Annotated in this window: 45 protein-coding genes and 5 tRNA genes (1 of these 50 only partly in view); 39 read left to right on the forward strand and 11 right to left on the reverse strand. The window is 33.5% G+C overall.

Going from position 1 to position 53,508, the window contains the following annotated elements:
* Nucleotides 1–942, reverse strand: partial view of a glycosyltransferase gene (locus ACRHNM_RS10935; RefSeq protein WP_431136492.1) — the 5' portion only. The gene continues 201 nt to the left of window position 1, outside the view; 942 of the gene's 1,143 nt are visible here — the first part of the coding sequence; it begins with the start codon at nt 940–942; its stop codon lies off the left edge, out of view.
* Nucleotides 943–977: 35 nt separating this feature from the next.
* On the opposite strand from ACRHNM_RS10935, the gene ACRHNM_RS10940 reads away from it, so the two are divergent.
* Nucleotides 978–1,805, forward strand: a complete 828-nt coding sequence (locus ACRHNM_RS10940; RefSeq protein WP_431136494.1) for a glycosyltransferase family 2 protein — start codon at nt 978–980, stop codon at nt 1,803–1,805.
* Nucleotide 1,806: 1 nt separating this feature from the next.
* Nucleotides 1,807–2,214, forward strand: a complete 408-nt coding sequence (locus ACRHNM_RS10945) for a sugar 3,4-ketoisomerase (protein WP_431136496.1) — start codon at nt 1,807–1,809, stop codon at nt 2,212–2,214.
* On the opposite strand, the gene ACRHNM_RS10950 is transcribed toward ACRHNM_RS10945, so the two are convergent.
* Both ACRHNM_RS10950 and ACRHNM_RS10955 read right to left on the reverse strand, forming a co-directional pair.
* Nucleotides 2,197–3,144 (reverse strand): glycosyltransferase family 2 protein, encoded by a 948-nt coding sequence (locus ACRHNM_RS10950; protein ID WP_431136497.1) that lies wholly within the window; start codon nt 3,142–3,144, stop codon nt 2,197–2,199. The two genes, ACRHNM_RS10945 and ACRHNM_RS10950, sit on opposite strands and share 18 nt — an antisense overlap.
* Complete coding sequence (locus ACRHNM_RS10955) at nt 3,144–4,124, reverse strand: glycosyltransferase family 2 protein (RefSeq protein WP_431136499.1); 981 nt, start codon at nt 4,122–4,124, stop codon at nt 3,144–3,146. The genes ACRHNM_RS10950 and ACRHNM_RS10955 overlap by 1 nt, the downstream gene beginning before the upstream one ends.
* Here ACRHNM_RS10955 and ACRHNM_RS10960 point away from each other — a divergent pair.
* The gene (locus ACRHNM_RS10960; RefSeq protein ID WP_431136501.1) at nt 4,087–4,914 is read left to right on the forward strand and encodes a 2OG-Fe(II) oxygenase; all 828 of its coding nucleotides are present in this window, start codon (nt 4,087–4,089) and stop codon (nt 4,912–4,914) included. The genes ACRHNM_RS10955 and ACRHNM_RS10960 overlap by 38 nt on opposite strands.
* Nucleotides 4,915–4,977: 63 nt before the next feature.
* Nucleotides 4,978–6,606: a right-handed parallel beta-helix repeat-containing protein gene (locus ACRHNM_RS10965; protein WP_431136503.1), complete on the forward strand. Its 1,629-nt coding sequence runs from the start codon at nt 4,978–4,980 to the stop codon at nt 6,604–6,606.
* Here ACRHNM_RS10965 and ACRHNM_RS10970 read toward each other — a convergent pair.
* Entirely contained in the window at nt 6,603–7,286 is a 684-nt protein-coding gene (locus tag ACRHNM_RS10970; RefSeq protein WP_431136505.1) for a cell division ATP-binding protein FtsE, read from the reverse strand. The genes ACRHNM_RS10965 and ACRHNM_RS10970 overlap by 4 nt on opposite strands.
* A gap of 231 nt (nt 7,287–7,517) precedes the next feature.
* On the opposite strand from ACRHNM_RS10970, the gene ACRHNM_RS10975 reads away from it, so the two are divergent.
* The 3 genes from ACRHNM_RS10975 to ACRHNM_RS10985 all read left to right on the forward strand — a co-directional run bounded on the left by ACRHNM_RS10975 (nt 7,518) and on the right by ACRHNM_RS10985 (nt 14,128).
* Complete coding sequence (locus tag ACRHNM_RS10975) at nt 7,518–10,547, forward strand: tetratricopeptide repeat protein (protein ID WP_431136507.1); 3,030 nt, start codon at nt 7,518–7,520, stop codon at nt 10,545–10,547.
* A gap of 47 nt (nt 10,548–10,594) precedes the next feature.
* Complete coding sequence (locus tag ACRHNM_RS10980; RefSeq protein ID WP_431136509.1) at nt 10,595–12,310, forward strand: TonB-dependent receptor; 1,716 nt, start codon at nt 10,595–10,597, stop codon at nt 12,308–12,310.
* A gap of 201 nt (nt 12,311–12,511) precedes the next feature.
* Complete coding sequence (locus ACRHNM_RS10985) at nt 12,512–14,128, forward strand: amidohydrolase (protein ID WP_431136511.1); 1,617 nt, start codon at nt 12,512–12,514, stop codon at nt 14,126–14,128.
* A gap of 53 nt (nt 14,129–14,181) precedes the next feature.
* Here ACRHNM_RS10985 and ACRHNM_RS10990 read toward each other — a convergent pair whose 3' ends face one another.
* The gene (locus ACRHNM_RS10990) at nt 14,182–14,880 is read right to left on the reverse strand and encodes a class I SAM-dependent methyltransferase (protein WP_431136513.1); all 699 of its coding nucleotides are present in this window, start codon (nt 14,878–14,880) and stop codon (nt 14,182–14,184) included.
* 99 nt (nt 14,881–14,979) lie between these two features.
* Between ACRHNM_RS10990 and ACRHNM_RS10995 the strand changes: the two genes are divergently transcribed.
* From ACRHNM_RS10995 to ACRHNM_RS11015, 5 genes are all read left to right on the forward strand, one after another.
* A complete protein-coding gene (locus tag ACRHNM_RS10995) occupies nt 14,980–15,474 on the forward strand; it encodes a YkgJ family cysteine cluster protein (protein ID WP_431136514.1) in 495 nt (164 codons plus the stop codon).
* An 11-nt stretch (nt 15,475–15,485) separates the two neighbouring features.
* Nucleotides 15,486–16,373, forward strand: coding sequence for a hypothetical protein (locus ACRHNM_RS11000; RefSeq protein WP_431136516.1), 888 nt, complete (start codon nt 15,486–15,488; stop codon nt 16,371–16,373).
* A 5-nt stretch (nt 16,374–16,378) separates the two neighbouring features.
* Nucleotides 16,379–17,218, forward strand: coding sequence for a sterol desaturase family protein (locus tag ACRHNM_RS11005; RefSeq protein ID WP_431136517.1), 840 nt, complete (start codon nt 16,379–16,381; stop codon nt 17,216–17,218).
* A gap of 266 nt (nt 17,219–17,484) precedes the next feature.
* Entirely contained in the window at nt 17,485–18,144 is a 660-nt protein-coding gene (locus ACRHNM_RS11010; RefSeq protein ID WP_431136519.1) for a hypothetical protein, read from the forward strand.
* A gap of 154 nt (nt 18,145–18,298) precedes the next feature.
* Nucleotides 18,299–18,694 (forward strand): hypothetical protein, encoded by a 396-nt coding sequence (locus ACRHNM_RS11015; protein ID WP_431136521.1) that lies wholly within the window; start codon nt 18,299–18,301, stop codon nt 18,692–18,694.
* 15 nt (nt 18,695–18,709) lie between these two features.
* Here ACRHNM_RS11015 and ACRHNM_RS11020 read toward each other — a convergent pair whose 3' ends face one another.
* Nucleotides 18,710–20,014, reverse strand: coding sequence for an exo-beta-N-acetylmuramidase NamZ family protein (locus ACRHNM_RS11020; protein WP_431136523.1), 1,305 nt, complete (start codon nt 20,012–20,014; stop codon nt 18,710–18,712).
* A gap of 9 nt (nt 20,015–20,023) precedes the next feature.
* On the opposite strand from ACRHNM_RS11020, the gene ACRHNM_RS11025 reads away from it, so the two are divergent.
* On the forward strand, nt 20,024–21,262 hold the full coding sequence (locus ACRHNM_RS11025; RefSeq protein WP_431136525.1) for an ABC transporter permease: 1,239 nt from the start codon (nt 20,024–20,026) through the stop codon (nt 21,260–21,262).
* A 67-nt stretch (nt 21,263–21,329) separates the two neighbouring features.
* Complete coding sequence (locus ACRHNM_RS11030) at nt 21,330–22,310, forward strand: PLP-dependent cysteine synthase family protein (RefSeq protein ID WP_431136526.1); 981 nt, start codon at nt 21,330–21,332, stop codon at nt 22,308–22,310.
* 50 nt (nt 22,311–22,360) lie between these two features.
* Here the strand turns inward: ACRHNM_RS11030 and ACRHNM_RS11035 are convergent, their stop codons facing one another.
* Nucleotides 22,361–22,888: a CIA30 family protein gene (locus ACRHNM_RS11035; protein ID WP_431136528.1), complete on the reverse strand. Its 528-nt coding sequence runs from the start codon at nt 22,886–22,888 to the stop codon at nt 22,361–22,363.
* A gap of 93 nt (nt 22,889–22,981) precedes the next feature.
* On the opposite strand from ACRHNM_RS11035, the gene ACRHNM_RS11040 reads away from it, so the two are divergent.
* The 25 genes from ACRHNM_RS11040 (at nt 22,982) to ACRHNM_RS11160 (ending at nt 46,704) form a co-directional block, all read left to right on the forward strand.
* A complete protein-coding gene (locus ACRHNM_RS11040; RefSeq protein ID WP_431136530.1) occupies nt 22,982–24,250 on the forward strand; it encodes a DUF2851 family protein in 1,269 nt (422 codons plus the stop codon).
* A gap of 208 nt (nt 24,251–24,458) precedes the next feature.
* Nucleotides 24,459–24,686: a PspC domain-containing protein gene (locus ACRHNM_RS11045; RefSeq protein ID WP_431136531.1), complete on the forward strand. Its 228-nt coding sequence runs from the start codon at nt 24,459–24,461 to the stop codon at nt 24,684–24,686.
* Between the two features lie 3 nt (nt 24,687–24,689).
* Entirely contained in the window at nt 24,690–25,709 is a 1,020-nt protein-coding gene (locus ACRHNM_RS11050) for a potassium channel family protein (protein WP_431136533.1), read from the forward strand.
* A 96-nt stretch (nt 25,710–25,805) separates the two neighbouring features.
* Nucleotides 25,806–27,494 (forward strand): alanine/glycine:cation symporter family protein, encoded by a 1,689-nt coding sequence (locus ACRHNM_RS11055; protein ID WP_431136535.1) that lies wholly within the window; start codon nt 25,806–25,808, stop codon nt 27,492–27,494.
* A 10-nt stretch (nt 27,495–27,504) separates the two neighbouring features.
* Entirely contained in the window at nt 27,505–28,383 is an 879-nt protein-coding gene (locus ACRHNM_RS11060; protein WP_431136537.1) for a ComEA family DNA-binding protein, read from the forward strand.
* A gap of 87 nt (nt 28,384–28,470) precedes the next feature.
* The gene (locus tag ACRHNM_RS11065) at nt 28,471–29,637 is read left to right on the forward strand and encodes an acyl-CoA dehydrogenase family protein (protein ID WP_431136539.1); all 1,167 of its coding nucleotides are present in this window, start codon (nt 28,471–28,473) and stop codon (nt 29,635–29,637) included.
* A gap of 13 nt (nt 29,638–29,650) precedes the next feature.
* On the forward strand, nt 29,651–31,081 hold the full coding sequence (locus ACRHNM_RS11070) for a carboxypeptidase-like regulatory domain-containing protein (RefSeq protein ID WP_431136540.1): 1,431 nt from the start codon (nt 29,651–29,653) through the stop codon (nt 31,079–31,081).
* Nucleotides 31,082–31,192: 111 nt separating this feature from the next.
* Nucleotides 31,193–31,387 carry a 30S ribosomal protein S21 gene (rpsU, locus tag ACRHNM_RS11075; RefSeq protein ID WP_040251429.1) on the forward strand — a complete coding sequence of 65 codons (195 nt, stop codon included), beginning with the start codon at nt 31,193–31,195 and terminating at the stop codon, nt 31,385–31,387.
* A 108-nt stretch (nt 31,388–31,495) separates the two neighbouring features.
* Nucleotides 31,496–32,386 (forward strand): tyrosine-type recombinase/integrase, encoded by an 891-nt coding sequence (locus tag ACRHNM_RS11080; RefSeq protein ID WP_431136542.1) that lies wholly within the window; start codon nt 31,496–31,498, stop codon nt 32,384–32,386.
* Nucleotides 32,387–32,413: 27 nt separating this feature from the next.
* Nucleotides 32,414–32,716, forward strand: a complete 303-nt coding sequence (hpf, locus tag ACRHNM_RS11085; RefSeq protein ID WP_431136544.1) for a ribosome hibernation-promoting factor, HPF/YfiA family — start codon at nt 32,414–32,416, stop codon at nt 32,714–32,716.
* A 101-nt stretch (nt 32,717–32,817) separates the two neighbouring features.
* Nucleotides 32,818–32,891 (forward strand) — tRNA-Thr (locus ACRHNM_RS11090).
* A 54-nt stretch (nt 32,892–32,945) separates the two neighbouring features.
* A tRNA-Tyr gene (locus tag ACRHNM_RS11095) sits at nt 32,946–33,027 on the forward strand.
* Between the two features lie 170 nt (nt 33,028–33,197).
* Nucleotides 33,198–33,270: transfer RNA gene (locus ACRHNM_RS11100), tRNA-Gly, on the forward strand.
* An 86-nt stretch (nt 33,271–33,356) separates the two neighbouring features.
* Nucleotides 33,357–33,428: transfer RNA gene (locus ACRHNM_RS11105), tRNA-Thr, on the forward strand.
* Nucleotides 33,429–33,487: 59 nt separating this feature from the next.
* Nucleotides 33,488–34,675, forward strand: coding sequence for an elongation factor Tu (gene tuf, locus ACRHNM_RS11110; RefSeq protein WP_431136545.1), 1,188 nt, complete (start codon nt 33,488–33,490; stop codon nt 34,673–34,675).
* Between the two features lie 63 nt (nt 34,676–34,738).
* Nucleotides 34,739–34,811, forward strand: a tRNA-Trp gene (locus ACRHNM_RS11115).
* Between the two features lie 127 nt (nt 34,812–34,938).
* On the forward strand, nt 34,939–35,130 hold the full coding sequence (gene secE, locus ACRHNM_RS11120; RefSeq protein ID WP_431136547.1) for a preprotein translocase subunit SecE: 192 nt from the start codon (nt 34,939–34,941) through the stop codon (nt 35,128–35,130).
* 26 nt (nt 35,131–35,156) lie between these two features.
* Complete coding sequence (nusG, locus tag ACRHNM_RS11125) at nt 35,157–35,714, forward strand: transcription termination/antitermination protein NusG (RefSeq protein ID WP_431136549.1); 558 nt, start codon at nt 35,157–35,159, stop codon at nt 35,712–35,714.
* 72 nt (nt 35,715–35,786) lie between these two features.
* Complete coding sequence (gene rplK, locus ACRHNM_RS11130; protein WP_425077597.1) at nt 35,787–36,227, forward strand: 50S ribosomal protein L11; 441 nt, start codon at nt 35,787–35,789, stop codon at nt 36,225–36,227.
* Nucleotides 36,228–36,238: 11 nt separating this feature from the next.
* Nucleotides 36,239–36,928 carry a 50S ribosomal protein L1 gene (gene rplA, locus ACRHNM_RS11135; protein ID WP_431136551.1) on the forward strand — a complete coding sequence of 230 codons (690 nt, stop codon included), beginning with the start codon at nt 36,239–36,241 and terminating at the stop codon, nt 36,926–36,928.
* 20 nt (nt 36,929–36,948) lie between these two features.
* Entirely contained in the window at nt 36,949–37,470 is a 522-nt protein-coding gene (rplJ, locus tag ACRHNM_RS11140) for a 50S ribosomal protein L10 (protein ID WP_431136553.1), read from the forward strand.
* Nucleotides 37,471–37,528: 58 nt separating this feature from the next.
* Complete coding sequence (rplL, locus tag ACRHNM_RS11145) at nt 37,529–37,906, forward strand: 50S ribosomal protein L7/L12 (protein ID WP_431136555.1); 378 nt, start codon at nt 37,529–37,531, stop codon at nt 37,904–37,906.
* 124 nt (nt 37,907–38,030) lie between these two features.
* Nucleotides 38,031–41,843, forward strand: a complete 3,813-nt coding sequence (gene rpoB, locus ACRHNM_RS11150) for a DNA-directed RNA polymerase subunit beta (protein WP_431136557.1) — start codon at nt 38,031–38,033, stop codon at nt 41,841–41,843.
* Nucleotides 41,844–41,916: 73 nt separating this feature from the next.
* On the forward strand, nt 41,917–46,218 hold the full coding sequence (rpoC, locus tag ACRHNM_RS11155; RefSeq protein ID WP_431136559.1) for a DNA-directed RNA polymerase subunit beta': 4,302 nt from the start codon (nt 41,917–41,919) through the stop codon (nt 46,216–46,218).
* Between the two features lie 171 nt (nt 46,219–46,389).
* Nucleotides 46,390–46,704 (forward strand): DUF3467 domain-containing protein, encoded by a 315-nt coding sequence (locus tag ACRHNM_RS11160; protein WP_431136575.1) that lies wholly within the window; start codon nt 46,390–46,392, stop codon nt 46,702–46,704.
* A 264-nt stretch (nt 46,705–46,968) separates the two neighbouring features.
* On the opposite strand, the gene ACRHNM_RS11165 is transcribed toward ACRHNM_RS11160, so the two are convergent.
* The 4 genes from ACRHNM_RS11165 to ACRHNM_RS11180 all read right to left on the reverse strand — a co-directional run.
* A complete protein-coding gene (locus tag ACRHNM_RS11165; RefSeq protein ID WP_431136561.1) occupies nt 46,969–47,199 on the reverse strand; it encodes a (4Fe-4S)-binding protein in 231 nt (76 codons plus the stop codon).
* Between the two features lie 180 nt (nt 47,200–47,379).
* Nucleotides 47,380–49,245 carry an OmpA family protein gene (locus ACRHNM_RS11170; RefSeq protein WP_431136563.1) on the reverse strand — a complete coding sequence of 622 codons (1,866 nt, stop codon included), beginning with the start codon at nt 49,243–49,245 and terminating at the stop codon, nt 47,380–47,382.
* 11 nt (nt 49,246–49,256) lie between these two features.
* Nucleotides 49,257–50,195, reverse strand: coding sequence for a PorP/SprF family type IX secretion system membrane protein (locus tag ACRHNM_RS11175; protein ID WP_431136565.1), 939 nt, complete (start codon nt 50,193–50,195; stop codon nt 49,257–49,259).
* Nucleotides 50,195–53,508, reverse strand: a 3,314-nt coding sequence (locus ACRHNM_RS11180) for a gliding motility-associated C-terminal domain-containing protein (protein ID WP_431136567.1), incomplete at its 5' end; no start/stop codon positions are given. The genes ACRHNM_RS11175 and ACRHNM_RS11180, both read right to left, overlap by 1 nt.

Here is a 53,508-nt window from a genome sequence, read left to right on the forward strand (position 1 = left end):
TAACCATTCTTGTTCTGCGCCTGTAAAAACAACCTTACCTTTAGCCATAGCTTCTAAAGCATTATAACCTTGGTCATAAGCATAAACCTGGTCTAATAAAATATGGCATTCATCATAGCATTTTATGTATGCTTGATATGGAATGCTATGTGTCGTAATAATGTCTACTTTATCAGGATATTTTTGAGAAATTATGTCTAGCGCTTTTTCAAAATAAATATTTCCTTTTTGAATAGAGGAAGACGTATTAACTCCATGGAAAATCTTAATTTTATCGGTAATATGTATTGGATGATAAGTGATTTTATGGAGATTTATTGGGTTTGGGATTAATCTTAAATAATTGCTTTGTTCTTTATAAGGAATGTGGTAATCTATATCTGTAGCAATTACACCCTTAATAGTGTTCTTTAAGAATTTATGAAGATCATGATATGATGTTGATATGTATTTTAACGAAAAATGATATTTCTTTTTTAATGTTGAATCCTTTAAGTAAGGAGTTAAAATAGAGTATTTTAATTTGTTGTTTAATGCATACGTAATACTTACGTAATCTTGTCCGCAGCACAGCAGAAAACTATTCTTGTTTTGTTTAAAAAGAGTCTTAAGTAATTTGAGTTGAAATTTAGGCTTAATAGACAGAGCATCTTCATTTATCAATTGTACTACATCAAAATTTCTCAACTCAGGTAAAGCCTTTTTAAATTTATAAATGGTTTCATAATCTGCTAAATCGGTTTGAAACAATTTTAAAAAAAGCTTTCTTAGTAAGGAAGGAATATATGTTTTTGAAAACGCGTTGTCAATATCGATGTCAACTGGGTACTTTTTAAAAGTGTCTCCGTTTCCAACCAAAACAACGTCATGACCTAATTCAATTAAGCCTTCTTTTAAAGAATTATGAAGCCTACTATATTCGCCAACTAATAAAATCTTCATTTATATTATATACATTTGTTCCAAAGATAGAGATATTGACCTTACAACACAATCCATATAGTGGTTTAGAAGTTTTGATAGCAACACAAAACAGGACATCACTTGATTTTTTATCAAAAATGTTTCCTAATAGTGATTTTAAGGAGTTCAAAATATTAATTGTCAATCAGACAATTTTAAGTAAAGATTTGATTTCTAATCATAAAAATATCAAAGTGATTAATTCTCATGAAAAAGGATTGTCTAAAAGTCGAAATTTGGCTTTACAAAATGCATCGACTCCCATTGTTCTTATTTCAGATGATGATGTGGTTTATGAACAGGGTTTTCATAACGTGATACGCGATGCTTTTTACAAAAATCCAAAAGCCGATCTCATTACATTTAAAGCTAAAGATTTTAAAGGACAGCCTTACAGAAACTATGCAAACACAGATTATCAATATGATTTAAAATCAATTAAAGGTGTCATTTCATGGGAAATTGCATTTAAAGTTGATAATATTAAAAGGCTTCAGATTTCTTTTGATGAACGATTTGGTTTAGGTAGTCAATTCACTACTGCTGAAGAGTATATTTTTGCTAGAGAAGTTGTGGAGAAAGGACATAAAAGTTTTTTTTGTAATCAATTTATAGTGTCTCATCCTGAAGTGAATTCTGGAATGGATTTAGGCAGTGACCGTATCATTTATGCTCGATCAGCTTTGAATTATAAATTGCACAAATTTTTAGTGTATTTTTGGTTGCCAAAATTTATATTCTTTTTAATTCGTAATAACTATATCAAACTGTCTGAAGCATTGGGCAAAATAAAAATGGGACTGAAAGGAATCAAAGATTACAAAAACAGTGTAAAATCTTAAAATGACGACAAATAAAGACATCAAAATAATTGATATACCTAAAATTCATGACGTAAGAGGAAATCTTGCTGTAATAGAAGGTGACTGTGTTCCTTTTTCAATAAAACGTGTTTATTATTTGTACGATGTTCCTAGTGATGCTTATAGAGGAGGACATTCGCATATAGAACAATTAGAATTTTTAGTCGCTCTGAGTGGCAGCTTTGAAGTGATTCTTGATGATGGTAAATTAAAAAAGTCAATAACTCTTAACAAGCCTAATAAAGGGCTGTTGATTCCAAAAGGAATTTGGCGAGAGTTAGAAAATTTTTCTTCAGGAGCTGTTTGTCTTGTAATCGCTTCAGGAGAATTTGATGAAAGTGATTATATAAGAGATTACAACCAATTTAAATTATCTAAAGGCACTTAGGAGAATTCCTCGTTTTTTTAAAAAATGCTTGAATCTAAAGAATAGTTTTAAAACAGATGTAGGTTGAGATAATAAGAAACGTTGCTTTTTATTCAACGATTTTAGATCTAATTTGCCGATATATGCATTGGCTTTTTCTGTATTTCCGACTAATTTGTATTGAATTGCAATTGAAAATCTATTTAAATCCAGATATTTTTTTAAAAATATATTGGTTTTTGCCTGTTCATCATAACAATCTAAGTTAATGAATGATCTCATATTGGTGTTAGAGTTGCTAATTCTATTATCTGAATGTAATTGATGTATTGCTGAAATTCTATTGCTAAATGCTACTGGATATTGTAATGCGATGCGAATCCAAAGATCAGTATCTTCTCCAGCTCCTAATGTGATTTTAGTATCGAAAACGCCTATGGTATTTAGAATATATTTTGGTACCATCACAGCTGAAGTCCATGCAATACTATTAATTAAACTAGACTCAAAGTAATCATCAACAATTCCCTTCCAAGGTGTATCATTTGGAATGTTTTTAAATTTCGATGGAATGAGAATATGATCATCTTGTTTATGATAAGCCTTGCAATACATACCGCAATTAGGGAATTCTTCATACAAGGCTTTTAAATCTTGTAAATGATGATCGTGCCAGGTGTCATCTGCATCTAAAAACACAATCAGATCTGCTTTTGCTTTTGAAATCCCATAATTTCTGGCATGAGAAACCCCTTGGTTTTCAATACTAAATATATGTAAACGTTTATCACTAATAGTATTGACTTCTTTTAAACTACAATCAGTTGAACCATCATTAACCACAATCACCTCAAAATCTGAAAAGCTCTGAGACCAGACACCATTTAAAGTGTCTTTAATATGCTTTTCCTTGTTGTATAAAGGAATGATTATAGAAAAATACGGTTTCATTAATTATTTAAATCTTTATAACACATATAACTAATGCGATACAGTTGCAATACCTTCATTGAAGGATGATTGCTTAATAAATTGCGTTGTAATGGGTTTTTAAATAGCTTGTAAAATGTCGAAAAAACATGATGTAATCGATATCGCTTCAGTTTGATAAATAAATGTAGTAAATCATTTTGATGACTTTCAATTTTATGAGCATTATGTAATGACAATAATGTTTCTGCTGCCTTTTCTTTTTTATTCAAATACACTTTACTGGTTTCAATGCCTAAGTGATATACTTCATTGTCAATATGAAACACATTTATCTGTTTCATTTTCAATAAAGCAGCAAAAAAATTATCAAACCCGTAGCCTTTCTGCTTTATTTGAGAATTAATAGCTTTAAATACAGGTTTTTTAATCATGAAGTTTGCAGAGATAATGACCTTATAAGGTTTTTTGTTACGTGATTTGGCACTAACCTGCTCATGAGTTTTTCCGTAAGTCCATCGCAACATATACTCTGCATCTGGAGCTTCTTCGTGATAGGTAAATCCGCCATAAATAGCTTCATAGTCTGAACCGATATGCTTCAGATAATTCCTGATAAAAGCATCTGATTTGGGCATCACATCAGCGTCTAAAAATAAAAGCCATTCATAAGTCGCTTTTTCAGATAAATATTGCCTTGCCTTGGTTCGTCCTAAGTTTTTATTGCTTTTTAAGAGCTTAGTAAAATCTAAATTAGAAATTTTATCGTTTTCAACCACTATTTCAGACGAGGCATCGTCTAAGCATATGATTTCAAAAGGAACCTGAGATAGTTGTAATTGCGTATGAATATGAGTTACTAAAGCAACGACATTATAGTTGTATAAAGGAATCAATACTGAAATCATGACTGCTAAAATAAGAATTAAAAGCGTTAAATTGCAGTACTTAAACAAGACAAACATGGATAGTTCTAAATCAAAACAAATTTCAGAACTCATTTACAATAAGATAAAGGAAAAAGAAGTTGAATTAAAGGCGTCTTATAACGCCTCTAAAAACAAAATAGGCTATTTTTATATTGACGATTTACTTCCTGTAGATCTTGCAAAAGAATGCTTCGATGTATTTCCTGACACTTCTCAAATGAGATGTTTGAAAAGTATTCGTGAATACAAGTACGTATCTGCACAAATGGATAAACATCATGAGTTGTTAGAGCAAGTGCTTTATGCATTTCAACATTCAAAAGTTGTAAACTTAATTGGTGAAATCTGTAATATCAAATCCTTATACGCAGACGAATCTTTGTATGCTGGTGGTTTGTCGCAAATGGCTCATAATAATTTTTTGAATCCACATTTAGATAATTCTCACGATGCCGAACGTGAACGTTGGCGAGTATTAAATTTACTCTATTATGTATCACCAGACTGGATTTCTGAAAATGGAGGTCATCTTGAACTTTGGCCAAATGGTCCTAAAAAAGAACCTGTTGTTGTTGAAAGTAAGTTTAACAGATTAGCAATTATGGCAACACACGATACTTCATGGCATTCTGTAAATCAAGTTAAAGTCGATAGAAGTAGATGCTGTATTTCTAATTACTATTTTAGTGATGAGCCTTTGAAAGAGACCGATCAATTTCATGTGACTAAGTTTAGAGGTCGTCCTGAAGATACATTTACCAATATTGTTTTAGATTTAGATGCTAATCTTAGAATGTTAGTTAGAAAAGTATTTAAAAATGGAATTCGTAAAAATCCGCACTTCTATAAAAAGAAAAAATAGCGAACTGTTTCAGAATGATATATGAAGTTTTTCAAACGGTATAGTAATTGCAATTCAAACCATATGAAGTGGCTGTTAACCTCTATTGTAACTCTGTTTGTGTGCATGTTGTCTTATGCGCAACAAGAGTTTCATGTGTTTCCGGAAAATCATAATGAGACTCCTGGAACACCAGAAGGAACAGGCTCGATTAATAAGCCTTGGGACTTACAAACAGCATTGAACCAAACGTCTGATAATGTTGGTTCTGGAGATACTATCTGGATACACGAAGGCATTTATAACGGGAGATATAAAAGTAGACTTAAAAGTTTGGAGCCCAATCAATATATCACAGTTTCTGCCTTTAAAAATGATAAAGTAATTCTAAATGGTAATGTTCCAGTAAAACAGAATTCTGTTTTGGAAGTCGTAAGTACACGAGTGATTTATAAAAATTTTGAAGTAACATGGCTTGGTGAGTTTTCTCGGGATCAAAAGGATGCTGATTTTGAGTTTTGTTTTGGTATAGAACATTTAACTGGAGAAAATTGTAGATTTTACAATATTATTATTCATAATAATCCTGGTCTTGGTATAGGCTCCTGGAAAAATACAGCTGGTACAATCATCGAAAATTGTATCATTTACAACAATGGATTCATGGCTAAAGAAGGTGTAGGTAGAGGAGAAGGAATCTATGTTCAGAATAAAAGTGAGGAAACACGTCTCATAAAAAACAATATAATTTTCAACAATTACTACAAAGCAATTGAAGTATGGTCAGCAGGAAAGCGAGCAAACTTTCAATTTGTAAAAAATGTTACCCTTGAAGGAAATATCCTGTTTAATAGTGGATCTCCATCTGGTGTATTTAGAGATAATGTGATTGTGGCTTCCAATGATCAAAATGGCATTAACATAGCAAATAACATCACGCTATTAAATAACATTCTCTATCACAATACGCATAACGAAAATGGGAAACGCATTGGAGAAGCACCTTCACTTACTTTGGGTTTTAATAAACATGCACCAGTTAAAGACATAACCGTAAAAGGAAATGTCATTGTTGGAGGATATAACGCTCTCAGACTCTCTATAGCTGAATCCCTGAATTTTACTGATAATACAATTTATGGAGCTGTTCAGGTAGGACCTAATACATCTGGTTATCTTGAAAACTGGAATTTTAATTCTAATACATTTTACACCAAACTTAAAACGCCATTTCGTGTTTCTAGAGGAAAAAAATATAGTCTTGAAGCTTGGCAGAAAACATTTCAGCTTGATAAGAATAGTGCGCTTATAGATAATTCAAATCTTAACTTAAATCGTGTTTTGCATATTTCACGACATCATCAAAATGCGCATAAATATAATGTAGCACTTTTTAGTTCAGATGGTAATGATGTTGTTGTAGATTTTTCAAAACCTAACTTAAAAGCTGGTCTGAATTATAAGATTTATGATGTCGAAAATCTAGAGGTAATACTACAAACAGGAACGCTCTCAGAAGATTTAAAAATTGTATTTCCAATGCAGTTGACCGCATTTGAAAAACCACTGCACAATTCAATAGCTAAAAAAACCTTATCTAATTTTGGAGTGTTTGTAATTGAGTTTGAGGACCAACGAAAGGTTCAGGTTTCAGAAGATAACGAAGATCAACCTAATGTCCTTGAACGATTTTTCAGCTGGTTAGGATTTTAGCTCTTACGTTGAACGACTTCAAAGACTTTATTCTCATCACACTTTAAAGTTTTACTTGGATATTTTAAAAGTAAAGCATAATCGTGAGTCGCCATTAAAATGGTATTTCCGTTTTTATTAATGTCTCTTAAAACTTCCATAACTTCAATACTGGTTTGCGGATCGAGGTTTCCTGTAGGCTCATCAGCCAAAATAAGTTCAGGTTCATTTAGTAAAGCTCTTGCAATAGCAATACGTTGTTGTTCTCCACCAGATAATTCATGAGGAAATTTAAATCCTTTGGTTTTCATTGCCACTTTATCAAGGACAGCTTCAATACGTTCTTTAATCTTAGTTTTATCTTTCCAGCCAGTAGCTTTAAGTACAAACTCTAAGTTGCTGTTGATTGTACGATCTGGTAATAATTTAAAATCTTGAAATACAATTCCTAATTTTCGTCTTAAAAATGGAATGTCATTCTCTTTAAGCGTTCTTAAATTATAATCTACAATATGACCTTCACCTTCAGTAAGTTGCAAATCGCCATAAAGTGTTTTCATAAAACTACTTTTTCCACTTCCTGTTTTACCAATAAGATATACAAAGTCGCCTTTGTTCATTTCAATATTAACATCAGATAACACCATACTGTCACCTTGATATATAGAAGCATTTTTGAGTTGTAAAACAGTTTCAGACATGAGTTTTTTAAGATATTCTTAGATTGAATGTAAATGTATTACAAAAATTAACCAAATTCCAATTTTCAAAAACCAAATTCTTTAAAATCATTCTTCTTGATAGGATGAGTTATGTGTAACATTATTTTGTTTTAGTTGTCTTTTTAATAAGTCTGTGTATAATTATAGCACGATTATTGCGTTATAGATTGCAGATAAATTATTTTTGTCATCAATTAAAAATCGAACCCAATGACTTTCAGAAAACTAAGTTTTTTGCTTACTTTTTTCTTATGTAGTTTATACCTGCAAGCACAGCAATCTGCCACATACACAAATGATTTGGTAGAGTATCAAAAAGCATTAACACTTTATAATAATAAGCAGTTTCAAGCAGCCCAATCCTTATTTGAAACCATCAAAAATGAGGCTGAAAATACCACTATTGAATCTGATTGTGCCTATTATATAGCCAATTGTGCAGTGCGTTTAAATCAGAAAAACGCAGATGATTTGATACAAGATTTTGTAGATAATTATCCAACGAGTACAAAACGAAATACCGCATTTTTAGATGTAGCCGATTATTATTTTGCTAACGGAAAATATGCCTATGCCAGAAAGTGGTATGACAAAGTAGATGAAAATAGTATGGCTCGTGCTGAACGTGATAAATTCAATTTTAATTTTGGTTATACCTTATATGCAACTGGTGATGAAACAGGAGCAAATAAGTATTTAAATCGTGTGGTTAATTCTAAAGAATACGGTTCGCAAGCCAAATATTATATTGGCTTTATGGCTTATGAAGGCGACGATTACGATACTGCTAATGAGTATTTCGATCAGGTAAGCGACAATGAGAAATACAAAGAAAAGCTATCTTATTATCAGGCCGATTTAAACTTCAAGTTAGGTAAATTTGAAAAGGCCATTGAATTAGCAAAAGATCAGGTTGATAGTAGTAGTCCGCAAGAACAATCACAATTGTCTAAAATTATAGGAGAAAGCTATTTTAACTTAGAACACTATGCTGAAGCGATTCCATATTTAAAAGCTTATAAAGGCAATCGTGGACGATGGAATAATACGGATTATTACCAATTAGGTTATGCGTATTACAAGCAAAATGATTTTGAAAAAGCCATTTCTGAATTCAATAAAATTATAGATGGAAAGAATGCAGTTGCCCAAAATGCCTATTACCATTTGGGAGAAAGTTATATTAATCTAGATAAAAAGCAAGAGGCTTTAAATGCTTTTAGAAATGCTTCTCAAATGGACTTTGACTTACAAATTCAGGAAGATGCTTGGTTAAATTATGCAAAAATCAGTTACGAAATTGGTAATCCATACCAATCAGTTCCTCAGGTTTTAACAAGCTATTTAGAGAAATATCCAGATACCAATTACAAAGATGACATAGAAACCTTATTGATAGACTCTTACATTACCTCTAGAAATTATAAAGAAGCGCTTAAACTTTTAAAGAATAAAAAGAGTTTTGAAAATCGGTTAGCTTATCAAAAAGTAGCATTCTACAGAGGAGTTGAGGTTTATAACGAAGGTAATTACAACGATGCTAAAACCCTGTTTGATGCTTCAGTTAAAGAAGCAAAAGATCCGGTTTTTACTACCAGAGCGCTATTTTGGAAATCAGAAACTGATTATCACCTCAATAATTTTGATGAGGCTTTAATTGGTTTTAAACAATTTCTACAGCAAAGTGAAGCGTCTCAAGTTGATGAAATGAAGAACATCGACTACAACATAGCATACACGTATTTTAAGTTGAAAAACTATGACCAATCCACTGTGAGTTTTCAGAAATTTATCAATCATCACAAAGACGATAAGTTAAGGCTCAACGATGCTTATTTGAGGCTAGGAGATGGTCATTTTGTGTCAAGTAATTATAAGGATGCTATTGTAGCTTATGATGAAGCTATTCAACTCAGTGAAATCGAATCAGATTATGCATACTTTCAAAAAACAATGAGCTACGGTTATATTGGTCAAGGATCAAAAAAAATAAAAGGATTAGAAACCTTTATAAAAGAATTTTCAAAATCATCTTTACGTGATGATGCTATGTACGAACTTGCAAATTCTTTTATAAAATCTGACGAAAAGAGTAAAGCTATGGCAATCTACGACAGGCTCAATTCAGAATACCCCAAAAGCGTTTTTATTTCAAAAGCTTTATTGCGCCAAGGGTTATCATATTACAATTCTAATGATAATGAAAGAGCATTGACTAAGTTTAAAAAAGTTGCTAAAGATTTTCCGTCAACAGACGAAGCTAATCAAGCCGTTTCTACAGCACGTTTGATATATATCGATTTAGGACGTGTTGACGATTATGCGGCTTGGGTAAAAACTTTGGATTATGTAGATGTTACCGATGCTGAACTGGACAATACGTCTTATTTAGCAGCAGAAAAACAATATTTAGATAATAATACAGATGCAGCCATTCGCCAGCTTAATAAATATTTAAATGAATTTCCAAACGGAATTCACGCTTTAAAGTCGCATTTTTATGTGGCAGAACTGTATTCTAAAAAGCAATTGCCAGAAAATGCACTTCCTCATTATCAGTATGTCATTGACACACAAAAAGGGGAGTTTACTGAACAGGCTATCGTAAAATTATCAGAAATTTATCTTAATAATTCCAACTGGAATAAAGCCATTCCATTATTAAAACGCTTAGAAGTTGATGCTGATTATCCTCAGAATATCACTTACGCACAATCCAATTTGATGAATGCTTATTATCAAACTGAAGATTATAACAATGCTGTGAATTACGCTGAAAAAACACTTCAGAATTCTAAATTAGATAACAAAGTAAAGAGTGATGCTCAAGTTATCATAGCACGTTCTGCAATGAAAACTGGAGATGAAGACAAAGCGAAAAGAGCTTATGCCAAAGTAGAAAGTATTGCAAATGGAATTCTTGCTGCAGAAGCCTTATACTACAACGCGTATTTTAAGCATAAAGAAGCTAAACATGAAGCTTCAAATACAATCGTCCAGAAATTAGCTAAAGATTATAGTAGTTATAAATATTATAGTGCTAAAGGTTTGGTGCTTATGGCTAAGAATTTTTATGCTTTGGGAGATGCTTTTCAGGCGACTTATATCCTAGAAAGTGTGATCACGAATTTTGCAGAATTTGACGATGTGGTTTTAGAAGCACAAGCCGAATTAAATACCATTAAAGCTGAAGAAGCTAAAACAAATGCTTCAGTTGAAACTGAAACCGAACAAAACTAATATTCCTACGCAGACAGGAATCTCATCAATTAATAAGAAGAATAATAATGATGTTTAAGAAAATATTAATTATTTCAATACTCATAGGAAGTGTTATTACGACTGTTGCACAAGAACGTGAAACTGATACTATTGATGCTGGAACAGTAAACGTTGTAAAACCGTATACACCTAAAATTTCCGATGCGTTTAAAATCAAAGAAACACCAAGCTTGAACGATTCTACAACGGCTAAGAAAAAAGATGTCAAATACAATATCTTTTCAATTCCTGTAGCTTCAACATTTACACCTGCAAAAGGAAAAGCAGCAACTGTAGATAAAGAAAAAGCTGTAAAGTTATACGATAACTATGCGTCTTTAGGAGTTGGAACATACACCACTATTTTAGGTGAAGTATATCTCAATCACGCTTTAAGTAATACCGAACGTGTTGGTGGTTATATTAGTCACCATTCTTCGGCTGGAGATATTGAAGGTGTGAATTTTGATAATAACTTTTCTGAAACAGGATTGAACGCACATTACAGTCAGAAGTTAAGAGATTTATCATGGAAAGTGGAAGGTGGATTTCAATTGCAGACTTACAATTGGTATGGACTTCCAGATCAGGATATGGATGCTTTTGATGTTGATCATTCTTTCTATACTGCTAATTTTGGTGGTCATATCAATTTTGAAGATGCCATTATTAATAAAGGAAGTGTATTGTACAGACGTTTTGGAGATGATCAGGATTCAGGAGAAAATCGTTTCATTTTAAAATCAGGTTTTGATATTCCTGTAAGTAGCGAGCTTATTAATACTGAGGTGACTTTTGATTATTTAGGTGGTTCATTTGATAGAAATTATTATGTAGATGAAGAATTAAATTATGGTAATTTTAATATTGGCATTACACCAAGTTACCAAATGAAACAAGATGACCTTACTGTAAATTTAGGAGTTAATTTGGTGTATTTTAACGACATTGAAGCTGGTGAAAGTAAGTTTTTTGTCTATCCAGATATAACAGCAAGTTACAGAGTTGTAGATGAATTAATGATTGCTTATGGAAGTATTGAAGGTGGATTGATTCAAAATTCTTATTACGACTTTGCTCAAGAAAATCCGTTTGTATCACCTACGTTATTTGTTGCGCCAACAGATCAAACCTATAATGCGTCTATCGGACTTAAAGGCAAGTTGTCAAATAGCTTGAGCTATAACATCAACGGAAACTATTTTGCAGATAATAACAGAGCTTTATTTAAATCAAACCCAGTCTTAGGAACAGCAGAAAAGAATTACCAATTAGGAAATTCTTTAGGAGTTGTTTACGATGACATAAGCACCTTCTCGATTGCTGGAGAATTAAACGTGGACATCAACCGAAATTTCAATTTGGCATTAAAAGCGGAGTATTTTGGGTATGATACAGATCAAGAAACTGAAGCCTGGAACTTACCAGATATTGAAGCATCCTTATTTTTAGATTACCAGATTGATGAGCATTGGTTTGCTGGAGCTAATTTATTTTTTGTAGGCGAACGTAAAGATCAGTTTATTGTCGAGCAAAGTTTAGTTCTAATAGATGCACCAAAAACAATTACTCTTGACAGTTTCTTCGATGTGAATGCTCATATTGGTTATAAAATAAATGATCAGTTATCGGCTTTTGCAAAAGTCAATAATATTGCCAATCAAAATTATAACCGTTGGTTAAATTATCCTGTACAAGGCATTCAGTTTTTAGCAGGAGCGACGTATCAATTTGATTTCTGACGTTGATGTCATCCTGAACTTGATTCAGGATCTCATATAGAGTATAAATTTTTAAAAAGCATTCGTTCTCATTGAATTGAATGCTTTTTGTATTTTTATACACTGTCAGGTCGAGCATTATTGAGATCAAAATATATTTTGAGCGAAGATAGCTTACGACGTAAGTCGAGACCTAATTTTTAAGTGCAAAACTAATATTCAATGAAAAACCTAACCATCCTTCTGCTTTTAACCCTTTGTATTTCTTGTTCCGAAGAAAAAGTACAAGTAGATTCCATCATCATTAATGCAAATGTTTATACTGTCAATAACGAGTTCAGTAAAGCAGAAGCCTTTGCTGTAAAGGACGGAAAATTTTTAGATGTAGGAACTTCAAGCGATATGCAATCTAAGTATGCTTCAGAAAATATAATTAACGCTCAGGGCAAAACCATTGTTCCGGGTTTTATTGATGCACATTGCCATTTTTTAGGACTAGGTCTGGACCAACAAGATGTCGATTTGGTTGGAACGGAAAGTTTTGAAGACGTCGTGAAACGTGTGTTAGATTTTCAAAATGGAAAACAACAAGATTATATTGCAGGAAGAGGTTGGGATCAAAATGATTGGGAAGAGAAAGCGTTTCCGAATAAAAAATTGTTAGACAAATTATTTCCTAAAACACCTATTGCATTAACACGTATTGATGGTCACGCTACTTTATGTAATCAAGCTGCTTTAGATCTTGGAGGTGTCACTATTAATAGTAATGTTGATGGAGGAGAAGTAGTGATTGAAAATGGAGAACTAACAGGCGTTTTAGTTGATAATGCCGCCTCATTGGTGTGGAATCATTGGCCAGAATATACAAGAGAAGATATAGTAGAAGCTTTATTGGTTGCTCAAGACATGTGTTTTGATTTAGGTTTAACAACTGTTGATGATGCTGGATTAGATCAATATTCTATTGAAATCATTGATAGTTTACAGAATACAGGAGACTTAAAAATGCGAGTGTATGCTATGGTATCACATAGTGAAAAAAACATTGACTATTACCTTAACAAAGGCATTATTAAAACCGATAGACTTAACGTGCGTTCCTTTAAATTCTATGCTGATGGCGCTTTGGGTTCAAGAGGAGCCATGTTGAGACAGCCTTACAGTGACCAACCAAATCATTTCGGGTTATTAGTAACCGATTTGGAAACGTTTCATAAAAATGCCGAACGAATTGCAAATTCAGAATATCAAATGAATACACATGCCATTGGTGATTCGGCTAATCGTGCTGTTTTGCAAACTTATAATAAAGTATTAACCAATAAGCCTGATAGACGATGGAGAGTTGAACATGCGCAAGTAGTCTCTCCCGAAGATTTTGAATTGTATAAAAATGTGATGCCATCCATTCAGCCAACACATGCTACAAGTGATATGTATTGGGCAGAAGATCGCTTAGGCAGTGAGCGCGTTAAAGGTGCTTATGCTTACAAACAATTATTAAATGCCTACGGAAAAGTGGCTTTAGGAACCGATTTTCCGGTAGAACACGTGAGTCCGTTTTTAACGTTTTATGCATCAGTAGCAAGACAAGATTTAGAACAGTATCCTAAAGGTGGATTTCAAAAGGAAAATGGATTGTCAAGAGAAGAAACTTTAAAAGGAATGACCATTTGGGCAGCCTATTCTAATTTTGAAGAGAACGAAAAAGGAAGTATTGAAGCTGGTAAATTTGCCGATTTTATTGTCATAGACAAAGATATTATGACCGTTGATTTAAAGGAGATCCCAAGCACTAAAGTAGAGCAAACTTTTGTTGGTGGTGAAGAGCAATAGATGTTATTTGTCATTCTGCACTTGATGCGGAATCCACATCATATTGTTTTTATTTAAGTGTATAGTTTCGCCAAATAATCATAATGTTCACCATCCATCACTTTTTTACATTTCAAGCCAACCGATTCACAAGCTAACTGTAAACGCTCAAAATCGAGATATAACCATTTCATTGGTACTTCATCTTCATTTTTATAGCTTAAGAAATAATCTAATTCGCCATAATAATCTGCATTAGTATCTATCCAGAGTCCACCATCATCATCTTCATACATGTATTGTATATCCGAAGAATCAATAAGTATTTGTCCATTAGGATTTAATAAGGATTTCAAATGGTTTAAATATGTGGAAATTTGCGATAACTCCTGAAATATTCCTGTACCATTCATAAGTAAAAGAATGGTGTCAAATGTTTCTGTTTCATCTAAAAGTGATTTCAATTGTATGTGTTTTACACCTCTGCTTTTTGCAACTTCAACTGCTCCTTCAGAAATATCTATGGCTTTCACCTCAAAACCCTTCTCTTGAAGATACAAACTATGACTTCCAGAACCACAACCTACATCTAAAACAGTTCCTTTGGCTAGTTGCAACGCCTTTTGTTCAAGTTTAGGCATTTCAGAAAATGAACGAAACAAATATGAAAGCGGTAACTCATCATTTCCTGAGATGTTTGTAGACGTGATAAGGTCTTCGGTGTAATTATTGTTGTGATAATCACGTAAAGCATTTCCGAATAAATCTTTCAAGGTTTTTGAATTTTGTGTCATGTTGAGCGCAGTCGAAACATCTAATAAACTTTAGGTTTTCACGTTGTTTAGAATGACAAATTACATTAAATTTACACTATGCAAGACTATATAAACAATCTTCCTAAGCTCGCCAAAGATAAACATAAGGAAAATAAAACCTTCTTTTCAAAGCTTAAAAAAAAGCCACCAAAACAATTAGATTATATCATGCAAGAGCTTCATGATGCTGAATTTGAGCGTACAGATTGTTTAGAGTGTGCTAATTGTTGTAAAACCACAGGACCATTATTTACAACAAAAGATATTGAACGTATTGCTAAACATTTCAAGATGAAACCACAACCATTTATTGATGCCTATTTAAGGTTAGATGAAGAAAACGATTATGTGTTGCAGTCCGTTCCTTGTACGTTCCTTGGAACAGATAATTATTGCTCAATTTACGAGGTAAGACCAAAAGCATGTCGTGAATTTCCACATACAGACCGGAAAAAGTTTCAGCAAATATCAAACTTAACATTAAAAAATGTTGCCATTTGTCCTGCAGCTTATCATATAGTTGAAGCCATGAAGCAACGTATTAAAGTATAAAATCATAGCTTATGAAACAGATAGTGCTTATTTGTTTGTTTTTCTTCGGATCACTTTCAATCTGCCAATCTCAGGAATGGATGACATCATTAGAAGTCGCAAAAAGTCTTGCTTTTGTTCAGGATAAATTGATTTTTGCAGTATGGGAAAATGCCTCATTTCAGGAGTATCCTGTTTTAATTAAAAATGAAAAGGGTGATGCTGTTGTAGATGATTTATTCAGTAACGAAAGCTTAAATGAAATCGTCTGGAAGCATTTTGTGCCAGTAATTATTAATGAGCATAATTATGAGGCATTACTAAATGAGATTAAAGGACAACGAAGTCAGCTTTATATCGATAAATTTAATGATGATACTATAAAAATCATGGATGTAAATGGAAATATTCTCAATACAACCATTGTATATTATGATTACTTAGACTTTGCAAAATTTGTAACCAAATACGCCTTAGAGACCTCTTTTTTGAAAGCAGAATTAGCTAATTATAGAATCCAGCAGGATTTTAATACAGCGTATCGTTTGGCTTCAAAATATATTGATTATGCGGTTCTTGTTAATGATGAGATTCGACCTGAAATAGTTAAGTTGTCTGGTTATTACTTGAAAGAGGCTGAAAATTACATGGCAAATGATAATTCAGAAGAATTAAATCAAAAAATTGAATTGCAATCCATAAAACAAACATTAGTTTTAGGAAAGGCCAAAAAAGTTTTAAGACAATTGAAAAGAATCGATACTTCAAAAATTGACGCTTCTGATGACGCTTTAGTTGCCTTTTTATATTTCACCTCATACCTGCTTTTAAAAGATGAAACTAATGCCAGTGAGTGGAGAAGTAAAGTTTCTTTAGTAAATTTGAAGATGAGCAATTTAATTATAAAAAATAAGTTTTAGATACTTTGGAGACACTTATTAATTATTTTGAAACCATTCCTTCGCTACACAGAAGTTTAATTCTGGTTGGCGGACTAACATTTTTTTGGCTTCTGGAAGGTTCATTGCCATTAGTCAATTTTAAATATAAGAAATGGAAACATGCCTTACCTAATATCTTTTTTACATTAACAACGGTTATTATAAACTTTGGGTTGGCGTTTTTGTTATTGGGAAGCGCTGATTGGGTAAAAGAAAATCAGTTTGGAATTATTAACTGGATACCAAACCTTCCTTTATGGGCTTATGTGTTGTTAGGCGTATTGCTTTTAGACTTTATTGGTGCTTATCTGGCGCATTATGTAGAGCATAAAGTAAAACCATTATGGATGATACATTTAGTGCATCACTCAGATCATCATGTCGACACAACCACAGCTAATAGACATCATCCACTTGAAAGCGTTATCAGGTTTGCTTTCACACTTGCTGGTGTGTTTATTGTTGGTACACCTATATATATTGTGTTTTTATACCAGTCCTTATCCTTAGTAGCAACTCAGTTTAGCCATGCTAATATCAAGCTTCCAAAACGAGTTGATGATGTGCTCAGTTATCTTATAGTATCTCCAAACATGCATAAAGTGCACCATCACTATAAATTACCATATACAGATAGTAATTACGGAAATATCTTTTCTGTTTGGGATAGACTCTTTGGAACTTACATGAAACTGGATCCCAAATTGATAGTTTATGGCGTGGATACGTTTCCAGATGAAGATGCTAACGGAAAGATTGGAGCACTTCTTAAACAACCGTTTCATAAATACAGAAAACCGACCACAATTGATCCTTCAGAATAAGTAAAAGTGCTGCTTTGTTATCGATTAAGTGCTCATTTTTAAGGATTTGCGAACAGTGCTCTCAGTTATAAATTGCTCAAAACCATGTAGTTCGTCGCTTTTTTTTATCATTTGCTTTCATTCATCGACTCTTTGTTGGTATTCACCTAAATTCTTGTTCTTGGTGTTTTTCTAGGCATACATTTGAATATAATTACATACAATCGCTCAGTGATGTAAAGATGCTGAGAGATTGATTTTTAGTTAACCTTTAAATGACCCCAATCATGAACAAGATTACTACAATTGGCATGCCAATTCACGGCCTTATAGGTCTCGTTTTATTTGCATTGTTTTTTAATAGTAGCCTCTTAGCACAAGACACTTACACTACGATTAGAAAAAATGTGAATCCTTTAGCTTATAATTTAAATCACGATTTATCTAGTACGCAAGATTCATTGTTATTAAAAAACAAATTTCTTTTCAAGAGAGTACGTTTTATTAGTAATCAAGCCGAAAAAGTATTTGATTTTAAGCCAGCAGTAAAAAGTGCAAAAATTCCCTTAGACGAATTACCTTTAGGAAAATACACTGTTATGTTTTATCAGGCAGACAAAATTATTGTATTTCAAATCGAAAGAGTATTACCGTTCGATTCTATGTATGGTATAGAAACTGACGCAGTGGCCTTAAATGATTCTGAAGTGTTATCAGATGATATCGATGGTGTTGCACTAAATGACATTGATGGTATAGAATTAGAATATGATACCACTAATTTAAATGTTGCTTCTAACGGAAGTGATTTAGATTTTGAAAATGGTATGGACTATTTTTCAAAAGCCTATAACATTTCAGATGTTGATAGAGATCATGTTCAAACTAGAGCAGATTACAGACGCAATAACTTAAGACCTAATGGAAAACCTTATGATGATAACTAAATGATAGTTGTTAATTGTAAGAAAATTTCCATACTTCGGTTTTATTGACCTTTCATAGGTTTTTTTGTGTGCAAATACCTGAAGTGTCTTAGTTTTAGTCTCAGGGATTATAATTAAGCTATTGATTTAATGTTGACGTTAACAGCGTTTGCACATGAAAACAGTTTATATTATAATCTTTTTTGTTTTAATAGGTTCTTCTTTTAGGCGCCTTCAAGCTCAAAATGATTTTGCCATTCTAGAGAAAAATGTCAATGTGAGAGCTAAAGGATTGATTCAAAAATTAAATGCAACTAAAGACACACTCGTACTTCAAAGTAATACATTAATCAATAAAGTGTATGCTGTTAATATGAGTTACAAAAGAGAGATCGATCTTGCTGTTAAAGACAAATCTGTCAAAATTCCCTTAAAAAAATTAAGTAAAGGCAAACATGTTTTTGTGGCTGTACAATCTCCTGTACGTATTGTATTTGTTGTTAAAATATTAAGAGACAACTCTGTGTTGTTAGCTATGGAAGATGATAAATTGGTGTCTAAAAATAAGTAGTTTTCTAATTAGCGATTACTCATAAATCAAATATTTTGCTCTCGTTTTTTTAAACTCTGAAAGCCCTTTTGACCAGGAGTTTCTGATGTCTTTTTCAGAAACACCATCTTCTATTTGTTGTTGTAATTGTTTGGTTCCTGCTAATTTAATAAAGAAGCTATTGAAGAATTCGTCTTTCTTAACCGAATTTTTGTAAGCCTTTATTAAATAGTTTAGATTAATCTGATTTAGTGGTTTAACATCTTTGAGATTTTCCCCATAACATAATTCGCCTTTATGCTTTGGATATTTAGCACCTTCATTTGATTGTGGAGTAAACTGGAATGTATAGTTATCCTTGTTTAAAAACGGACTTCCATATACTTGAAACTGATTGGAAGTACCACGACCAGCACTTACATTTGTGCCTTCAAAAAAACATAAACTAGGATATAAGCTTATAGCAATATCATTAGGTAAATTAGGCGATGGTTTTATAGGTAAGCTATAGGGTTTATGATGTGAGTAATTTTTAACAGGAATGACTGTTAGATTACAGGTGATTTTGTTATGTAACCATGTTTCACCATTTATCATTTGAGCATACTCTCCAATAGTCATCCCATGAACCACAGGAATGGGATGCATACCAACAAAGCTTTTGTTTGCCATTTCTAAAATAGGTCCATCAATATAATGCCCATTTGGATTAGGTCTGTCTAAAATAAGAACAGGAATATTGGCTTCAGCACAAGCTTCCATAACATAGTGTAATGTAGAGATATAGGTGTAGAATCGAGCACCAACATCCTGAATGTCAAAAACCATAATATCAATGGCAGGAATTTCAGGTTCGATGTCCTCTTCATGCGTTGTAGTCTCTTTTAAGTACTGAAGTTTTGGCTTTTTATTATCGCCATAAATTGAAATAATAGACACACCTGTTTTTTTGTCTATACTATCTTTGATATGTTCACCAGCATCTGCAGTACCACGAAAGCCATGCTCTGGCGCAAATACGTATTTAAGATCAATTCCTAAAGTCAATAAAGAATCTACCAAATGAATGTATGTGTTTGTATCTGATTTAAAAATCACACTGGTTTGATTCGCTACAACACCAACTTGTTTTCCTTTTAATAAAGGCAAATAGTCTTCTAATCGATTTGCACCAACAATTATATTATTGTCAGCAATTGTGAGATTGTCATCATGAACTTGATTCAGGATCTCGTTATTCTGAGTTAAATTATCTTTAGATTTCGATCCACAGGAAATCAGAATCGAAACAAGTATAATTATTATTGGGAAAACCCTATTTTTGAATATCGATAAACGCATATTTAAATTTTGAATTACGAGTTTTTTATAGCTAAACGCATTATTGGTAGTAAAGCGTATAAAAGTAGTGTTTCGGCTCCAATAATAAAAATTGGAATCACAGCCATTGCTATTGGTATAATCGTGATGCTTATTGCTATTGCTACTGGTTTAGGGCTTCAAAAGAAGGTACGAGAAAAGGTCATTGCGTTTAATGGTCATTTAACAATTAATAACTACGATACCAATTCGTCAAACGAATCTGAGTTTCCAGTAGCTACTGAACAAGAGTTTTATCCAAACTTTAATACTGTTGCTGGTGTTAAACACATTCAGGCAGTAGCCACAAAATTTGGTGTGATTAGAACTGAAACTGATTTTGAAGGAACTGTTTTAAAAGGTGTAGGAAAAGATTACGATTGGTCGTATCTGGAAGATTTTTTAATAACAGGTAGTGTGCCTGATTATTCAAATGAGTTGCACAATGAAGTGCTTATTTCAAGTTACCTAGCGAACCGACTTCATTTTAAGGTTGAAGATTCGTTCCAAATGGTTTTTGGTAAAGACAATATAGAAGATCCTCCGTTTATAAGACAGTTTAAAATTGTTGGTATTTTTAGTTCTGGATTTCAGGAGATTGATAAAACATTTATGATAGGAGATATTCGTCATGTACAACGCTTAAATAAATGGAATCCTAATCAAATCGGCAATTTTGAAGTGTTTATTGATGATTATAATAAGTTGCGGGAAATGGATACGAAAATTAGAGCAGCAACACCTTCCAATTTAAATACACAAACTATTGAAGAGAAATATTATACCACGTTTGAATGGATTAAAATTTTCGACAATAATACGTATGGAATCATAGCTATTATGATTATTGTTGCCGGAATTAACATGATTACCGCACTTCTGGTTCTCATTTTAGAACGCACTCAAATGATTGGAATCCTTAAAGCTTTAGGGAGTTCTAACTGGAGTATTAGAAAAGTGTTTCTCTACAATGCTACCTATTTGATATGTTTAGGATTGTTTTGGGGAAATGTTATTGGCTTGGGGTTGCTGTTTATTCAACAACAATTTAGTCTGCTCAAATTTCCAGATCCTGAACAGTATTATGTGTCTGTTATTCCTGTTTATATGGGTTTAGACCATATCATTCTATTAAATATCGGAACATTTGTTGCCTGTTTTCTTATGCTCATGATTCCTTCAGTAATTATCACAAAAATTTCTCCGGTTAAGGCAATTCGATTTGAATAATCCTTAACTAAAAAAACACTTTCGTTTCCAGTTTAAATATCTATTTTTGCACAGCAAAACAATATTTATGGATTACGCAGAAAATATATTAGAAACGATAGGTAATACACCTTTGGTAAAAATAAATAAGCTCACAGCTGAATTGCCTTGTTTGGTACTATCAAAATATGAAACCTTTAATCCTGGTAACTCAGTAAAAGATCGTATGGCATTAAAAATGATTGAAGATGCAGAGGCTGACGGTCGTTTAAAGCCAGGAGGAACTATTATTGAAGGAACTTCAGGAAATACAGGAATGGGATTGGCATTGGCAGCGATTGTGAAAGGCTACAAATGTATTTTTGTGATTAGTGATAAACAATCTAAAGAAAAAATGGACATTTTACGCGCTGTTGGTGCTGAGGTTGTTGTTTGTCCTACAGATGTAGAACCTGATGATCCACGAAGTTATTATTCTGTATCAAAACGACTAGGAGAAGAAACACCAAATTCCTGGTATGTGAATCAATATGATAATCCCAGTAATGCTAAAGCACATTATGAAAGTACAGGTCCTGAAATCTGGAAACAAACCGATGGTAAAATAACGCACTTTATTGTTGGAGTTGGCACTGGAGGAACAATTTCAGGTGTTGGTAAATACTTAAAAGAACAAAATCCGAATGTAAAAGTCTGGGGAGTGGATACTTATGGAAGTGTCTTTAAAAAATACCACGAAACAGGAGAGTTTGATGAAAAAGAAATTTACCCTTACGTAACTGAAGGTATTGGTGAAGATATTCTTCCAGAAAATGTAGATTTTTCAATCATTGACGGTTTTACTAAAGTAACCGATAAAGATGCTGCTGTTTATACACAGTTACTGGCAAAAGAAGAAGGGATGTTTTTAGGAAATTCTGCAGGTGCAGCTATTAAGGGCGTTTTGCAGTTAAAAGAATATTTTACAAAAGATGATGTCGTTGTGGTTTTATTCCACGATCATGGAAGTCGCTATGTCGGAAAAATGTTCAACAACGAATGGATGAAGAAAATGGGCTATATCGATTAGTCTAAATAAAAGTTAATATACGCAAAACCTGGAGGTCACTTCAGGTTTTGTTATTTCAACTCAATCGTATCTATCAATAACTGAAAATCTTGAGGCTTTTTATTACCTATTAGAAAGGCAATCTCAGACATAATGTCGCCTTCAAAATTAGGCTGATTTAAACGTCGTCCACGAAAACCTGGATACATCTCCGAAAATGGAATTTCAATAAGCATCCAGTCTTCACTTGTTTTAAACTCAAAAATATAAGATGCCTTGTCTTCAGAATTCTTTTTTAGTCGAAACTGATAGGTTTTTCCATCACCTTTGATTCGGAGTTTAATTTTTGAATAACGACTAACATCTTTGGTCTTGAATTGGTGTCGTACAGATGAAAACCCTCCATTATTCTCAAGAGATACCTTTCCGTAGAACATGCCAAAACCATCGTCGGTAATTTTAAATTTTCCGTTAGAGCGTCCTCCCATAACAACATCATCTAAAATATACCAGTCGCTGGTATGGCTTTCAGACGAAAAATCATAAAGTGTCATATGTCCTAGCGTTAAAAGAGGTATTAAAATTAATTTGAAACTCATATTTTTTATTATAAAGTACAAACTCTTATCTGATTAATATCTAAAATTTACGTTAAACCTTGCTGCTTTCCTGTATTTTATTACTTTTATACAATGAGAGAAAATTTTCTACATTACATTTGGGAATATAAAAAATTTGATATCCTGAATCTCAAAACGACACAGCATGAATCTATAGATTTAATTTCTGTTGGAATTCATAATCATAATTCTGGTCCAGATTTTTTTAACGCTAGGTTGAAAATAGGAGAGCAGCTCTGGGCAGGAAATGTAGAAATTCATATAAAGTCCAGTGATTGGTATGTCCATCTTCATGAATTAGATCCGGCTTATGATAATGTAATTTTGCATGTAGTATACGAGCATGATACAGATATTTTCAGAAAAGATAATTCGACCATTCCTACTTTAGAATTAAAACAATTTATCAATCCAAACATATTACTGAACTATCAAAAACTATTTTCTAATAAAGTCAAATGGATTAACTGTGAAAGTGATTTTGCTCAAATTGAAGATTTTGTTCTAAACCATTGGTTGGAACGCTTATATTTTGAACGCTTAGAGCGAAAATCAAAAATCATTGAAAACTTGCTTGAAGCTTCAAAAAATGACTGGGAAGATGTCTTGTTTAAAATGCTGACAAAAAATTTCGGACTTAAAGTCAATGGTGAGGCATTTTTTAGCTTATCTAAATCCATCAACTTTTCAATGATTAGAAAAAACCAAACAAATTTAATGTCGTTAGAAGCATTATTGTTTGGTCAGGCAGGACTATTAGAAGAAAACAATGAGGAGGTATATTACCAAAATCTAAAAAAAGAATACATCTTTTTAAAACAAAAGTTCCAGTTGTCTAATGAGTTTGTAGTGCCTTTACAGTTTTTCAGGCTCAGACCACCAAATTTTCCAACCATTCGCTTGTCTCAATTAGCACATTTATATCACAAGCAGCACAACTTATTTCCTAAGGTTATTGCTGCTGACACTCTTCAAGAATTTTATGAAATTTTTAAAGTATCTACATCTCAATACTGGAAAACGCATTACACGTTTCAAAAGAGCTCTAAAACAACTGAAAAATCATTAACCAACTCATTTATAGACTTGCTATTAATCAATACAATTTTGCCAATTAAGTTTAGTTTTTTAAAACAAAAAGGAGAAACTAATTGCGAGCAGCTTATAGAGATTGTTAGAGCTATTCAACCTGAAAAAAATGCAATCGTAAACGGGTTTAATACACTTAGAAATGTATCAAAATCTGCATTAGAATCTCAGGCATTAGTTCAATTAAAAACTGAATATTGTGATAAACATCAATGTTTAAATTGTGCCATAGGAAATTCGCTTTTAGCCTGAATTCGACTAAAGATTCTAGTTAAAGAGTCTTATAGAAAGATACAAGTAAATTGATTGTTTGTTATTTATACATAAAACAAATATTAGGTCAATTACAGGTTTTTAAACAAATAAACTTTTAATGTTTTAAACTAAAGACTAAATTGCAATACAAAATGAATGCAAACACTAAACATGAAATTCATTTCAAATTCATAACATTGTAATAATGAAATTTTTTTACCAAATGCTTTACTATTTTCAAAAGCGAGGCTATTACGTTTGTCAACGTATTGCAGATCGTTTAGGAATTAGAGCAAAAGTAGTGCGTACATCCTTTATGTACCTTACTTTTGTAACCTTAGGGTTTGGCTTTGCATTATATCTTTTTTTTGCATTTTGGATAAGAATCAAGGACATTATTTATACTAAAAGATCTTCAGTTTTTGATTTGTAACCTATGAATCCACTAATAAAATTTTTTAGAACTAAGATTTATACAGCAGTATTTTTACTGACGTTAATTTTGGCTATTGGAGTTTTTGGGTTTAAAATCATGTCTAACTATTCCTGGGTAGATTCAGTGTACATGACAGTTATAACTATTACTACTGTTGGGTTTGGTGAAGTGCAACCGCTAGATGATAATGCTAAAATATTTACCATTTTCTTAATTTTAGCGAGTGTTATTATTTTAGGTTATGCCATTACAGTAATCACAGAGTATATATTGAGTAAAAATGATTTGGATGAATTAAAACAAAAAGAGATGCAAAAGAAAATAGACAGTTTTAAAAATCATATTATTATATGTGGCTATGGTAGAAACGGAAAGCAGGCTGCACGAAAGCTTACTGCCTATAATAAGCCTTTTGTAATTATTGAAAAGAATAAAGAGGTTATAGAAAAATATCATGACGAAAATTTACCTTTTATATTTGGAAACGCGAATGAAGATGAAACTTTAATTCAAGCAGGTATTGAACGTGCTAGTACTTTAATTTCAGCTTTACCTAGCGATGCCGATAATCTATTTGTGGTGCTTTCAGCAAGACAAATTAATGGAAATATGAGTATTATCAGTCGTGCATCTCAAGAAACATCTTATGAAAAGCTAAAATTGGCTGGAGCTAATAATGTAATTTTACCAGATAGAATTGGTGGAGATCATATGGCTTCTTTGGTGGTTATACCAGATTTAGTTGAGTTTATAGATAATTTAGGTATCGTTGGTGAACGTAATATTAATATTGAGGAAGTTGTAGTTGATAAACTGTATAATACAGCTGAAATTAAAACGATTAAAGATTTAGACTTAAGAAGAAAAACAGGATGTACAGTAATTGGTTTTAAAGATGGAAAGGGCGAATATGTTGTTAACCCTGAAGCTGATACTCAACTCATATCAGGATCAAAAATCATTGTACTTGGTAAGCCAGAACAGATTGAAAGGTTAAACTCTTTATACGATATCAAATAACATACATTTCATTTTAACAAAGGATGCTTTATAAAATCAATTTTTTTTAGCATCTTGTGAGCCTTATAATAACTAACTAATTTAAATAATTCTCAAATGAAGAAATGTCTTCTTTCACTTTTTGCTACAATACTTCCGTTAGTAACATTCGCTCAAGAAACAACATCTGAACAAATAGATGCTGTTTTTACAAAGTATACAGGATGGTTTGTTGAAGCTATTTTTTATGAAATTCCATTTTCTGAAGATTATAAAATTCCTTGGGTGCTTATCGTATTAATAGGCGGAGCATTATTTTTTACAATCTATTTTAGGTTTATAAATATTACAGGGTTTAGAACAGCTATTAAAGTTGTTAGAGGTCAATATGAAGATATCGAAAAACATGGAGCTGATAAGCTTTATGGAGATGACGGAATTGCAATCAATGTTAATTTAGACGAAAATACATCTAATGCAGATACCTTATATGGAGATAGTACTCCTAATGAAGGAGAAGATCTTATTGAAACCATAAGAGATGAAGGTGCAGATGGAGAAGTATCGCATTTTCAGGCCTTAACTGCTGCTTTATCTGCAACAGTAGGTTTAGGAAATATCGCTGGTGTTGCTGTTGCACTTTCTATTGGTGGACCAGGAGCTACGTTTTGGATGATTGTTGCTGGATTATTAGGTATGGCATCAAAATTTGCAGAATGTACACTTGGTGTAAAATACAGAGATGTTGGAGAAGATGGAACCATTTATGGTGGTCCGATGTACTATTTAACCAAAGGATTAAAGTCTAAAGGTATGGGCGGATTTGGAAAAGTATTAGCCGTTTTATTCGCCATTTTTGTAATAGGTGGTTCTTTTGGAGGTGGAAACATGTTTCAGGCCAATCAGGCAGCTGCTCAATTTGTGAAGCTTTTTGAATTAGAAGGTGGAAATGCAGGACTTTATTTCGGAATCGTTATGGCTATTCTGGTTGCCATTGTAATTATAGGAGGTATCAAAAGAATAGCAAAAGTTACCGAAAAAGTAGTGCCTTTTATGGCTGGAATATACGTGCTAGCTGCCTTAATTATTTTAGGTGCTAACTTTACGCTTATTGATGATGCTTTTGCTTTAATATATGAAGGTGCATTTTCCGGATTAGGAATTGCTGGTGGATTAGTAGGTGTGATGATACAAGGTATTCGTCGTGGTGCATTCTCTAACGAAGCTGGTGTTGGTTCTGCAGCAATTGCGCACTCTGCAGTGCGAACAAAATATCCTGCTAGTGAAGGTATTGTTGCACTTTTAGAACCATTTGTAGATACGGTTGTAATTTGTACAATGACCGCTTTGGTTATTGTAATTACAAACTTTGATGGTGCATTTATGGAATATGGTGTTGAAATCACGGAAGGTGTTGAAATCACAGCTCAGGCTTTCGATTCAGTTATTCCACATTTTTCTGTAATTCTAACAATTGCAGTGATTCTTTTTGCATTCTCAACTATGATTTCTTGGTCCTATTATGGTATGCAAGGTTGGGTGTTTCTTTTCGGAAAAGGAAAAACATCAGACTTAGTCTATAAAATTTTATTTTTGCTTTTCGTAGTAGTAGGTGCTTCAATAAGTTTAGGCGCTGTTATTAATTTCTCAGACGCCATGATTTTCGCCATGGTTGTACCAAATATTATAGGTGTCATTTTACTGTCTCCTATCATAAAAAAAGAACTAAACAGATATTACAAAGCCATTGCAGTAAAAGAAGAAGCTATTGATGAAGGAGCTGAAGATTTAAACGAACACTTATAACATATTAAAAATGAAACATATTAAATCCCACTTCACGTTTACTAAACAGCAACGAAGTGGGATTTTTATGTTATTACTTCTCATTCTAATTCTGCAATGTATTTATTTTTTTGTTGATTTTTCTTCGGAGGAAATTGATGTCAATCAAAATAATTTAGCAATTTTTCAGGCTGAAGTCGATTCGCTTAAACTTGTCAGAATTGATGAACGTAAACCGAAAATCTACCCATTTAATCCAAATTTTATTACAGATTATAAAGGGTATACACTCGGAATGAGTACAGATGAAATTGATAGATTACTGACCTTTAGAAAACAAAATAAATGGATCAATTCAGTAAAAGATTTTCAAAATGTCACTAAAGTTTCAGATTCTCTTTTAGAAGAAATATCACCTTATTTTAAATTTCCAGATTGGGTAACAAATCCGAAACCAAAAACACAATATGCCTATTCAAAAGGCAACACACCCAAAACATTTGATCAAAAACAGAATTTAAATACAGCAACAGCAGAGCAACTAAAAAAGGTAAATGGAATTGGTGAAAAATTGTCCGAACGTATTGTGGCTTACAGAACAAAGCTGGGAGGAAATTTTATTGCTGATGTACAACTTCAAGACGTGTATGGCTTATCGCCTGAAGTGATTGAACGAACACTAAACGAATTTACAGTTAAGGATGCTAAGCCAGTTAAAAAGTTAAGCCTTAATACAGCTACAATTGAAGAATTAGTTACGATTCAATATATTGATTATGAAATTGCACATTCCATAATTGAAGAGCGTACACTAAGAGAAGGCTTTAAATCCTTAGATGAATTAAATAAAGTTAAAGACTTTCCTGTCAAAAAAATTGAGATAATTAAGTTATATTTGACCTTAGATTAAAACAAAGATTTTAAGGCAAAAAAAAAGAGCAATCTGTTGCATTGCGAAGACACAGGAAGCGCTTTAAAAACATTAAAAATATACACTATGAATAGTAGGTACTTCACTGAAGAACATGAATTATTTAGACAAAGTTTAAGAGACTTTTTACAAAAAGAAGTCGTTCCTCATATTGAAAAATGGGAAGAAACAGGTCATATAGAACGCTTTATCTGGAAAAAATTTGGAGACATGGGATTCTTCGGTATTGCGTATCCTGAAAAATATGGAGGAATGGATCTCGATTTATTCTATACTGTAATCTTACTTGAAGAATTACAGAAAGTGAATTCTGGAGGATTTGCAGCTGCAATCTGGGCACACACTTACTTAGCAATGACACATGTCAATAAAGAAGGCGATCACGCCATCAAAGAAAAATATTTAGCTCCTAGTATTACTGGAGATAAAATAGGATGTCTTTGTATTACAGAACCTTTTGGAGGTAGCGATGTAGCAGGTATGAGAACCACAGCTGTGAAAAAAGGAGACACTTATGTTATTAATGGTTCTAAAACATTTATAACCAATGGTGTTTATAGTGACTATTTAGTTGTTGCGGCGAAAACAAATCCTGAACTTGGAAATAAAGGAATTAGTATCTTCATTATGGATAGAGATACACCTGGTATTTCTGCTACCAAACTAGATAAATTAGGATGGAGAGCATCAGACACAGGAGAAATTGCTTTCGATAATGTTGTCATACCTGATTCTAATTTAATGGGAGAAGAAAATAAAGGCTTTCCTTATATCATGCAACATTTTGCCTTAGAGCGTTTAATCATGGGAATCAATGCGCACGCAAGAGCCGAGTATGCATTAGAGTATACGTTGAAGTATATGAGTGAACGTGAAGCCTTCGGAAGAACAATTGATAAGTTTCAGGCTCTACGACATAAAATAGCAGATCGATATACAGAAATGGAAATCTGTAAAGAATTTAACTACTCTGTTGCAAGTCGATTAGATCAAGGTGAATATGTGGTGAAAGAAGCCACCATGTCTAAACTTCAATGCACAAAAATGTCAGATGAAGTCATGTACGATTGTCTGCAGTTTTTAGGAGGTTATGGCTATATGGAAGAATATCCTTTAGCGAGATTATTACGTGATAGCAGGTTAGGACCTATTGGAGGTGGAACTTCTGAGATATTAAGAGAAATAATTGCAAAGATGGTTATAGATAAGAAAGATTATAAACCAGCGACTTAATCTCAAATAAATTATGATAAAATCTCAATTGACAAAACAATTCATTACATACTGTTTCTGTGTTTTCAGTATGGTTTCATTTTCGCAAACTGAACTCAAAAATAAGATTGTAGATTTTACGACGTTAATGCCAATTGAGAGTGCAAGTATTTATATTAAAAATACAACAATAGGTACTGTGAGTAACGAGGATGGTAAATTTGTGCTGCAAGTCGCCAAAGAATTACAATCTGACACACTTATTATTTCATCTATAGGTTATAAAAGTTTTAAAATTCCAGTTAACGAATTTGACAATTCAGAAGAGGTTTACTTAGAAGAAGATATTGCTGCTTTAGATGAGATTATCCTTGTTGCTGAAAACCGGCCAAAAACTGGAAATGATATTGTATTAAAAGCAATTGAAAAGTTGTCTGAAAACCTTCCGGATTCTGCATACATTCAAAAAGGATTTTTAAGACACAAAGAGCGAAATGCTAAAGAGTTTAAGTGGCTTATTGAAAGTGCAATTACTGTATATGATTCGGGTTATTCAGTGCCTTCAGAAAATCATTTAAAGATTAATGTAGATCAGGTTCGTAAAAGCTATGATCTTCGCGATGTAGATAGTATCTTTTCATATTATTCATACCTTAAACGCTATGAAAATAATAGAAAACTTAAAGCCAAAAACTTAAAAAGGGATACTATCAAGACAGCGTCTTTGGTTAAAGCAATTAAATGGAATGACACCAGAGTTAATGGTCTCGAAAACTTATTTAAAGGAAAATTAAACCTGATAAGAAATTCTAATACTGCTAAGACGTTATTTGGAGACGATATTTTAGAAAAGCACCAATTTAAATTAGATACGGTTTTAGTAGATAACGATCGTAAAATTTATAAAATTCAAATTTCCGAAGGAAAAGAATATGTAGACCTTGAAACCAAAGGGATTTTTAATGGTGGTTATCACGCTAAAGGTTGGGTCTATATTTATTGGGATAATTATGCGATTAAAAAAATTGAATATGAACTTGTGGCTGCTTCAGATGCTCAAAAAACTAGAAGTAAAACTCTTTTCGGTACTCAAGTTAACCATAAATTAGTAATGACCTATATGGAATACAATGATAAGATGTATCCAAATTATATCTATTACGAAACACCTAAGCTTGTCAATGTAGGTTTGAAGACTACAGAAAAACTAACTGAAGAAGAAAAAGCAAAGTATTATAATGAGGAACGTTTTTACTACACGATTCAAGAAATTTTATTTTCAGACATAATAGAAGACGACCAAATTATTGCAGAAGCTTTAAACACAAAATGGGATGCAGATATCTTTGCGCCAAAGCCATACGATAAAGCTTTCTGGAAAAACTATAACATTATTTTAGAAAGCGAAGAAGATGAGCAACTCATAAAAGATCTAAGCAAACGAGCTTCTCTTTTTAAGCAGTAATTTTTAAAAATAAGTCATCTGTTCAAAAAATAAGATTTTTATTTTGAAATTTTAAATTCCTTCCTATATTTGCAGCCTTAAAAATTCTAAAAGAGAGGAGGTTAAGACACTATGTTAAAAATACCAGTAAAAGAAGGAGAAAATATAGATAGAGCGCTAAAGCGTTACAAACGTAAGTTTGATAGAACAGGTACAAAGCGTGCATTAAATGCTCGTAAGCAGTTTACAAAACCTTCTGTTGAACGAAGAGCCCAAATACAAAAAGCACAATATGTTCAAGGTCTAAGAGATCAGGAAAGCATTTAATTGTGTTTATATGATTTAAAATCCCATTAGAAATAATGGGATTTTTTTATTTCTAAATCGTATTGTAATTAAAACTTTGTATTTTAGATTTAATTCTAAAATGCGTAAATGTCATTTCAATCATTCTCAGATTATTTATTACTTGAAAAAAACTATTCTCAGTTAACACTCAAGGCATATCTCAAAGATATACATGATTTTTCTAATTTCATGGAATCTGAATATGATTCTGAATCAATCTCTAATACAAATTATCAGCACATAAGAAGTTGGATAATAGTATTAGTTAATAGCGGAATCTCAAACCGAAGCATTAACAGAAAAATATCCTCCTTAAATGCATATTACAAGTTTCTTTTAAAAACAGAAGACATTGATGTTAATCCACTAACAAAACACAAAGCATTAAAAACCAGTAAAAAAATTCAGGTGCCTTTTTCTGAACAAGACATTAAAACAGTACTTCAAGAACTAAATTTTGCTACAGACTTTGAAGGCTTGAGAAACCGATTAATTATTGAACTATTTTATGCAACAGGGATTCGAAGGATTGAGCTTGTACAGCTTAAACTCCATGATGTTGATCTGGCTAAAAACATATTAAAAGTATTAGGGAAAAGAAATAAGGAGCGATTTATACCGTTAATCCCATCTGTAGTTAATACAATACAAGCGTATATCAATAAGCGTAAAGAACTCCATGTTATTCAAGATGAATCGTATTTGTTTTTAACCAAAAAAGGGGTTAAAATCTATGAAACGCTTGTTTACAGAATTATAAATGATTACTTTAGTATTGCATCTACAAAGGTCAAACGTAGTCCGCACATTTTAAGGCACTCATTTGCGACTCATTTGCTAAATCAAGGTGCAAATCTAAATGCTGTAAAAGAACTTCTAGGTCATTCTAGTTTAGCAGCAACACAGGTCTATACACATAATAGTATAGCAGAATTAAAAAATGTGTATTCAAAAACACATCCAAGAAGTAAAAAATAATATTGTTTAACCAATAAAAGATTGAATATGAAGGTAAACACACAATCCGTAAATTTTAACGCAGACAAAAAACTAATTGATTTCATTCAAAAGCGAATGGATAAGTTAGATATGTTTTATGATAAAGTCATACAATCCGATGTCTATCTTAAGGTTGAAAATACAAGCGGTAAAGAAAATAAAATTTTTGAAGCTAGAGTAAATGTGCCAGGAGATAGTTTTGTTGTAAAGAAGCAATGTAAAACATTTGAGGAGGGTACAGATATGGCAGTTTCGTCCTTAGAAAGGCAATTAAAAAAGCGAAAAGAAAAATTAAGAACATATATGTGATAAAATTTTTCAAAAAATGTTTTGAATAAATAAATAAATCTTTACATTTGCAGTCCGTTAGAAATAGCGGGCTTTTTTTATAGCAAAAAAGTTATATAAAAGCCGATGTAGCTCAGCTGGCTAGAGCAGCTGATTTGTAATCAGCAGGTCGTGGGTTCGAGTCCCTCCATCGGCTCAAAAAAAGTCTAAAAGTAACAGTAGTTTATTTTAGCAAAAGTTCTTTAAAATTGGGGAGATACTCAAGCGGCCAACGAGGGCAGACTGTAAATCTGCTGACTACGTCTTCGCAGGTTCGAATCCTGCTCTCCCCACAAATTAAGTTCTAATAGAGAATTCACGAAAGCAAGCTTTTGTGAATTATATTTAGAAAATTTATGGATTGGGTCATCAATCCAGGCTTACTAAGCGAAGCGAGGTAACCCAAAATCAATATGAATTTGAAATATTGAAACCTTCAACTTTTAGAAAAGTTGTAAATAATGCGAGAGTAGCTCAGTTGGTAGAGCGTCAGCCTTCCAAGCTGAATGTCGCCGGTTCGAACCCGGTCTCTCGCTCTAAATTGAACTAAATGTTTTAGTTTAATTTTATCTTGAGTTAACGTTTTTGATTAGAAATTTTAATCAATCAATACGACCTTAAAGCCGGTGTAGCTCAGGGGTAGAGCGTTTCCTTGGTAAGGAAGAGGTCACGAGTTCAAATCTCGTCATTGGCTCTTTATTTGTTGCAGAATTAAATTGAACACTAATATAAATAAGATTAAATAAATTAAACATGGCAAAGGCAACTTTCGATCGTTCAAAACCACACCTTAATATAGGTACTATTGGACACGTAGATCACGGTAAAACAACTTTAACTGCTGCTATTACTAAAGTATTAGCTGATGCAGGTTTATCAGAAGCAAGATCATTTGATCAAATTGATAACGCTCCAGAAGAAAAAGAAAGAGGTATCACAATTAATACATCACACGTTGAATATGCAACAGCAAATCGTCACTACGCTCACGTTGACTGTCCAGGTCACGCCGATTACGTAAAGAACATGGTTACTGGTGCTGCTCAAATGGACGGTGCAATTTTAGTTGTAGCTGCTACAGATGGTCCAATGCCACAAACTCGTGAGCACATCCTTTTAGGACGTCAAGTAGGTATTCCTCGCATTGTAGTATTCATGAATAAAGTGGATATGGTTGATGATGAAGAGTTATTAGAATTAGTTGAAATGGAAATCAGAGATTTATTATCTTTCTATGAGTATGATGGAGATAATGGTCCTGTAATTGCTGGTTCTGCTTTAGGTGCACTTAATGGTGAGCAAAAATGGGTAGATACAGTAATGGAATTAATGGAAGCTGTTGATAACTGGATTGAAGAGCCAACTCGTGATATGGATAAGCCATTCTTAATGCCAATTGAAGACGTGTTCTCAATTACAGGTCGTGGAACTGTTGCTACAGGTCGTATTGAAACTGGTGTTGCCAATACAGGTGATCCAGTTGAGATTATTGGTATGGGTGCTGAGAAATTAACATCTACTATTACAGGTATTGAAATGTTCCGTCAAATCCTAGACAGAGGAGAAGCTGGAGATAACGCAGGTATCTTATTAAGAGGTATTGAGAAAACTCAAATCTCTAGAGGTATGGTTATTACTAAGCCAGGTTCTGTAACTCCACATGCTAAATTTAAAGCTGAGGTTTATATTCTTAAGAAAGAAGAAGGTGGACGTCACACTCCATTCCATAACAATTACCGTCCACAGTTTTACGTACGTACAACTGATGTGACTGGAAACATTGCGCTTCCTGACGGAGTTGAAATGGTAATGCCTGGTGATAACTTAACTATTACTGTTGAATTAATCCAGCCAATTGCAATGAATGTAGGTTTACGTTTTGCAATTCGTGAAGGTGGTAGAACAGTAGGTGCAGGTCAGGTTACTGAGATTTTAGACTAAAATATTTAGTATATAAATATGAATTAAGGTGTTTGTCGAAGGCGAACGCCTTGATTCATATTTACGGGTTTAGCTCAGTTGGTAGAGCACTGGTCTCCAAAACCAGGTGTCGGGAGTTCGAGTCTCTCAACCCGTGCAAATAGAATAAACGAAACTTGATTAAGTTGAAAAGTAATCAAATTTAGTTTCTCAATAAGTTTACAACACTAAATGAGTTTGTGCTTGCCACATTCTAAAAAAAAAGTGTTTAAATAGAAAATCAAATGGCAGGAATAGTAAATTATATTAAAGAATCTTTTGAAGAATTAAAGAATAATGTGACATGGCCAGCATGGTCAGAAGCACAAAGCTTGACTATTTTAGTAGCTGTGTTTTCAATAATTTTTTCATTAGCTATTTGGGGAGTTGATACTGTTTTCAGTAAAGTTATCAAGGCTTATTTTGACTTGATTTAACTAACTAACTATAAAAGCAAAGAAAGATGTCTGAGACAAGTGTAAATAAAAAATGGTATGTAGTTAGAGCTGTAAGTGGTCAGGAAAATAAAATCAAGACTTATATAGAAAACGAGATTTCTAGGTTAGGTTTAGAAGATTATGTTGATCAGGTTTTAGTGCCTACTGAAAAAGTAATTCAAATCCGTAACGGAAAAAAAATAAACAAGGAACGTGTTTACTTTCCTGGTTATATAATGATTCAGGCTAATTTAAGTGGAGAAATTCCACATATTATTAAATCGATAACTAATGTTATAGGATTTTTAGGAGAAACTAAAGGTGGAGATCCTGTGCCATTAAGACAGTCTGAAGTAAACAGAATGTTAGGTAAAGTGGATGAGTTATCTGTTGATTCAGATGCAAACGTAGCAATACCTTTCACTATTGGTGAAACTGTAAAAGTTATCGATGGACCATTTAATGGATTTGATGGAACCATTGAAAAGATAAATGAAGAAAAGCGTAAACTTGAAGTTATGGTTAAAATTTTCGGAAGAAAAACACCATTAGAGTTGAGTTATATGCAAGTTGAAAAAGTATAATAATTGTTACAATACAGATAGTATATCTTTTAGCTTCCAAAATAAAAGAGATACAAAACTAAAATTAGTAAAATGGCAAAAGAATTAGGTAAAGTAGTTAAATTACAAGTTCGGGGAGGTGCAGCGAATCCGTCGCCACCGGTTGGACCCGCTTTAGGTGCTGCTGGAGTTAATATCATGGAATTTTGTAAACAATTCAACGCTAGAACTCAGGATAAACCTGGTAAAGTTCTTCCAGTTGTTATTTCTGTTTATAAAGACAAGTCTTTTGATTTCGTGATCAAAACACCTCCTGCAGCGGTACAATTATTAGAAGCGGCCAAAGTAAAGAAAGGATCTGGAGAACCGAACAGAAAAAAAGTTGCAAAAGTAACTTGGGATCAGGTTAAAGCTATCGCAGAAGATAAAATGCAAGATTTAAATGCATTTGAAATCGAATCTGCTATGAAAATGGTAGCTGGTACTGCAAGATCAATGGGAATCACAGTTAAAGGTGGAGAAGCACCTAACTAAAAATTTTTGAAATGGCAAGAATAACAAAAAAGAGAAAAGAGGCTATGGCTAAAGTTGAGAAGAATAAATTGTATTCTCTTCAAGAGGCTTCAGCATTATTAAAGGAGATCACTTACACAAAATTTGATGCTTCAGTAGATTTAGCAGTAAGATTAGGTGTAGATCCTCGTAAAGCCAATCAAATGGTTAGAGGAGTAGTGTCACTTCCACATGGAACAGGTAAAGATATGAAAGTTTTGGCGTTAGTAACTCCTGATAAAGAGGAAGAAGCTAAAGCTGCCGGAGCAGATTATGTTGGACTTGATGAATACCTTGAAAAGATTAAAGGTGGCTGGACAGATGTTGACGTTATCGTTACAATGCCTGCCATTATGGGTAAATTAGGTCCTTTAGGTAGAGTGTTAGGTCCAAGAGGTTTGATGCCTAATCCTAAAACAGGAACAGTTACTATGGATGTTGCTAAAGCAGTAGCCGAAGTTAAAGCTGGTAAGATAGATTTTAAAGTTGACAAAACAGGAATTGTACATGCTCCTATAGGTAAAGCATCTTTTAGTGCTGATAAATTACAGGACAATGCAATGGAATTGTTGACCACTTTAAATAAGTTGAAACCGACAGCATCTAAGGGTGTGTATATGAAGAGTATCTTCATGTCTAGCACAATGAGCCCAAGTATTGCTGTTGATCCAAAAATAAGTTAAGTAGTTAAATCTTTATTATTATGACAAGACAAGAAAAATCACAAGTAATTGAAGAGTTGACTGCTCAATTAGCAGATAATGCAAATATTTATCTAGCTGATATCTCAGGATTGAATGCAGGTAACACTTCAGATTTACGTCGCGCTTGTTTTAAGGCAAACGTGCAATTAAGCGTAGTAAAAAATACATTATTAACAAAAGCTATGGAAGCTTCCGAAAGAGACTTCGGAAACCTTCCTACAGTGTTAAAAGGTAATACCTCTGTAATGTATTCTGAAACTGGTAATGCTCCAGCTAAAGTAATTAAAAACTTCCGTAAAAAATCTGATAAGCCTTTGCTTAAAGGAGCTTTTATTGAAGAAGCAATTTATATTGGCGATGATCAATTAGACATGTTAGTAGATATCAAGTCTAGAGAAGAATTGATTGGAGATATTGTATCATTATTACAGTCGCCAGCTAAGAATGTTATTTCAGCACTTAAATCAGGTGGTGGAACATTAGCAGGTATTATCAAAACATTATCCGAAAAAGAAGGATAATCAAATAAGTACGCACTTAAACAAATTATATTATTAAAAATTATTAAAAACGGTAGAAATGGCAGATTTAAAAGATTTCGCAGAACAATTAGTTAATTTAACAGTAAAAGAAGTTAATGAATTAGCTACAATATTAAAAGACGAATATGGTATTGAACCAGCAGCAGCTGCAGTAGCAGTAGCAGCAGGTGGAGCAGCAGCAGGCGGAGACGCAGCTGAAGAAAAATCAGAATTCGACGTAATCCTTAAAGCAGCAGGTGGTTCTAAATTAGCTGTTGTAAAATTAGTTAAAGAATTAACTGGTTTAGGATTAAAAGAAGCTAAAGGTTTAGTAGACGATGCACCAAGTGCTATCAAAGAAGGTGTTGCTAAAGATGAAGCTGAAGCTCTAAAATCTCAATTAGAAGAAGCAGGAGCAGAGGTTGAGCTTAAGTAAGCTTAACAAACCTACAAATTATGGTTTAGGTCTTTCGAAACACTCGGAATGACCTAAACCCTTTTGTGTATATAAAGCGTACGCAAAAAAACAAATTTTTTTTTAATCAAAATCTCGTTCATCGATGTTAGCAAATACAGCTGAAAGATTAAATTTCTCTTCCATAGTAAACAGAACTGATTATCCAGATTTTTTGGATATTCAAATTAAATCCTTTCAGGATTTTTTCCAGTTAGAGACAAAATCAGAACAAAGAGGAAATGAAGGATTGTATAATACCTTCATGGAAAACTTTCCTATTACAGATACACGTAACCAATTCGTATTAGAATTTCTGGATTATTTCATTGATCCACCACGTTATTCAATTGAAGAATGTATCGAAAGAGGATTAACATACAGTGTGCCATTAAAAGCGCGTTTAAAACTGTATTGTACAGATCCTGAGCATGAAGACTTTGAAACCATTGTTCAAGATGTATATCTGGGAACAATTCCTTATATGACACCTAGTGGAACCTTCTGTATAAATGGTGCAGAACGTGTAGTTGTATCACAGTTACATAGATCTCCTGGTGTATTCTTTAGTCAATCATTCCATGCGAATGGAACAAAATTATACTCTGCAAGAGTCATCCCTTTTAAAGGATCTTGGATAGAATTTGCTACAGATATCAATCAGGTAATGTATGCTTACATTGATAGAAAGAAAAAGTTACCTGTTACAACATTATTTAGAGCGATAGGTTTTGAACGTGATAAAGATATATTAGAGATTTTTGACCTTGCTGAAGAAGTTAAAGTATCAAAATCAGGTCTTAAAAAAGTCATTGGTCGTAAATTAGCTGCTCGTGTTTTAAATACATGGCATGAAGATTTTGTAGACGAAGATACAGGAGAAGTAGTCTCAATCGAACGTAACGAAATTGTTCTAGATCGTGACACAGTTATAGATAAAGACAATATTGAAGAAATCCTTGAGGCTGGAGTAAAAACAATTCTTTTACACAAAGAAAGTGCACAACAAGGAGATTATGCAATTATTCATAATACATTACAGAAAGATCCAACAAACTCTGAAAAAGAAGCTGTTGAACACATTTATCGTCAATTACGTAATGCTGAGCCGCCAGATGAGGAGACAGCACGTGGTATCATTGACAAATTATTCTTCTCTGACCAACGTTACTCATTAGGTGAAGTAGGTCGTTACAGAATGAACAAAAAATTACAGTTAGATATCGGAATGGATAAGCAAGTGCTTACCAAAGAAGATATTATAACTATTATTAAATACTTAATTGAATTAATCAATTCTAAAGCAGAGATTGATGATATTGATCACTTATCAAACCGTCGTGTACGTACAGTTGGTGAGCAATTATCTTCTCAGTTTGGTGTTGGTTTAGCGCGTATGGCTCGTACCATTCGTGAGCGTATGAATGTTCGTGATAATGAAGTATTTACTCCAATTGATTTAATTAATGCGAAGACTTTATCTTCTGTAATTAATTCTTTCTTCGGAACAAACCAGCTATCTCAATTTATGGATCAAACCAATCCATTAGCAGAGATTACACACAAACGTCGTCTATCAGCTTTAGGACCAGGAGGTTTATCAAGAGAAAGAGCAGGTTTTGAGGTTCGTGATGTTCACTACACGCATTACGGAAGACTTTGTCCAATTGAAACTCCTGAAGGACCAAACATTGGATTAATTTCATCTTTATCTGTGTATGCAAAAGTAAATTCAATGGGATTCATTGAAACACCTTACAGAAAGGCAGATAGTGGCGTTGTTGATATTAAAAACACACCTGTTTATTTAAGTGCAGAGGAAGAAGAAGACATGTTAATCGCTCAGGCGAATATTCGTGTAGATGATAAAGGAAAAATATTAGAAGATAAGATTATTGCACGTCAGGAAGGTGATTTTCCGGTAATTGATCCAGCTAACGTACATTACACAGATGTTGCTCCTAACCAGATTGCTTCGATATCGGCATCCTTGATTCCGTTCTTAGAGCATGATGATGCCAACCGTGCATTGATGGGATCTAACATGATGCGTCAAGCAGTACCTCTATTGCGTCCTCAAGCTCCAATTGTTGGAACTGGTCTTGAACGTCAGGTCGCTTCCGATTCTCGAGTATTAATCAATGCTGAAGGTGATGGTACTGTTGAGTACGTTGATGCAAATGAAATTACAATAAAATACGAGCGTACAGAAGAAGAAGCAATGGTAAGTTTTGAGAGTGATACTAAAACTTATCCATTGGTGAAATTTAGAAAAACAAACCAAGGTACATCTATTAACTTAAAGCCAATCGTCGAGAAAGGTGATAAGGTAAAAAAAGGACAGGTACTTTGTCAAGGTTATGCTACTGAAAATGGAGAATTAGCATTAGGTCGTAACATGAAAGTAGCATTTATGCCGTGGAAAGGTTACAACTTTGAGGATGCTATCGTAATTTCTGAAAAGGTTGTTCGTGACGATATATTTACATCAATTCATATAGATGAGTATTCATTAGAAGTTAGAGATACTAAATTAGGTAACGAAGAATTAACTAATGATATTCCTAATGTTTCAGAAGAGGCTACTAAAGATCTTGATGAAAATGGTATGATTAGAATTGGAGCAGAAATTAAACCTGGTGATATTCTTATTGGTAAGATTACACCTAAAGGGGAATCTGATCCTACTCCAGAAGAAAAACTACTACGTGCTATCTTTGGTGATAAAGCAGGTGATGTAAAAGACGCGTCTTTAAAAGCATCTCCTTCATTACATGGTGTTGTTATTGAGAAAAAATTATTTTCAAGAGCTATTAAAGATAAACGTAAGAGAGCAAAAGATAAGGAAGATATTGAAGCATTAGAAAACATCTACTACAAGAAGTTTGATGATTTACAAGCTGTTTTAGTTGAAAAATTATTCGCTCTGGTAAATGGAAAAACAGCTCAAGGTATCTATAATGATTTAGGTGAAGAAATCATTCCTAAAGGAAAGAAGTACACACTTAAAATGTTAAATGCTGTAGATGATTATACACATTTAACTTCAGGAACTTGGACAACTGATGACCATTTAAATACTCTGGTTGCAGATTTAATTCACAACTATAAGATTAAAGAAAATGATCTTCAAGGATCATTACGTCGTGAGAAGTTTACCATTTCTGTAGGTGACGAGTTACCAGCAGGTATTATCAAATTGGCTAAAGTTTATGTTGCTAAAAAACGTAAATTAAAAGTAGGTGATAAAATGGCAGGTCGTCACGGGAATAAAGGTATTGTTGCTCGTATCGTTCGTCAGGAGGATATGCCATTCTTAGAAGATGGAACACCTGTTGATATCGTATTAAACCCGTTAGGTGTACCATCTCGTATGAACATCGGACAGATTTATGAAACGGTTCTTGGTTGGGCTGGACAAAAATTAGGTCGTACGTATGCAACACCAATTTTCGATGGAGCAACTCTAGATCAAATCAACGCGTTTACAGACGAAGCTGGTGTACCAAGATTCGGTCATACATATCTATATGATGGTGGAACAGGAGATCGTTTCGACCAACCAGCAACAGTAGGTGTGATTTATATGATTAAGTTAGGTCACATGATTGACGATAAGATGCACGCACGTTCAATTGGTCCTTACTCATTAATTACGCAACAACCTCTTGGTGGTAAAGCCCAATTTGGTGGTCAGCGTTTTGGTGAGATGGAAGTTTGGGCACTTGAGGCTTATGGAGCTTCAGCTACATTACGTGAGATCTTAACAGTTAAATCTGATGATGTGATAGGTAGAGCTAAAACTTACGAAGCTATCGTAAAAGGAGAGCCAATGCCAGAACCAGGACTACCTGAATCTTTCAACGTACTCATGCACGAATTGAAAGGATTAGGATTAGATATTAGATTAGAAGAATAATAAAACAGTTGATAGTATTCGGTTTGCAGGTAACACTGTCAACTGAATACTGATTACTGAATACTATAATAAAATGGCAAGAAGACAAGATAAGAATACAATTCAGAAATTTAATAAAATTTCTATTGGTCTAGCATCTCCAGAATCTGTTTTGGCAGCATCTCGTGGTGAAGTTTTAAAACCAGAAACTATTAATTATCGAACACATAAACCTGAACGTGATGGTTTATTCTGTGAGCGTATTTTTGGTCCTGTAAAGGATTTTGAATGTGCTTGTGGGAAATATAAAAGAATACGCTACAAAGGAATCGTATGCGACCGTTGTGGTGTTGAAGTAACTGAAAAGAAAGTACGTCGTGATCGCGTAGGACACATCAATCTTGTTGTGCCTGTAGCGCATATCTGGTATTTCCGTTCGTTACCAAATAAAATAGGATACTTACTTGGTTTACCATCTAAACGTCTGGATATGATTATCTATTACGAACGTTATGTGGTAATTCAACCAGGTGAAGCCATGAATGCTGAAGGAGAACCATTACAAAAAATGGATTTCTTAACAGAAGAAGAATACTTAAATATTCTTGAAACACTTCCGAAAGAAAATCAGTACTTAGAGGATACAGATCCGAATAAATTTATTGCTAAAATGGGAGCGGAATGCTTAATAGACCTTTTAGCAAGAATTGATTTAGATGATTTATCATTTGAATTACGTCACAAAGCAAATACAGAAACGTCTAAACAACGTAAAACTGAAGCTCTAAAACGTTTACAAGTTGTTGAAGCATTCAGAGATTCTAACTTGAATAGAGAGAATAGACCAGAATGGATGATCATGAAGGCTATTCCAATTATTCCGCCAGAATTAAGACCATTAGTGCCTTTAGATGGTGGACGTTTTGCAACATCAGATTTAAATGATTTATACCGTCGTGTTATTATTCGTAACAACCGTTTAAAGCGTTTAGTTGAAATCAAGGCACCTGAAGTTATTCTTCGTAATGAGAAACGTATGTTACAAGAATCGGTAGATTCATTGTTTGATAATACACGTAAAGCTTCTGCAGTAAAAACAGATTCTAACAGACCTTTAAAATCATTATCAGATTCCTTAAAAGGTAAGCAAGGACGTTTTCGTCAAAACTTACTAGGTAAGCGTGTTGATTATTCTGCACGTTCTGTAATTGTTGTTGGACCAGAATTAAAACTCTTTGAATGTGGATTGCCAAAAAATATGGCAGCTGAACTATACAAACCTTTTATCATTAGAAAACTAATTGAAAGAGGAATTGTAAAAACAGTAAAATCTGCTAAGAAAATTATAGATAGAAAAGAGCCTGTTGTTTGGGATATCTTAGAAAATGTTCTTAAAGGGCATCCTGTATTATTAAACCGAGCTCCTACATTACACAGGCTTGGTATTCAGGCGTTTCAGCCAAAACTAATTGAAGGAAAAGCGATTCAGTTACACCCATTAGTGTGTACTGCATTTAATGCCGATTTTGATGGTGACCAGATGGCTGTGCATTTACCGTTAGGTCCAGAAGCAATTTTGGAAGCACAATTATTGATGCTAGCATCACATAATATCTTAAACCCAGCAAATGGTTCTCCTGTAACAGTTCCTTCTCAAGATATGGTACTTGGTTTATACTATATGACTAAGCTCAGAAAATCTGATAAAGATTATACTGTAAAAGGTGAAGGTTTGACATTCTATTCTCCTGAAGAGGTAACCATTGCATATAATGAAAAGAAAGTAGATTTAAATGCAGGTATAAAAGTAAGAACTCAGGATTTTAATGAAGAAGGTGAATTAACCACTCAAATTATTGAAACAACTGTTGGACGTGTACTTTTCAACGAAAAAGTACCAGCAGCAGCAGGATATATAAATGAAGTTTTAACTAAGAAATCTTTAAGAGATATCATTCATGGTATTTTAAAGGTAACAAGTGTGCCTGAAACAGCGGCATTCTTAGATGAAATTAAAACTCTAGGATATAAGTTTGCTTTCCAAGGTGGTTTATCTTTCAGCTTAGGAGATATCATTATTCCATCTGAAAAACAAGATATGATTGACAAAGCCAATACGTTGGTTGATGGAATCATGGGTAACTATAACATGGGATTAATTACAAATAACGAACGTTATAACCAAGTTATTGATATCTGGACGTCTACTAATGCTGAATTAACAGAGTTATCCATGAAACGTATTCGCGAGGATCAACAAGGATTTAATTCAGTATTTATGATGCTTGATTCTGGAGCTCGTGGATCTAAAGAACAGATTCGTCAGTTAACAGGTATGCGTGGATTAATGGCGAAACCTAAAAAATCTAATGCAGGTGGTGGTGAAATTATTGAAAACCCGATTCTTTCTAACTTTAAGGAAGGACTTTCAATTTTAGAATACTTTATCTCAACGCATGGTGCTCGTAAAGGTCTTGCCGATACAGCACTTAAAACTGCCGATGCAGGTTACTTAACGCGTCGTTTGGTAGATGTATCTCAGGATGTAATTATCTACACCGAAGATTGTGGTACTTTAAGAGGTATTGAAGTGAATCCTCTAAAGAAAAATGAAGAGATTATTGAAAAACTTGAAGCAAGAATAGTCGGACGTACCTCATTAAATGATGTGTATGATCCAATTACTGAAGAGCTTTTAGTTGGAGCGGGTGAACATATTAACGATGCTATTGCTAAACGTATTGGAGATTCTCCACTCGATGCAGTAGAAGTACGTTCTGCATTAACTTGTGAAGCTAAAAAAGGGATTTGTTCTAAATGTTACGGTCGTAATTTAGCGACAGGTAAAATGGTACAAAGAGGTGAAGCTGTTGGTGTTGTGGCTGCACAATCAATTGGAGAGCCTGGTACACAACTTACTTTACGTACATTCCACGTTGGTGGTATTGCAGGTAATATTTCAGAAGAAAATAAGTTAACGGTTAAGTTTGATGGTATTGCTGAAATTGAAGACCTTAAAACTGTAAAAACTAAAGATAACGAAGGAAAAGATGTTGATGTTGTTATCTCTAGAACTTCAGAATTGAAACTGGTTGATACAAAAACAGGTATCACATTAAGCACAAATAATATTCCTTACGGATCATTCATCTATGTAAAACCAGGAGATAAAGTGAAGGCTGGAGATGTAATATGTTCTTGGGATCCATACAACGGTGTAATTATTTCTGAATTTGCTGGTAAGGTACGATATGAAAATATCGAACAAGGTATCACATATCAAGTTGAAATTGATGAACAAACAGGTTTCCAAGAGAAAGTGATTTCTGAATCTAGAAACAAGAAATTAATTCCAACACTTCATATTGAAGATGCAAAAGGAGAAGCTATACGTTCTTACAATTTACCTGTAGGCGCTCACTTAATGATTGATGACGGAGAAAAAATTAAGGTTGGTAAAATCTTAGTTAAGATTCCTCGTAAATCTGCAAAAGCAGGTGATATTACAGGTGGTCTTCCTCGTGTAACTGAATTATTTGAAGCACGTAACCCTTCTAATCCTGCTGTTGTTAGTGAGATTGACGGAGTTGTTTCGTTTGGTAAAATAAAAAGAGGTAACCGTGAGATTATCATAGAGTCTAAATTAGGTGAGATTAAGAAATACTTAGTTAAATTGTCTAATCAAATTCTTGTACAAGAAAATGATTATGTTAAAGCTTGTATGCCTTTATCTGATGGTTCAATAACTCCTAATGATATTTTAAATATCAAAGGCCCTTCTGCAGTGCAACAATACTTAGTAAACGAAGTACAAGAGGTATATCGTTTACAAGGAGTGAAAATTAACGATAAGCACTTCGAAGTCGTTGTAAGACAAATGATGCGTAAAGTTAGAATCATTGATTCTGGTGATACAATTTTCCTAGAAGATCAATTAGCTCACAAAGCAGATTTTATTGAAGAAAACGATAAGATTTTCGGAATGAAAGTTATTGAAGATGCAGGTGATTCTCAAACGTTAAAACCTGGACAGATTTTAACAGCGAGAGAATTAAGAGATGAAAACTCAATATTACGTAGAGAAGATAAAGCATTGGCTACTGCAAGAGATGCAAAACCAGCAACTGCGACTCCTATTCTACAAGGTATTACAAGAGCATCGTTACAAACGAAATCATTTATTTCTGCGGCATCGTTCCAGGAAACAACTAAGGTTCTTAACGAAGCAGCTGTAAATGCTAAAGTAGATGATCTTGAAGGTTTAAAAGAGAATGTTATCGTAGGTCATAGAATTCCTGCAGGAACTGGTGTTAGAAAGTTTGATAACATTATTGTAGGTTCCAAAGAAGAATTCAATGAAATGATGAAAGCTAAAGAAGAAATGAACTATAATTAATTTGTCATTCCTACGATATTTAAGATTCACGAATACCTTATTGAAGGTTAGTATGAATGATCAATGTAGGAATCCTTAAAATAAAAGCCTTCATACATTAATTTGTTTGAGGGCTTTTTTAATAAAATATTAATAACAATCTTCCTTTATGGAAGAACAAACAAGTTTATGATGGCGGAAGAAAATAAGAATAAGAAACAAGGAATTAATATCGAGTTAGATGAAAAAATCGCTGAAGGAACCTATTCTAACTTAGCAATTATAAATCACTCAGTATCAGAGTTTGTGGTTGATTTTGTAAGCATAATGCCTGGTACTCCCAAGAGTAAGGTGAAATCTAGAATTATATTAACGCCACAGCACGCTAAACGTTTGCTAAAGGCTTTAGGAGATAATGTGAATAGGTTTGAGAAAGCTCATGGTGAAATCAAAGATTATGAGCAACCTCCAATTCCATTAAATTTTGGACCAACAGGTCAGGCTTAGAATTTAAAGCATAAAGTAATTTATGGTTAGTTATAGGAGGTTCTCAAAATACTTTACAGAGCAACCTCCAATTCCATTAAATTTTGGACCAACAGGTCAGGCTTAGAATTTGAAGCATAAAGGAATTTATGGTTTGTTATAGGAGGCTCTCATAATATTTTACTGAGCAATGTCCAACAGCATAGAATTTCAAACCTAATGATCAGTTATAAAAAATCCCTGTGAATTATAATTCATAGGGATTTTTTAATTATTAATTATGGCTTATGCGACGTCTTTTTGGTTGACATTAAATTTTAAAGCACCAGAAGGACATTTTTTTACTTGTCGAATTATTTTATCTGTAGATTCACCATCTAAGTCTATCCATGGAATAACAGATTGACGAAATACATTTGAAAGTTCTTTAGCACAACGCTCAGCGTTTATACATTGGCAAGGATTGTAAGTAACAGTAATATCATTATTACTGAAAACATGAGGTGTAGTTTTCATAGGTAGATCAATTTTGGGGTTTAATCTTAGTATTAAGATATGTACTATTACGTTTTAGTAATCAAAAAATCGATTAAATGTAAGAAATAAACGATAAAGTGTAATTTTTAAAACAGATTATCGACGAACTGTAGCAGATAAAGTGATTATAATTGTAAGAAAAATCTTTTGTCAAAAAAATTATTTCACAATAATAAATTCACATCTCCTGTTTACTGCATGTTCATTTTCAGTACAATTGTCACCACAATCCACCAGCAATTGACTTTCCCCATACCCAATAGCAGTTAGTCTCGAGGATGCTATTCCTTTAGAAATAAGATAATCGAGTGCTGAATATGCTCTGTTTTTAGAAAGTTCCAGATTGTACTCAACAGAGCTTCTATTATCTGTATGTGCACCTAATTGCACTTCCATTCTAGGATATTTTTTCATTAGATTCACAAGCACATCGAGCGTTCTTGCTGCTTGAGTTTTAATATCCCATTTATCCAAATCAAAATATATGTTTTCTAATTCGATATACACATATCCATCTTCTTTTTCAACAATAATTTCTTCTGCATCATCATAGGATTCTAATTCTAATTCGATATTTAATTCAATTTTACCGGAATCATCTGTATCGAAATCAACATTTTTAGGAATGTATAAAGGTTTAAAACCTTCAACTTTATATTTAGTGTTAGGTTTAGTTTTAAAGGTATATCTACCATTTTCAGAAACCTTAACTGAATCAATTGCTGTATTGTTTTCGTCAAATAATGTAATCATGGTATTAGGTAATAGTTCTTTAGAATTTTTGTCTTTTACAGTACCTTCAACAATAAATGTTCTTGTATTTTCTTCTCTGGTAAAAACGTACAGGTTATCTGCTCCATCTCTGTTTGATGAGAGAAATCCTTTATTATGTTCAAAATCTACTACAAAAGAGAAATCATCGGTAACAGAATTTAAGGTCTCTCCAAGATTTAGAGGTGTGTCCCAATTATTGGCGTTTTGTTCAGACATAAAAATATCTAATCCACCAAAACCCTGATGCCCATTCGACGAAAAGTAAAGGATGTTTTCTTTACTAAAGAACGGAAATTGTTCCCTATGTTTTGTATTTATTTTTTCGCCAAGGTTTACTGGTTTTCCAAAACCACCATCTGTTAAGTTAACATAGTAGATGTCAAAAGATCCAAAACCGTTTGGCATATCGCTTGAAAAGTAAAGTCTCCCATGCTCTTCATCTAATGCTGGGTGTTGTGTAGAGTAGAAATCACTACAAAACGGGAGTTCTTCAGCTTCAGACCATGTGCCTTCATCGAAAGTACTTTTAAAGAGTTTTACTGTGGCTATTTTTTTGTCTTCAATCTCATGTCGTTTAGCATTAGTTCTGGAAAAATACATGGTTTTTCCGTCTTTGCTCAAGGCAGCGTTGCTTTCGTGAGTTGAAGAATTTACAGAATTCTCTAATGGAGAAACATTAATAAGTGATGCTTCTTCTGTTAATTGACCTTTAAACAAATCTAAGTAAGGCTTATCATTCCATGTATAATGCTTAGAAGTGTTTTCTCTAGAAGATGCAAAAATGACCTGCTCTCCAAAAAAGTTCATACCAAAATCTCCTGGGTTACTTCCAGATTTTATTTTTTTAACATCATAAACATATGGCACTCCATTTTCAAGTGCTGAAATAAAATGTTCTGTATTGATTCTTTTAGAATGTAACATGCTCATTATAGAATCGGCCATTTTTACTTTATAAGCACCATAAAGTGCATGAGCAAATCTAAAATTAGTGTCTTCTGAAAATTCTGAACCAGAATAATTTGAGGCTTTTACATATGTATTTGAAGCCATTTCCATAAGACCATTGTAATAATAACAATCTGCCAAATTAATAAAGGAAGCTTTATCATTAGCAGCTTCTTCGTATATAGAAGCGGCTTTTACGTAGGCACGTTCTAAAAAAAGTTTATTTGCCTTTTTTAGCTTAGACTCTTGACTGTATGTCATGTGACTAAAACAAAATACCATTAATAAAAGTCTATAATACATTGTTTCTGAGTTTAAAAGAATCTTGGTGATTTGTCATATCCTTTTCCAGATCTAGAAAGATCAAATAACAGCATAATTTCATGTGTTCCAGAATTGAAACGACCTAAATTCGAGACTGTATAATCATAAGCGTATCCTAATCGAATTGCTTCAGATATTCTTAAATTAAATAATCCACTTATACCATCGTCGATTCTGTATGCTAAACCAAATTCGATTTTATCGTTATATAAAATATTTGAAGTTAAATCAACTGAAAGAGGAGCTCCAGCAACAGATTTCGCCATAAATGCAGGTTTGAGCTTTAAACGATCGCTTATATCAAAAACATAACCACCAGTGGTATAAAAATGTAATGCTTCAGATCCTTCAGTAACAATACCGCTATCATCATCTAGATGTTTTGATTGAAGTAAGTTTGGAATAGAAAAACCAAAATAAAACTTTTCTGTAAAATAAAAGGCACCTGTACCGATATTGGGAAATACTCTACTTAAATTTTCAGCGAATGCGGAATCAGGTAAAGGGTCAGAATATACAAAACCATTAAAATCGGTTGAAAAAAATGAAAGTCCAGCTTTTACACCCAATGATAGTTTAGAAGTTTCTCCAACAGGAAAAACGTATGCTATATCAAAAAAAAGATTTGTGTCTTTTACAACATCACCAATTTGATCATGAACTATAGAAATCCCGCCTTCTAACTTATCAGTTAGGGTTGTATGAGCAAAAAAAGATGCTGTGCTTGGAGCACCAACCGCTCCAACCCATTGAGATCGATATAGTAATCCTAAATTTATTTTATCTGAATCATCTGTAGCATAAGCAGGATTAATTACACTCATGTTATACATATATTGAGTATACTGAGCATCTTGTTGCGCAAAAGATTTGCTCAAAGCCCAAATACTTAATATCATAAAAGTTAATATGTACTTTTTATATGTCATTATCTACTTAAATAAACTCTGCCCTGTTTTTTTGATCTAATTCCATCGTTAAATTCTAATATGTAGAAGTAAACACCAATTGGTACAACGCCTCCACCAACTCGACTTGTGGTTGTTGTTCCATTCCATCTAGGCGAATTAATATCGCCTTTATATAATTTATTACCATTTCTATTGTATATGGTAAGTTTAAAGTTAGGATATAATTCTTCTAGATTATTGATTACAAAAGTATCATTTATACCATCTCCATTTGGGGAAAATCCATCAGGAATTAATAAATCTTCATCACATGGTCCTATGTTTACAATAACCTCCAAACGATCAATGCTTGAACATCCGTTATCAGTGGTAATGGAAGCATAATAGCTTTCACTATCTTGGAGTAAGTAGTCATTATTTAATAATTCGTTACCGTTTTGTGTTGAATACCACTCCACTGAACCATCGGTTATAATATTATTAGTTAAATTTTGAATAGTAGCATTTTCATTAGTGCAAAAGAAATTACCATTTTCAGAAAGCTCAGGTGTAATAGATTCAAAAATTTCAAAAGTAAAAGGTTGAACATTACTTAAATCTGCTTGACAATTTGTATTTACATTATAAAAGTCAACTAAAATAAATTCATAAAGTCCAACATTTGAAAAATTAGTTTCAGGAATTATAAAATTACCAACTCCATTAGTAATCTCTATAGTCTGTGTTTCAGTGAAATTATCCATTCCCATAATATCGTATGTAATTACATAATCTCCATCTAAAAGTAAATCCATATTAGATAATGAGGTATTTAAGTTTTGTCCAGCACAGATATTTGGAATATTAATGATTAAGCCTGTAATATCAGGATTCTCAACAAAGGTAACTGTTATCTCAGAAGAGTCCGCTAAATTACATTCTGCTTGATCTACAGTATAGGTATACACACCAGCAGGATCAATATTAGGGTCAAAAATACCCGAACCACTAGCCAGAGCAGGAGACCAGATTCCACCAGTATCAGGCATACCACCAAGACTATCAAATAGATCTACTGAAGTTGTATCATCTTGACAAAGGGTAAGAATTGCATCAGTACCTGCAGAAGGGTTAGGAATAAAATTTACAATAACACTAGAGGAATCATCGTCACAAACAGGATTAGTACTTGTTACTGTATAGGTATACACACCAGCAGGATCGACATTAGGATCGAAAATATCAGAACCACTGGCCAGAGCAGGAGACCAGATACCACCAGTGTCAGGCGTACCACCAAGACTATCAAAGAGATTTACTGTAGTCGTATCATTTTGACAAAGGTTAAGTATTGCGTCAGTACCAGCAGAAGCATTTGGAATGAAATTAACTATAACAGTAGCAGAATCATCATCACAAGTTGTATTAGTACTTGCTACCGTATAGGTATACATACCAGCAGAATCGACATTGGGATTAAAAACACCCGAACCACTGGCCAGAGCAGGAGACCAGATGCCACCAGTATCAGGCGTACCACCAAGACTATCAAAGAGATTTACCGTGGTTGTATCATCTTGACAAAGGTTAAGAATTGCATCAGTACCTGCAGAAGGGTTAGGAATAAAATTTACTATTATGTTAGCAGAATTATCATCGCAAACAGGATTAGAGCTTGTTACAGTATAGGTATATACACCAGCAGGATCGACATTAGGATTGAAAATACCAGAACCACTGGCCAGAGCAGGAGACCATGTGCCACCAGTATCTGGTGTACCACCAAGACTATCAAAGAGATTTACTGTAGTCGTATCATTTTGGCAAAGGTTAAGTATTGCGTCAGTACCAGCAGAAGCATTTGGAATGAAATTAACTGTAACAGTAGCTGAATCGTCTTCACAAGTAGGATCAGTACTTGTTACCGTATAGGTATACACACCGGCTGAATCGACATTAGGATTAAAAACACTGGAACCACTGGCTAGAGCGGGAGACCAGGTGCCACCAGTATCAGGTGTGCCACCAAGACTATCAAAAAGATTTACCGTGGTTGTATCATCTTGACAAAGATTAAGAACTCCGTCAGTGCCAGCAGAAGTATTCGGAATAAAAGTAACTGTAACAGTAGCCGAATCATCATCACAAGCAGGATTAGAACTTATAACTGTATAAGTATACACACCATCAGGATCGACATTAGGGTCAAAGATACCAGAACCACTAGCAAGAGCAGGAGACCAGGTGCCACCAGTATCAGGTGTGCCACCAAGGCTATCAAAGAGATTTACTGTTGTTGAATCATTTTGACAAAGGTCAATCGTTCCATCTGTGCCAGCTATAGGATTTTGAAAAATTGTAATTATTATCTCAGAAGAGTCAGTTAAATTACATTCAAATTGATTTACAGTATAGCTATATACACCAGGAGGGTCGACATTAGGGTCAAAGATACCCGAACCACTGGTAAGAGCAGGAGACCATGTACCACCAGTATCAGGCGTACCACCAAGACTATCAAAGAGATTTACTGTGGTTGTATCATTTTGACAAAGATCAATCGTTCCATCTGTACCAGCTATAGGAGGCTGAATAAAAGTAACTGTAACAGTAGCCGAATCGTTTTCACAAACAGGATTAGAACTTGTAACTGTATAGGTATACACACCATCAGAATCGACATTAGGATTAAAAATACCAGAACCACTAGCCAGAGCAGGAGACCAGGTGCCACCAGTATCAGGTGTGCCACCAAGACTGTCAAAGAGATTTACTGTGGTTGTATCATCTTGACAAAGATCAAGAATTGCGTCAGAACCAGCAGAAGCATTCGGAATAAAAGAAACTGTAACGGTAGCTGAATCGTCTTCACAAGCAGAATTAGAACCTGTAACTGTATAAGTATACACACCAGCAGAATCGACATTAGGATCGAAAATACCAGAACCACTAGCCAGAGCAGGAGACCATGTACCACCAGTATCAGGCGTACCACCAAGACTATCAAAGAGATTTACTGTAGTCGTATCATTTTGACAAAGGTTAAGAATTGCATCAGTACCAGCAGAAGGGTTAGGAATAAAATTAACTATAACAGTAGCCGAATCATCATCACAAGTTGTATTAGTACTTGCTACCGTATAGGTATACACACCAGCAGAATCGACATTAGGATTAAAAACACCCGAACCACTGGTCAGAGCAGGAGACCATGTACCACCAGTATCAGGCGTGCCACCAAGGCTATCAAAGAGATTTACTGTGGTTGTATCATTTTGACAAAGATCAAGAATTCCATCTGTACCAGCTATAGGAGGCGGAATAAAAGTAACTGTAACAGTAGCTGAATCGT

The organism is Psychroserpens mesophilus (genome assembly GCF_050617655.1).
Lineage (GTDB): Bacteria > Bacteroidota > Bacteroidia > Flavobacteriales > Flavobacteriaceae > Psychroserpens > Psychroserpens mesophilus_A.

Bases quoted from the DNA above. Each gene is read 5' to 3' on its own strand.
- ACRHNM_RS11000 (WP_431136516.1), top strand. From the start codon at position 15,486: ATGAAACAGATAGTGCTTATTTGTTTGTTTTTCTTCGGATCACTTTCA.
- ACRHNM_RS10955 (WP_431136499.1), bottom strand. From the start codon at position 4,124: ATGAGTTCTGAAATTTGTTTTGATTTAGAACTATCCATGTTTGTCTTG.
- ACRHNM_RS11065 (WP_431136539.1), top strand. From the start codon at position 28,471: ATGAATAGTAGGTACTTCACTGAAGAACATGAATTATTTAGACAAAGT.
- ACRHNM_RS11040 (WP_431136530.1), top strand. From the start codon at position 22,982: ATGAGAGAAAATTTTCTACATTACATTTGGGAATATAAAAAATTTGAT.
- ACRHNM_RS11035 (WP_431136528.1), bottom strand. From the start codon at position 22,888: ATGAGTTTCAAATTAATTTTAATACCTCTTTTAACGCTAGGACATATG.
- rpsU (WP_040251429.1), top strand. From the start codon at position 31,193: ATGTTAAAAATACCAGTAAAAGAAGGAGAAAATATAGATAGAGCGCTA.
- ACRHNM_RS10945 (WP_431136496.1), top strand. From the start codon at position 1,807: ATGACGACAAATAAAGACATCAAAATAATTGATATACCTAAAATTCAT.
- nusG (WP_431136549.1), top strand. From the start codon at position 35,157: ATGTCTGAGACAAGTGTAAATAAAAAATGGTATGTAGTTAGAGCTGTA.
- tuf (WP_431136545.1), top strand. From the start codon at position 33,488: ATGGCAAAGGCAACTTTCGATCGTTCAAAACCACACCTTAATATAGGT.
- ACRHNM_RS11060 (WP_431136537.1), top strand. From the start codon at position 27,505: ATGAAACATATTAAATCCCACTTCACGTTTACTAAACAGCAACGAAGT.
- hpf (WP_431136544.1), top strand. From the start codon at position 32,414: ATGAAGGTAAACACACAATCCGTAAATTTTAACGCAGACAAAAAACTA.
- ACRHNM_RS11045 (WP_431136531.1), top strand. From the start codon at position 24,459: ATGAAATTTTTTTACCAAATGCTTTACTATTTTCAAAAGCGAGGCTAT.
- rplK (WP_425077597.1), top strand. From the start codon at position 35,787: ATGGCAAAAGAATTAGGTAAAGTAGTTAAATTACAAGTTCGGGGAGGT.
- ACRHNM_RS11030 (WP_431136526.1), top strand. From the start codon at position 21,330: ATGGATTACGCAGAAAATATATTAGAAACGATAGGTAATACACCTTTG.
- ACRHNM_RS10960 (WP_431136501.1), top strand. From the start codon at position 4,087: ATGGATAGTTCTAAATCAAAACAAATTTCAGAACTCATTTACAATAAG.
- secE (WP_431136547.1), top strand. From the start codon at position 34,939: ATGGCAGGAATAGTAAATTATATTAAAGAATCTTTTGAAGAATTAAAG.
- ACRHNM_RS10995 (WP_431136514.1), top strand. From the start codon at position 14,980: ATGCAAGACTATATAAACAATCTTCCTAAGCTCGCCAAAGATAAACAT.
- rpoB (WP_431136557.1), top strand. From the start codon at position 38,031: ATGTTAGCAAATACAGCTGAAAGATTAAATTTCTCTTCCATAGTAAAC.
- rplL (WP_431136555.1), top strand. From the start codon at position 37,529: ATGGCAGATTTAAAAGATTTCGCAGAACAATTAGTTAATTTAACAGTA.
- ACRHNM_RS11175 (WP_431136565.1), bottom strand. From the start codon at position 50,195: ATGACATATAAAAAGTACATATTAACTTTTATGATATTAAGTATTTGG.
- ACRHNM_RS10965 (WP_431136503.1), top strand. From the start codon at position 4,978: ATGAAGTGGCTGTTAACCTCTATTGTAACTCTGTTTGTGTGCATGTTG.
- ACRHNM_RS11070 (WP_431136540.1), top strand. From the start codon at position 29,651: ATGATAAAATCTCAATTGACAAAACAATTCATTACATACTGTTTCTGT.
- ACRHNM_RS11165 (WP_431136561.1), bottom strand. From the start codon at position 47,199: ATGAAAACTACACCTCATGTTTTCAGTAATAATGATATTACTGTTACT.
- ACRHNM_RS11055 (WP_431136535.1), top strand. From the start codon at position 25,806: ATGAAGAAATGTCTTCTTTCACTTTTTGCTACAATACTTCCGTTAGTA.
- ACRHNM_RS11160 (WP_431136575.1), top strand. From the start codon at position 46,390: ATGGCGGAAGAAAATAAGAATAAGAAACAAGGAATTAATATCGAGTTA.
- ACRHNM_RS11010 (WP_431136519.1), top strand. From the start codon at position 17,485: ATGAACAAGATTACTACAATTGGCATGCCAATTCACGGCCTTATAGGT.
- ACRHNM_RS10950 (WP_431136497.1), bottom strand. From the start codon at position 3,144: ATGAAACCGTATTTTTCTATAATCATTCCTTTATACAACAAGGAAAAG.
- ACRHNM_RS10985 (WP_431136511.1), top strand. From the start codon at position 12,512: ATGAAAAACCTAACCATCCTTCTGCTTTTAACCCTTTGTATTTCTTGT.
- rplA (WP_431136551.1), top strand. From the start codon at position 36,239: ATGGCAAGAATAACAAAAAAGAGAAAAGAGGCTATGGCTAAAGTTGAG.
- rpoC (WP_431136559.1), top strand. From the start codon at position 41,917: ATGGCAAGAAGACAAGATAAGAATACAATTCAGAAATTTAATAAAATT.
- ACRHNM_RS10980 (WP_431136509.1), top strand. From the start codon at position 10,595: ATGATGTTTAAGAAAATATTAATTATTTCAATACTCATAGGAAGTGTT.
- ACRHNM_RS11015 (WP_431136521.1), top strand. From the start codon at position 18,299: ATGAAAACAGTTTATATTATAATCTTTTTTGTTTTAATAGGTTCTTCT.
- rplJ (WP_431136553.1), top strand. From the start codon at position 36,949: ATGACAAGACAAGAAAAATCACAAGTAATTGAAGAGTTGACTGCTCAA.
- ACRHNM_RS11020 (WP_431136523.1), bottom strand. From the start codon at position 20,014: ATGCGTTTATCGATATTCAAAAATAGGGTTTTCCCAATAATAATTATA.
- ACRHNM_RS11170 (WP_431136563.1), bottom strand. From the start codon at position 49,245: ATGTATTATAGACTTTTATTAATGGTATTTTGTTTTAGTCACATGACA.
- ACRHNM_RS11080 (WP_431136542.1), top strand. From the start codon at position 31,496: ATGTCATTTCAATCATTCTCAGATTATTTATTACTTGAAAAAAACTAT.
- ACRHNM_RS11050 (WP_431136533.1), top strand. From the start codon at position 24,690: ATGAATCCACTAATAAAATTTTTTAGAACTAAGATTTATACAGCAGTA.
- ACRHNM_RS10975 (WP_431136507.1), top strand. From the start codon at position 7,518: ATGACTTTCAGAAAACTAAGTTTTTTGCTTACTTTTTTCTTATGTAGT.
- ACRHNM_RS10970 (WP_431136505.1), bottom strand. From the start codon at position 7,286: ATGTCTGAAACTGTTTTACAACTCAAAAATGCTTCTATATATCAAGGT.